Genomic DNA, 52,844 nt, shown 5'->3' with positions numbered 1-52,844 from the left:
CCGCAGACCACCCCCGAAATCGCCGCCCTGGTCCGCGAGGGGATGGCCACCTTCGACGCCTCCCGGTTCGCTTCCCTGATCGCCGCCGACGCGGTGTTCGAGGTGCCGTTCCGGGGACAGCGGATCGAAGGACGCGAGGCCGTGGTGTCGACGTTGACCGACGGCGGCACCCGGGCCCGGGCGGCCGGCCTGACGGGAGCGCAGGTCACGACCACCCTCTCGGAGTCGGGTTTCGTGGTGGAGGTGGTCGTCTCGGGCCCCGGTGTGGAGTTCCCGTCCTCGGTCGGGATCGTGACGGTCGCGGACGGCGAAATCACGTCCTACCGCGACTACCCGAACGTTTCGGCCGCTTCGAAGCTCACGCGGGCGGTGTTCGACCGGTTCCTCGCCGCCTCGGTGGAGAACCGCTGGGACGACCTCGCCGACCTGTACGCCGAAGACGTCGTCCTCGAGATGCCGTTCACCCTCCCGGGCGTGCCTCGCGTGACCGAGGGCCGCGAAGAGCTGCGCCGCCGTTTTCGCGCCGCCGCCGAGTCGCGGCGGGTCACCAAGGCCGAGAACGTCGTGGTCCACGAGACGAACGACCCCGGCACCCTGGTCGCCGAGTTCGACCTGCACCAGGAAGTCCGCGGCACGGCCTTCGCCGTCTCCTACGTCATGGTCCTCACCGTCCGGGACGGGCGGATCGCCCGCTCCCGCGACTACACCGACACCGCCGCCGCGGCGGAACGGTTCAAGGCGTGGTCGCCCGCTGGCTCGTCGGCGGGATGAACAGCCGCTCGAACGTGCTCACCGTGTGCTCCCACACGCCCGGCACCAGCAGCACCCCGAGCAGCGCGAACACCGGGAAGATGAGCCGCTTCTCGACCTTCTTGCCGGTCCGGAAGCGCAGCACCCGCGGCGGCCGGATCTCGTACCACGTCTCGCCCGCGATGGGGATCGGGAACAGGAACGGGCACCCGGCCTCGGTCAGCGCGTCGCCCAGGCAGTGGGTCAGGCACCCGGCCGCCACCGCGATCCCGAGCCAGCCCGAAATGGACTCCAGTTCACCCGCCCGATCGGGCGGGGCCGTGAAGAACCACCACGCCACCGCCGCGCCGCTCACCGGCAGGAGCCAGTCGCCCAGGGCGCCTTCGGCCAGCATCAGGCCGAAGACGACCACGCCGACGACCGCCCACGGGCCGCCTTCCGTCGTGCCCCACGACGTCAGCAGGCCGAGGCCGGCCGCGAACAGGACCGTGTGGGACAGGTGGCGGTGCTTGCCGGAGACCTTCTCGTCCCGCGGGCCCTTCGTCAGCGCGTAGAAGCCCGCCGAGACGCGGCGCAGCACCCAGGACAACGCGCCCGTCAGCCAGCCGAGGAGGCGGGACGCGCTCGCCCCGGGGTGGTCGAGGTCGGGCAGCAGGGCGAACCCCGCCGTGGTCGCCGCGAAGACGACCGCCTGGTGCACCGAACCCGCCCCCACCGCGGGCGCCAGGGCCAAGCCCGCGCACCAGCCGGTCAGGGCGTGCGTCCGCCCCATCATCGTGCCGCCCCCAGGTCCGCGAACGAAATCAGTCCGCGGAACCGTAGCGGGCGGTCAGGCTTGGGGGTCTTCCGACACGCTCAGGTGTTCGGCCACGCCGGTGAGCTCGATCACGCGGCTCACCGCGGGGCTCGGGACGACCGCGAGTTCGACATCCTGCTCGCCGGCCTGGCGTTGTGCGCGGAGCACCACGTTCAGCGCGGAGGAATCGAAGAAGGTCACCCCGGTCAGATCGGCCACGACCCGCTGCGCGCGCTTGTCCGCGATCAGCCCCGCCAGGGCCTCCTGCAGCTGCGGGCTGGTCAGCAGGTCGAGCTCGCCGGTGACCACCACCCGGGGTTCCGTCGCGTCGGTGTCCAGCGTGATGCCGAACCCGGGCGGGGTGGCGTTCTGGTCGGCTGCGGGCATGCAGTTTCTCCTCGTCAGGCGCTGCTCCTGCGCCGGGTACGCGCCTGTTGTCTCAAGCGGCAACCGTGTCACCGTGCCTTTCCAAAGCTCGCGCCTGGCACGGTCAAGGCAACTCCGGGGCCAACCCTAACCCAGGAAGCGACCGCACCCGCCACGGCCGCCGCCCTTTCGCGTGTACTGCTCACCGGCGATCAAATCCTGCCTGCTCAGCGCTCTGCTCAGTGCGCACCGACGGCCTTCCGCGCCGCCCTGCGCTGGCGCAGGAACAACTGCCGCCGCTCGATCTCGCCGAGGCCGCCCCAGATGCCGTACGGCTCCTGTACGGTCATCGCGTGCGTGCGGCACTGGGCCAGGACCGGGCAGGTCTGGCAGATGGCCTTGGCGCGCGACTCCCGCCGCTCCCGCGCCGAGCCCCGCTCGTTGTCCGTGTGGAAGAACAGGCTGCTGTCCGCACCCCGGCAGGAGCCGCGCAGCTGCCATTCCCACTCTTCAGCAACCACGTTGGGCAGCCGGCTCACGTCAGCCATGTCGTCCCCGCCTTTCCCAGGATCTCCCGTGTCGACCGCTACATGCCCGCCGGTGGAGCGGATCAAACCCGGGTTTGGTTTGCTCACCCCACGGGCATCTCGCTGACCGGGCGTGGCAGAGACCGCCGATCCCCGGCAGCGCGAGTGCGGAGAAAGGAACAAACGTGGAGGACAACGCCCCGCTCGTCCCGGAAGGCGCGCAGGTCATCGAGGTGCGGACGGCCGCGATCCCGCACGTCGTGCCCACGCTGCGGACCATCGTGGCCGACATCGCGATGCGCCAGGACTTCGACCTCGACGCCGTCGAGGACCTCCGGATGGCGGTGGACGAGGCGTGCTCGTTGCTGCTCCCCGCCAGTTCGGACGGCCGGCTGACCTGCGTCTTCTCCTGGAACGGGCCGCGCATCGAGGTCTCGGTGTCGGTGCTGGCCGACAGCGCCGACCACGAGGACGACGCCGGCCTGTCGTGGCAGCTGCTGACCGCGCTCGCGACGTCGGCCGAGCGCACGATCACGCCGGAGAACGGCGGCTACCTGTCGCGAGTGGACCTCGTCCGGGAGAGCCAGGCGGCGGACTCGTGAGCGATCCCGCCGGGAGCAGCGAGGGCGACCTCGACGTCGGCGCGCTGTTCCGCCAACTCGCCGCCGCGGCGGCGGGCTCGCCGGAGCGCGAGCGCATCCGCGACACCCTCGTGCGCGCGCACCTGGAGCTGGCGCGGAACCTGGCCCGGAAGTTCCGCAACCGGGACGAGGCGATGGAGGACCTGATCCAGATCGCCACGGTCGGGCTGATCCACGCCGTCGACCGGTTCGACCCCGAACAGGGGACGGACTTCCTCGCGTTCGCCGTCCCCACGATCTCCGGGGAGCTGCGGCACCACTTCCGGGACAACAGCTGGTCGGTGCGGGTGCCGCGGCGGCTCAAGGAGCTGAACGCGAACATCTCCGCGGCGCGCGAGGAGCTCACCGTGCAGCTCTCGCGCGCGCCGAAGCCGAGTGAGATCGCCGCGCGGCTCGGGGTGCCCATCGAGGACGTCTACGAGGGACTCCGCGCCGGTCAGGGCCGGTACGGCGCGTCGCTGGACCACCTGCTGGAGAACGCGGCGCACACGCGCTTCGGGGCCCCGGACGCCGAGCTCGGCCAGGCCGAGCTGCGTGAGGCGCTGCGCCCGATGCTGGAGAGCCTGCCGGAGCGGGAGCGCAAGATCGTCGCGCTGCGGTTCGGCTCGGGGATGAGCCAGTCGGACATCGCGCGCCGTGTCGGGGTGTCCCAGATGCAGGTGTCGCGGCTGCTGGCCGCGACGCTGAAGAAACTGCGGTCCGGCCTGGACGAATCCGAGCTGGCCGACGGCACCTGATTAGCCCATCCGCCACTTGGGTACTTGGCGGGCGGTACCGAACTCACTGGGAGGGGGACCGGATGACGACGTCGAGAATGCCGCAGCGTTCCGCCGCGGCGGCCGCCTCGCTGAGGGTGCTCCTCCCGGCCGACGTCACGGCTCCGGCACTGGCCCGGCACGAGGTCCGGACGGCGCTGCTGCGCCTCGGCGTGCGGGAGCAGCAGCTCGAAGACGTCCTGCTGGCGACGTCGGAGCTGGTCACCAACGCCTTCGAGCACGGTGACCGGCCCCAGCGGCTCGAGCTGGAGTACGCCGGCGGCCGGCTGACGCTGCGGGTGCACGACACCGGCCGGATGCTGCCCGAGCTGCGCGCGCCGTCCCCGGCCGAGGCGCGCAGCCGGGGGCTCGTCCTGGTCCAGGCGCTGTCGCTGGACTGGGGCTTCGAACGCTGCCCCGGCGGCAAGTACGTCTGGGCCGTGTTCGCGCTGCCGGACGCCTGATCAGCGCAGTTCGCGCGCGGCGTCGGTCTCCCCGATCCGCTCCCGGAACGGCTTGCGCTCCAGGGCCGCGGTGAGCGCGTCCAGCAGGGCCCGCAGCGAGTACGGCAACTCGGCTTCCAGCGCCTCCGTGGCCTCGGTGGTCGCCGTCCACTCCGCCTCGATCAGCGGCAACAGCTCGCGCGTCCGCGGCGTGAGCGACACGATCCGCTGGCGGGCGTCAGCGCCCGGCTCCAGGCTGACGAACCCGGCCCGGTTCATCTGCGCGACGGTCTGGCTGGCCGCCGAGTGCGTCACGCGCATCTCCCCGGCGAGGTCGCGGATGGCCAGCGGGCCGCGCGCGAGCAGCGCCCGCACCACCGGCGAGTACCGCGGCCGGTAATCGTCGAGGCCGATGTCGGCGAGGAACTTCGCGATGTCGCCGTCGAGGACCTCGAGGACGTGACGCATCCGGGTCCCCAGTCCTTCCGGACCCGCAGTCATGGCCATGACGGCCGATCATAGGCGCCGGTCGTGTGCTTGGATCGCGGCATGGAGAACCGGAAGATCGCCCGCCTGGGCCGTGAGGTGTCCGCCGTCGGGCTCGGCTGCTGGCAGCTCGGGGCGGACTGGGGCGAGGTCGACGAGAACGACGCGCTGGCCGTGCTGCACGCGGCCGCCGACAACGGTGTCACCTTCTTCGACACCGCCGACGTCTACGGCGACGGCCGCAGCGAGCGGCTGGTCGGCCGGTTCCTCGCCGAGCGCGGGGGCATCTTCGTGGCCACCAAGATGGGCCGCCGGGTCGAGCAGGTGCCGGAGAACTACGTCGCCGCCAACTTCCGCGAGTGGAACGACCGGTCGCGCCGCAACCTCGGCGTCGACACGCTCGACCTGGTCCAGCTGCACTGCCCGCCGACGCCGGTGTACTCCTCCGACGCGGTGTACGACGCCCTCGACGCGATGGTCGACGAGGGCCGCATCAAGGCGTACGGCGTCAGCGTCGAGACCTGCGAAGAGGCGCTGACCGCGCTGGCCCGGCCGAACGTGGCGTCCGTCCAGATCATCCTCAACTGCCTGCGGCTCAAGCCCCTGGAGCGGGTGCTGCCCGCGGCGGCGGAGGCGGGCGCCGGCATCATCGCGCGCGTGCCGCTGGCGTCCGGCCTGCTGTCCGGCCGCTACACCGCGCAGACGACGTTCGCCGAGAACGACCACCGCAACTACAACCGCCACGGCGACGCCTTCGACGTCGGCGAGACGTTCTCCGGCGTGCCCTACGAGGTGGGCCTGGAGGCCGTCGAACGGCTGCGCGGGCTCGTGCCGTCCGGCCAGACGCTCGCCCAGTTCGCGCTGCGCTGGATCATCGACCAGCCGGGCGTCAGCACGGTCATCCCGGGCGCCCGCAACGCCGGGCAGGCGGAGGCGAACACCGCGGCGGCATCGCTGCAGTCGTTGTCGTCGGAGGCGCAGGCGGGCGTGCGCGAAACCTACGACGAGCTCATCCGGCCGCTGGTGCACGATCGCTGGTGAGCCCGGCATGATGGGCCGATGATGACGCCCGAAGAGCTGCTGACCACGACCAGGACCGTCCGCAAGCGCCTCGACCTCGAGCGCCCGGTGCCGCTCGACCTGGTCAAGCACTGCGTGCAGGTCGCGCTCCAGGCGCCGAGCGGCTCGAACACCCAGCGGTGGCAGTGGCTGGTCGTCACCGACGCCGGCCAGCGGGCCGCGCTCGGCGAGATCTACCGCCGGGCGTGCCACGAGTACCTCGAGTCGCCGAACGCCGCGGGCAAGCTGTTCGCGGACGACCCGGCGCGGGCCGCGGTCCAGCAGCGGGTCGGCGACAGCGTCGCCTACCTGGCCGACCGGATGGGCGACGTCCCGGTGCTGGTCGTCCCCTGCCTGGAAACGCCGTCGTCGGAACTGCCGGCCGGCAACCAGGCGGGGCTGTGGGCGTCCCTGCTGCCGGCGGTGTGGAACTACATGCTGGCGGCCCGCTCGGTGACGCTCGGGACGGCGTGGACGACGCTGCACCTGAAGTACGAGCAGGAGGCGGCCGAGGTACTGGAGCTGCCGAAGAACGTCCACCAGGCGGCGTTGATCCCGACGGCGTTCTACACGGGCGAGACGTTCAAGCCGGCGGCGCGCCAACCCCTCGAGGAAGTCCTGCACCTCGACCGCTGGTGACCCGTGAAAGCCTCGTGTCATCCGGGGCTCCGCCCCGCGCCGGGGGCTCCGCCACCCGGACCCCCGTGAAAGCCTCCTTGCCGGGGCAGATGGGGGACGTCGGCAAGGAGGCCGTCACGGCCTTTCGGCGGTCAGGTGGTCTACCGCACGGTGAGGGTGAGCCGCTGAATGCCCCAGGCGTCGGCTTGCGATCCGGGCAGCCAGACGTCGACGATGTCGTCCTTGATCCAGCTCCCGATGTCGGCCGCGTAGCACTCGCCATAGCCGGGCACGGAGAACCGGGTGCCCCACGGGACGAGCCGGGCGTCGACGGCGCAGAAGCCCGGACCGGCCTGGTAGCCGAGGGCGGTCTGGGCGACGTCGTTGTACGCCGTGACGCGGTAGTTCAGCGTGGTGCCGGCCGGGATGCGGTACGCGGCGAGCCGGTTCGCGCCGTCGAGGCGGTAGGCCGTGGAGATCTGGCCGAGCGAGCCCGGGGAGTTGTCCTCCGCCGTCATCGCGTAGAGCTGGTAGTTCGCGTTCTGGCAGGGACTGGCGTCGGTGACGGTGAGCGTCGGCTGGCCCCAGTCGCTGATCCACTGCAGGGCTTGACCGTTGCGGAAAGCCCGGTAGGCCTTCGCGCCGGCGACCCGGGCGAACGTGAAGGTGACCTTGCCGTCGCTGCCCAGTCCCCCGCTGACCGAGCCGGGCGCGGGCAGCCGGTTGCCGACGTCCACCGCGCCGACGAGCGTGCCGGGGCCGTGCCCGCCGGTGACCGGGCGATCGGGGATGGGGCCGGAGTAGAAGTGCTGGCACGCGGGCAGGGCCGCGGCCTCGGCGGCGGGGGCGGGGGCGGGGGCGACGAGGAGGCTGCCGGCGGCGAGGGCCGTCAGGGCGAGGACGTGCGCGAGACGCATGGAACCTCCGTGGTGGGGACCGGGTGGAGGTGACGCGAGCGGGTTCGCCGCTGGTCCAGACCGTAAGTGGCCTGGACCACACAGTCAATAGGTCTAGACCTTTAAGCGCCGATCGGCGCAATCAGAGGTAACTCACCAGGCGGTCGGCCAGCGGACCGGGGTGGCTGAGCGGTACGCAGTGCGGGCCGTCGAGCTCGTCCGGCTCGATGCCGAGGCGCTCGCGGGCCACCCGCCGCTGGAAGTCCGGGACGAAGAACCGGTCGTCGCGGGCCAGCAGCACCCGGGTCGGCACGTCCGGGTGGGCCGGGAGCGGCCACGGCTCGTCCCACTCCTTGCTGACCTGCTCGCGCCCGTGCGCCTGGCACGCCTCGGCCAGCTCCGCCGGGACGCCGTTGAAGAACTGCTCGGTTTCGGTCAGGCCCTTCGGCGACTCGAAGCCGGTGTTGCCCCACCACTGGCCCGGCTGCTCCCCCGGCGCCGGGACCATCCCGGCCAGGTACACCAGCAGCCGCGCCCGGACCTTCGCGGCGACCAGCGGCGCGGTGAACCCGCCGTACGAATGGCCGACGACGGCGACGTCCGTGCGGTCGCCCAGCGCGGCCAGGACCGTCTCGGTGAACTCGGCCAGCCCGGCCGCGCGGTCGGTGATCGGCAGGTCGGGGGCAACGGCGTCGTGCCCACGGGCCTCGAGCTCCGGGATGAGCAGGTGGAAGTCCCAGCCGCTGCCGCCGCCTCCGTGGATCAGCGCGAAAGTCGTCACGCGGCCCAGCTCAGCAGCGGCGCAGCATGTCGGTCAAGGCGGTCTTCTCGGCCTGCGTGATGGTCAGCCCGTAGTAGTGCTTCACGACGATCCAATCCGTCGCGTAGGTGCACCAGAAAGCCACCAGCGGCGGCTTCCACTGGTCGGGCGCCTTGTCGCTCTTCTGCTGGTTGACGTTGTCGGTGACGGCGAACAGCTGCGGCCGGGTCAGGTCGTTGGCGAACTGCTCGCGCTTCTCGGTCGTCCACGACTTCGCGCCGCTCGCCCACGCCTGCCCGAGCGGGACCATGTGGTCGATGTCGAGGTCGGTCGCCTTGGTCCAGGTCTCGTCGTCGTAGACGCTGGTCCAGGTGCCGGACAGCGCCTTGCAGTCCTTGTCGGTCTTGACGTCCTTGCCGTCGCGCTTGAGGACGACTTCGCGGGTGTCACAGCCTGACCCCTGGCTGTCCCAGTGCGGGAACTTCTCCCGCGAATAGCCGTCCATGGACGTCCGCGCGGCGATGGTCAGCTCGCCGAGCTGCTTCTGCGCGTCGGCCGCGCTGACCGGCACCGGCGCATCCGAGGCCGGCGGGGCCGCGCCCGCGCCTCTCGTCGCCCAGTACCCGAAGAGCGCGACGGCCAGAATCGCGATTACCAGCAGAGTTCGCTGCGTCACGCTCAGCCGAAAACCCCGGGCCGCCACGATTTTCTCCTCTCACCTGCGCGGTCGCGCGGCGTAGTCTCACCTCTGCCGGCGCGGGACAACCGCGCCGACACGACGACCTGGCGCGAATGTGACGTCGCCCACCCACGGCGGAACTGTCACACGGAGCCGATCTTCTGCGACTACCGGAGCAGGACCCATCCGGAGGGAGCAGCCGATGCCCGGCCGGCTCAAGAAGTTCGACGAGTTCTTCCAGCGCAAAGCCGCCGAGGGCGGCAACGTCGTCGCCATGGCCCGGATGGGCCAGGCGATGCGCGAGCGCGGAGAGCCGGCCGAGGCCGAGTCGTGGTACCGCAAGGCCGCGATGGGCGGCGACCGCGTCTCGATGACGGCGCTGGCCCACCTCCTCGCCGAACGCGGCGCCCAGGAGGAGGCCGAGCGCTGGTACCACGAGGCCGCGCTGGCCGGCGAGCCGCACGGGATGCAGTACCTGGCCAAGTCCTGCGAGCGGCGCGGCAAGCGCGAAGACGCCCGGCACTGGTACGGCGAGGCGGCCCGGACCGGCGACCTGCCCTCGATGGCGGCGCTGGGCCGCATCCTGCGGGAAGAGGGCAAGGGCGAAGAGGCCGAGTCGTGGCTGCGGCAGGCCGCCGAGGCGGGCTTCACCGGCGCGATGATCGACTTGGGTCTCGTGCTGCGGGACCGCGGTCAGGCCGCCGAGGCCGGCCGCTGGTGGCGGTCCGCGGTCCAGGCCGGTGACCTCGCGGCCACCTGCCAGCTCGGCCGGCAGGCCGAGCGGCTGGGCCGGCCGGGCGACGCCGAATCGTGGTACCGCCAGGGCGCGAAGGGCGGCCACCTCGAGGCGATCACCCGCCTCGGGCTGCTGCTGCACCGCCGCGGCGACGTCGAAGAGGCGGAGAACTGGTACCTGGAGGCGGCCGAGCACGGCGACCCGGCGGCGATGACCAACCTCGGCGTCCTGGCCCGCAACCGCGGCGACGAGGGCGAAGCCGCCGCGTGGTACCGGAAGGCCGCCGAGCACGGCAGCGTCCCGGCCCTGACGAACCTCGGCCACCTCGCCGAGCACCGCGAGGACCTGGCGGCGGCCGAGCTGTGGTTCCGCCGCGCCGCCGAGACCGGCGACGTCCAGGGCATGCTCAGCCTGGCGCGCATGCTGCGGGCGCGCGGGGCGGCTCACGAGGCCGACCTGTGGCTGGCGCGGGCCGAAACCGTGCAGGACGAGCGGGAGCACCAGCACTAGCTATTGTGTGATCCACTTCACAGTTCTAGCCTGGGTGGGCACCCCAGGAGGTTGCGCAATGAGGCCACGAGTCCTGGTCGCGAGTATTGGCAACGTCTTCCTGCACGACGACGGCTTCGGTGTCGAAGTGCTCCGGGACCTGGACCGGGCGGGCCTGCCGCCGTGGGTGCAGATCGCCGACTACGACATCGCCACGGTCCACCTGGCCTACGACCTGACCGGCGGCTACGACACGACGATTCTGCTCGACGCCACCCCGCACGGCGAGGCACCGGGCACGCTGTCCCTGGCCTCGGCGGCGGACACGCACGACCTCCCCGGCGACGCGGTCGTCCGCCTCCTCCGGCTCCTGGGCGGCGACGCGGGCCGGGTCCTGGTCCTGAGCTGCGAACCGGCGTGCGTCGACGGCGGCCTCGGCCTGTCGGCGGCGGTCCGGGCCGCGGTCCCGGCCGCGGCGCGGGTGGTCACCGAACTGGCCTGGGGCGCGAGCCCGGCCCTGCCAGTCAAGGAGAAGACCGAAGTCTGACCCGCTCGGCCAGGTCGGGCAGCTGCCGCAGGGCTTCGAGGACCACGTTGACCGCCGCGCGGGGTGGGGATCCGCGGCGGGTGGCCGCCACGATCGTGCGGGTCACCGGAGTGGCCAGCTCGCGGGTGGCCACGCGGTACCGGCCGTCCACCGCCAGGCCCGGCAGCAGTGCGATCGACAAGCCGGCTTCGACGTGCTGCAACGTCATCAGGTAGTTGCTGAAGCGGCACACCACCCGCGGCTCGAAGCCCGACTCGCGGCACAGGCGCAGCGTCAGGTTCGCCATGTACGACTGCGGCATGTCCAGCGCCCAGGCCGCGTCCGCGTAGGCCGACAGGACCGCCGGGCCGCGAGGGGCGTCCGGCGGGGTCACCAGCACGATCGGGTCCGTGGCCAGCGGGACGATGTCGAGGTCGGGGCCCAACGGGACCTCGACGAAGTCGGTCGTGGTGATGATGACGTCGGCGTCGCCGCCGCGCAGGGCCGGGATGCTTTCGTGCGGTTCCAGCTCCAGGAGCTGGACCTCGAGGTCCGGGTGCGCCAGCCGGGTCACCGCCGGGACGGCCAGGGTGTGGATCGCGCTCTGGAACGCGCCGAGCCGGACCAGGCCGGCCGGCTCGTCGCCGAGGCTGCGCAGTTCCGCCTCGACCGTGTCCATGTGGTCGAGGATCACCCGCGCCCGGCGGGCCAGCATCAGGCCCGCCGGCGTGAGGCGGACCCGGCGGCCGGTGCGTTCCAGCAGCTGGGTGCGGGTTTCCGCTTCGAGGACGGCCAGTTGCTGCGACACGCTCGACGCGCTCAGGTTCGCGTCCTGCGCCACCGCGCGGACCGTGCCCAGCGTGTCGAGCCGGCTCAGCAGGCGCAGGCGCCACGGGTTCAGCATCCGCCGATTGTGCGGCAAAACCGAACAAGGAACCCGGAATTGTGAGATGGACGTGTCGCTCGCCGCGGACTTACCGTCGAAGCCATGGCTGACACCTTCTGGGGCGACGTCGACCGGCACCTCGTGCGTTACGGCGGCGCCTTCACCCGCGAGATCATCGACCACGCCGAAGGCAGTTTCGTCTTCACCGAGGACGGCCGGCGGATCCTCGACTTCACCTCCGGCCAGATGAGCGCGATCCTCGGGCACGCGCACCCGGAGATCGTCGAGACCGTCCAGCGGCAGGTGCGCAAGCTCGACCACCTGTTCAGCGGCATGCTGAGCCGCCCGGTCGTCGACCTCGCGCGACGGCTGGCCGACACACTGCCGGCGCCGCTCGAGAAGGCGTTGCTGCTGACCACGGGCGCCGAATCGAACGAGGCCGCCGTCCGGATGGCCAAGCTGGTCACCGGCAAGCACGAGATCGTCTCGTTCGCCCGCTCCTGGCACGGCATGACGCAGGCCGCGGCGAGCGCGACGTACAGCGCGGGCCGGCGCGGCTACGGACCGGCCGCGCCCGGCAACTTCGCCATCCCGGCGCCGAACGCCTACCGCCCGGACTTCACCGACGCGGCCGGTGAGTTGGACTGGCGTCGCCAGCTGGACTTCGGCTTCGAGCTGATCGACGCGCAGTCGGTCGGCAGCCTGGCCGCGTTCCTGGCCGAGCCGATCCTGAGCTCGGGCGGGATCATCGAGCCGCCGCCGGGTTACTTCGCCGCGCTGGCCGAGAAGTGCCGTGAACGCGGGATGCTGCTGATCCTCGACGAAGCCCAGACGGGCTTGTGCCGGACCGGAAACTGGTACGCGTTCGAGCGCGACGGCGTCGTCCCGGACATCCTGACGCTGTCGAAGACGCTCGGTGCCGGGCTCCCGCTCGCCGCCGTGCTGACCAGCGCAGCCATCGAGCAGGAGGCCCACGACCGCGGGTACCTGTTCTTCACGACGCACGTCTCGGACCCGCTCCCGGCGGCGGTCGGCAACACCGTGCTGGACGTGCTGACCCGCGACCGGCTCGACGAGCGGGCCCTGTCGCTGGGCGCGTTGCTGCGCCGGGGCCTGGAGGAGATCGCGACTCGCCACGAGGTCGTCGGCGACATCCGGGGCCGCGGCCTGCTGGCCGGGCTGGAGCTGGTGGTGGACCGCGAGACCAAGCGGAGCTCGGACGAGCTGGGCGCGCGGGTCACCCAGCGCTGCCTGGAGCTCGGGCTGCACATGAACATCGTGCAGCTGCCCGGGATGGGCGGGGTGTTCCGGATCGCGCCGCCGCTGACGGCGTCCGAAGAAGAGATCTCGCTGGGTGTGTCCATTTTGGACCAGGCGATCGGGGACGCCGTCAAAAGGATGTCGTGAGTGGTAAGGAGGGTTAGAACCCTCCTTACCACTCACGAGGGCGTCAGAAGCCCGCTGTCACCTTCGTGAAGTCCCAGTCGTTCTGGGCGATGCCGCTGCACGCCGACTGGACGCCGCCGCCGGGGCAGCCCCGGTCGCGGTTGACCGACCAGAACGCCAGGCGGGCGATCTTGTTCGACTTGGCCCAGTTGGTGATCTGGGTCCAGGTCGACAGGTCCGTCAGCTCCTGCTGGTCGGACAGGCCGTTCATGCCCGAGATGCCGAGGTGGGCGTACGCCGTGGCGTCGTTCCACCCGAACGTCGACTTCAGCTTGTCGCGCAAGCCGTTCGCCGCGCTCACCGTGCTGTTGTACATGTTCGCGCCGCCGCCGAAGTCGAACGGCATGATCGTGAACACGTCGACGTTCGCGCCCAGGGCCTTCGACTGGTCGATGAGCCGGTTGCCGTAGTAGTTCGGGCCGGTCGTCGACGTGCCGAAGGTCAGGATCGTCTGGATCCCCGGGTTGTTCTGCTTGACGATCTTCAGCGCGTTCAGGATGCGGTCCTGCACGGCCTCGTTCTCGAACTCGTCGGAGTTCTCGATGTCGATGTCGATCGCCTTCAGCCCGTAGGCGTTGATCACCTGCTGGTAGGCGCCGGCCAGCGCGGCCGGCGTCGAGCAGTTCGGCCCGAGCTTGTTGCCGCTCCAGCCACCGAACGACGGGACGATCTGGCCGCCCGCCGCCTTGATCTGCGCGATCGCGGTGGCGTCCGCGCTGCCCTGCAGGGGCCGGCTGCTGTCCCACGCCGGGTTGCAGCCACCGGAGGCGTTGACGAACGCCATGGTGAACCACTTGACCCCGGTCGCGTTCATCACCGTCTGCGGGTTCGGCGGGCTGCCCCAGCCCATGTACAGGTACGGCGCACCGCGGCCGCCCGGCGGGGGCGGGGTGGTCGTCGTCGGCGGGGTCGTCGTCGTAGGAGGCGTCGTGGTCGTGGGGGGTGTGCCCCCGGCGGCACACGACCCCCCGTTCAGCTTGCAGTTCGACGGCGCGACGTACGAACCGGAGTACGTCACGTTGAAGCCGAAGCTGGCGCTACCGCCGTTGCCGACGTTGCCGTTCCACGTGTTCTTCACCGTGACGTGCTGCCCGGACGCCGTGTAGCTGCCGTCCCACAGCGAGGAGATCTTCGCGCCGCTGGGCAGGTCGAACTCGACCGTCCAGCTCGGCAACGTCGAGCCCGAGCCGTTGGCGATCGTGTACTTGCCTTCGTACCCGGTGCCCCAGTCGGAGCCCTTCGCGAAGGTCGCGGACACGCCGCCCGCCGCGTTCGCCGGGGCGATCACGAACATCGCGCCGATCGTGGCGGCCGCGGCCGCCAGCCCGAGTGCGGGCAACCACCGGCGCGTCATGACAGGCCGTTCTTCATCGCGGTGATGAGCTCGCCGCCGGTGGTGTCCCCGGTCAGCTCCCAGAAGAAGGCACCGCCGAGACCCTGCTGCTTGGCGTAGGACATCTTGCCGCCGATGGTCGCCGGGGTGTCGTAGCTCCACCAGTTGCTGCCGCACTTGGCGTACGCGGTGCCGGCGAAGGTGCCGGTCGACGGGCAGGTGTTCTTGAGGACCTTGTAGTCCTCGATGCCCTGCTCGTAGGTGCCCGGCGCGGGGCCGGTCGCGGTGCCACCCGGGGCGTCCTGCGTGACGCCGGTCCAGCCGCGGCCGTAGAAGCCGATACCCAGCAACAGCTTGCTCGACGGGACGCCCTTGCTCTTCAGCTTCTGGATGGCCGCGTCGGAGTAGAAGCCCGGCGTCGGGATGCCGTTGAAGTTCGTCAGCGGCGAGTGCGGGGCCGTCGGACCCTGCGCCGCCCAGGCGCCGAAGTAGTCGTACGTCATCACGTTGTACCAGTCGATGTACTGCGCCGCGCCGCCGTAGTCGGCGACGTCGAGCTTGCCGCCGTTGCTGCCGTCGGCGGTGATCGCCGAGGTGATGAGGAACGACGAGCCGAACTTCGCCCGCAGCGCGGCCATCAGGTTCTTGTAGGCCGCGGCACCGCTGGTGTCACAGGAAAGGCCGCACGCGTTGGGGTACTCCCAGTCGATGTCGATGCCGTCCCAGATGTCCGCCCAGCGCGGGTCCTTGAGCAGGTTGTAGCAGGACTGCGCGAACGCGGCCGCGTTCTGCGAGGCCTGGCCGAAGCCGCCCGAGTAGGTCCAGCCGCCGAACGACCAGATCACCTTGAGGCCCGGGTGCAGCTTCTTCAGCTTGCGCAGCTGGTTGAAGTTGCCGGCGACCGGCTGGTCCCAGGTGTCGGCGACACCGTCGACGCTGCCCGCGGCGTCGTAGGTCTTCTGGTAGTCGGCGTACGGGTCGTCGTTCGCGGTGCACTGCCCGTTCTTGACGTTGCCGAACGCGTAGTTGATGTGGGTCAGCTTGCTCGCCGAGCCCGACGTCTCGATGTTCTTGACGTGGTAGTTGCGCCCGTAAACGCCCCACTGCACGAAGTAGCCGACGTTCTTCAGGCCACCCGGCGGGGGCGGCGTGGTCGTCGTCGGGGTGGTGGGCGTGGTCGGCGTCGTCGGGGTGGTGGTCGGCTGGGTCGGGGTGGTCGGCGTGGTGGTCGGCGTGCCGCCGCCGGCGTCGCAGGAGCCGCCGTTCAGCTTGCAGTTCGCCGGGGCCGAGTAGCTGCCGGAGTAGGCGACGTTGAAGCCGAAGCTGGCGCTACCGCCGTTGCCGACGTTGCCGTTCCAGGAGTTCTTGACGGTGACGTGCTGCCCGGACGCGGTATAGCTGCCGTCCCACAGCGACGCGATCTTCGCGCCGGACGGCAGGTCGAACTCGACCGTCCAGCTCGGCAGCGTCGAGCCGGAACCGTTGTTGATCGTGTACTTGCCTTCGTACCCGGTGCCCCAGTCGGACCCCTTGGTGAAGGCGGCGCCGACGCCACCGGCGGCGCTCGCCGGCACGGTGACGAGGCCGACCGCGATCGCGCCGACCGCGGTGAAAAGACCGAGGAGGTGCCATCTCTTTCTGGACATCGCTCTCCCTTGAGCCAGGTGCAGGGACGGCGGACACCGACACCGCCGGCGGGGACCAGGGCGGTGTTTTGCGCCGTTTGCGCAAACGTTACGTGGTCCAGACCAATTAGGGAAGCGTCACCACGGAGCGTGGCCAGTGGTCAAGACCAGCCCTCGGTCCAGTCGCCGCACTGGTCCAGTCCAGTAACGCAGCGCAGCCGAAACGGGCCACCTCCGGAACGGACCGCGACTGGCCCGACCGGGTGAAACCGGCACTTTGCCAGACACTTTGCTTGACGGGCGTACCGCAATCAGTCCACAGTCCCAACCGGGAATGAGAGCGCTCCCAAGTCGGACAGCCACTCGTCGACGAGGAGATCAGCATGCTCGCAACCGGTTCCCGTGCCCGGCGAACGACGGCCTTCGTGGCGGCCCTGGCGGTGACGACGGCGCCCGCGGTGGCCGGCCCGGCCGCGGACGCGGCGGAGGCCGCCGGCGGCTGCCGGGTCGACTACACGGTCAGCTCCCAGTGGCAAGGCGGGTTCGGCGCCGCCGTGACGGTCACGAACCTCGGCAGCCCGGTGACCGGCTGGCAGGTGGGGTGGACGTTCTCCGGCAACGAGCGGATCACCCAGCTCTGGAACGGCACGCCCACCCAGTCGGGCGCCCAGGTGTCGGTGACCAACGCGGCGTGGAACGGCGCGGTCGCCACGGGCGGCACGGTCTCGTTCGGGTTCAACGCCACGTCCGGCGGCAACCCGGCCACGCCGTCGGCGTTCACGCTCAACGGCGTCGCGTGCAACGGCACGACGCCGACCCCGCCGGAGGAGGGCAATCCCGCGGTGAACAACAACTTCCCGGTCACCCGGGAGGCCGCGTATGGCGACAACCGGTACACCGTGTTCCGGCCGTCGAACCCGCAGGCGGTGGGGGCACCGATGCCGGTGCTGGCGTTCGGCAACGGCGCCTGCGCGCACACGGACAACAGCGAGGTCACCCGCGCGCTGACGTTCATCGCATCGAAGGGCTTCGTCGTGGTGGACACGGGTTCGGCGAACGGCTCGGCCAACGGCGTGCCGAGCGGTTCTCCCATCCCGTCCCTGCTGACCGGCGCGATCACGTGGGCGGAGCGGGAGCAGAACCGCTCCGGGGCACCGCTGGCCCAGCGGCTCGACCTGACGAAGGTGGCCACCGCCGGCCACTCGTGCGGCGGCCTCGAAGCCCTGGTCGCCGCGCAGGACAGCCGGGTCTCCGCCGCGGTGTCCCTGGACAGCGGCTTCTTCGCCGACGGCTCGTTCGGCTACTCCCGGGCCGAGCTCGCCCGCCTCCACGCACCGACGCTGTTCATGGCCGGCGGCCCGTCCGACATCGCCTACGACAACACCCGGGCCAACTACGACCTGGCCACCGTGCCGTCGGTGCTGGCGGTGCACCCCCAGGCCGGGCACGTCGGCTTCATCACCGGCAACCAGCTGACCGACGGCATGACGACGGTCGTCCAGTTCCTCGACATGGTCCTCAACGGCAACGCGACGGCTCGCTCGTACATCCTGGACCCGTCCGGACTCGCGTCGAAGTACCCGTGGACGGTGGCCAAGAAGAACTTCTGACGGCGGCACCCCAGGCCTGAAACAGCAAGGAACCCCCTGTTTCCAGGGGGTTCCTTGTACTGCTGTCTCAACCAGACGTGCGCCCGAAGGGATTCGAACCCCTGACCTTCTGATCCGTAGTCAGATGCTCTATCCAGCTGAGCTACGGGCGCGTGTTCAGTTGTAACCTAGCACCCGGCGAACCGGGTACCAGCGGAGGCTCCGGGATTTGAACCCGGGAGGGGGGGTTACCCCCAACCGCATTAGCAGTGCGGCGCCATAGACCAGACTAGGCGAAGCCTCCTGGGCCCAACGACCACTGCTCAGATAGGTTACACACCCCTCGATCACCCCCGAACGGGACCCCCCTTACGCCCGCCGCAGGAGTCTGAGCAGGCGTGGAGAGCGGCCGCCCAGGCCTTCCGCCTCGAACGTGGCGATGCCGACGCGCGGGAGTTCGCGGACGCCCGGGTAAACCAGGTACCGGGGTACCCAGCGCGGCTGGAACTTCGCGTTGAAGCGGTACAGCGTCTCGATCTGGATCCAGCGTGAGAAGAAGTGCAGGACCTTCGCCGACATGCGGGCGACCGGTCCGGCGCCGATGCGCTGGCCCTGCTCCATCAGCGCGCGGAACGCCGCGAAGTTCAGGGAGACCTGGGAGACGCCGTGGCGAGCGGCCGCCAGGAGGAGTTCGGAGATCATCAGCTCGTTGACGCCGTTGTCGGCCGTGCGGTCGCGGCGCATGACGTCCAGCGAGAGGCCCGTCTCGCCCCACGGCACGAACTGGAGCACGCCGCGGACGTGGCCGCCCTGCTCGGCCGTCACCAGGACCGACCCCGGGTCGCCCATGCGGCCCAGCGCCATCGAGAAGCCGCGCTCGGTGTCCGTGCCGCGCCAGTTCGCGGCCAGGACCTCCAGCTCGGCCAGCTCGCCCGGGCGCAGGTCCTCGGCGCGGCGGACCAGCACCTTGTAGCCCGCGCGCTTCGTGCGGGCCGCCGCCTGGCGGACGCCGCGCATCGTGCGGCCGGCCAAGGTGAACCCGGCCGCGTCGACGACCGCCTCGTCGCCGATCTCCAGGACCTCCAGGCCGAAGCGGGCCCAGACGGTCGCGCCGAGCTCGGAGACGCCCATCGCCGCCGGGGTCCAGCCGTTCCGCCGGCAGACCTCCAGGTACTCCTCGATCGCGCCCGGCCAGGCCTCGTGGTCACCCAGCGGGTCGGCCGAGCACAGCGCGACGCCGGCGATCACGCGGTAGGTGACCGCGGCCTTGCCCGTCTTGGAGAACACCGCGAACTTGTCCCGCCGCAGCGCGAAGTAGCCGAGGGAGTCGCGTTCGCCGTGCTCGTCCAGCAGCCGGCGCAGCCGCGCGACCTCCTCGTCGGTCAGCCGCGGCGCCGGTTCGGCCGAGCGCAGCAGGAAGTACGCCGACACGAGGACCGCGGCGAGGCCGAACAGCAGCCCGACCCCGGTGACCAGGTCTTCCAGCCACATCTGGTGGAACACCGCGGGCCCGCTGGCGGCGACCAGCGCGAGCGCCGACTCGGCGAGCCGGTCGCCGAAGCCCATCGGTTCCAGGGCCGCGCGCGGCGCCACGGACAGCAGGATGACGTTGATCACGAACCCGGCCAGCGTCAGCTGGACGAACACGCGCACCGCCCGCCAGCGCCCGACGACCGGGTCCGGCTTCGCGACGAAGTAGCGCCGGTTGGCGATCAGGCCCACCAGGAGCAGCACCGACACCAGGCCGGCCGCGAAGACGTGCTTGAGCCCGAGGTGCGACATGGTCAGCAGCACCGTCGCGCCGACCGCCAGCTGCCAGGCCCGGCGCTTGCGGCGCCGGAGCCCCGCGGCCAGCAGCACCAGCAGCACGCCCATGACCAGCGCCACGGTCGCCGCCGCGACGGTGGCCTCCTGAGGCAGCTCCAGCCACTCGGCCAGGTGCCCGCGCAGGCTGCGCCGCCCGGCCGGGATCAGGATCGAGCCCAGGGTCATCAGGCCCGCCAGCCGGGTCACCCAGGTGATCACCCCCACGGTGGTGGCCCCCGCCACCTTCCAGGTGATCTGCGCGCGTGTCCCCGTCACCACCCGTACAACCCGCCGTGGATGATCATGCTTCCCCCATCTACCCCCCGGCGAGCTCCACGAACGGCGCCAGGGCCGCCGGGTTGGCCAGCGCGTCGCGGCTGACGGCCCGGTCGGGAGCCACACCGGCGAGGATTTTCTTCACCGGTACCTCACACTTCTTACCGTTCAAGGTACGAGGAATCTCGGAAACCACGACGAACCGATCGGGTACATGGCGCGGTGACAGCGCGCTACGCAGCTCCTTGCGCAGGCGCGGTTCGACGTCTTCGAGCGCGACGCCACCGGCGAGCACCACGAAACAGATCAGCTGCCCGTCCTCGTTCCCGGCCGCCGAGGTGTCCACGACCAGGGAATCCGCGATCTCGTCGTAGCCCTCGACGACCCGGTAGAACTCGGCCGTGCCCATCCGGACGCCGCCACGGTTGAGCGTCGAGTCGCTGCGGCCGTAGATCACCGCCGAGCCGCGGTTCGTGATGCGGATCCAGTCCCCGTGGCGCCACAGCCCGGGGTACATCTCGAAGTAGGCCTCCCGCAGCCGCGAGCCGTCGGGGTCGTTCCAGAAGAACACCGGCATCGAGGGCATCGGCTTGGTGATGACCAGCTCGCCGACCTCCTCGATGACGGCGTTGCCGGCTTCGTCGAAGGCGTTGACCGCGGCCCCGAGCGCCGGGCACGACAGCTCGCCGAGCCAGACCGGGACGTCGGGCGCCGACGCGACGAACGCCGCGCACAGGTCGGTGCCGCCGGACACGGAGCAGATCTGGACGTTGCGCCCGACCTCGTTCACGATCCACCGGAAGCCTTCGACGCTCAGCGGCGCGCCGGTGGAGCCCAGCGCGCGCAGCCCGGTCAGGTCGTAGCGCTCGGCGGGCTTGATGCCGGCCTTCAGGCAGCTCTGGATGAACGGCGCCGACGTCCCGAAGTAGGTGACGCGGTGCTGCTCGGCCAGGTGCCAGAGCGCGTTCAGGTCCGGGAAGCCGGGGCTGCCGTCGTAGAGCACGATCGTGGTGCCGACCAGCAGGCCGGAGATGAGGAAGTTCCACATCATCCAGCCGGTGGTGCTGAACCAGAAGAACCGGTCGCCGGGCCCGAGGTCGGTCTGCAGCGCGAGCGCCTTGAGGTGCTCGAGGGTGATGCCGCCGTGGCCGTGCACGATGCCCTTCGGCAGGCCGGTGGTGCCGGAGGAGTAGAGCACCCACAGCGGGTGCGCGAACTCGACCGGCTCGAACAGCAGCGGCGCGCCTTCGTGCTCCGCGAGCAGCTCGTCCCAGTCGAGAGCGCCGTCCATGCGGCCTTCGCCGACGTACTCGACCAGCACGGTCGCGGCCAGCGACGGCAGCTGCGCCTGGAGGTCGGCGATCGTCGTCCGGATGTCGAACTGGCGGCCGTTGTACGCGTAGGCGTTGACCGCGAAGAGCACCTTCGGCTCGATCTGCACGAACCGGTCCGCGACCGCGCGGACGCCGAAGTCCGGCGAGCACGACGACCAGATCGCCCCGATGCTCGCGGCGGCGAGGAAGGCGACCAGCGTCTGCGGGCAGTTCGGCGCCAGCGCGACGACCCGGTCGCCCTTGCCGACGCCGAGTTCGAGGAACGCGGCCCGGGCGGCGGCGACCTGCGCGCGAAGCCGGCCGTACGTCAGGTGGCTCGCGAAGCCGTCTTCGCGGTGGAAGATCACCGCCGTCTCGTCGTCGCCCTTCGCGGCGCCCGCGACGCCGGGGGTGAGCGCGTGCTCGGCGTAGTTCAGGGTGCCGCCCTCGAACCAGACGGCGTCCGGCATCCCGCCGGAGAGCACCTCACCGGGCTGATCGTGCCAGCGGACGCCGAGGAAGTCCGCGACCGCCGCCCAGAAGTCCGGGCCGCGCTCGACCGAGAACTCGTGCAGCGCGCGGTAGTCGTCCACCTCGACGCCGCGCTCGGCGCGCAGCCACCGGCGGAAGGCTTCGATCTTGGTGTCGGCAACGTGGCCCGGCTCGGGGCGCCAGAGCACTTCGGGGGCGTCGGCGGTGTGCGTCACGCTCCGAGCCTAATCCCTCGGATCCGGAAGTCACCGTGGTCGCAACCGACACGGAACCCCGGTCCGAGGTGTGTGCCGCCCACACTTACCGCAGGTGCGCGTCGAACCAGTTGAGCGTGCGCTGCCAGGCCTCCGCCGCCGCGCCCGGGTCGGCGTCGAAGCGGTGGTTCGCGCCCGGGTAGTGGACGACGTTCGTGGCGACCTTGGCCGACGCGGCGGCGTCGCGCAGGCGCTCGACGTCGGCACCGCCCGCCTCGTCGCCGGCGTCGCCGTACATGCCGAGCCACGGGCTGGTGAGCCGCCCGGCGATCTCGACCAGCGCGGGCAGTTCGGCGGCCTGCTGCCCGCCGACGCTGACCGCGGCCCCCAGCCGGCGGTGCGACGCGACGACGAGGGCCGCGGTGCCGCCGAGGTCGAAGCCCATCACGCCGAGCAGGTCGGCTTGGACTCCCCGCTCGACCAGCCAGGCGAGGGTGCGGTCGGTCGCTTCCAGGAGGTCCTGCTGGGTGAGTTCCTCGTTCTCCAGGTGCGGGGTGACGGTCAGCCAGCCTTCGGTGGCCAGGCTGGCGAGCAGCAGTTTCACGCCGTCGGTGACGCCGTCGGCCTCGTGCAGCACCACCAGGCCGCCGCGCAGCGCGCCCTCGGGTTCCGAAAAGGTCAGCCGCAGGGTGCGGCCGTCGGTGCGCTGGTAGTCCACGGTGGAGGTCGGCGTCATTGCCTCACTCAATCACCTGGAGGTGAACGGGAGGAAGCCCGGTGACGCAGGTCGCGGTGGGGAAACCGCTCGAAGGGAGTCGCGGGGCGGCGGGCGGGAAAGATACGGTGACGGGGTCGTCCCGTCGATTTCCAGGAGCGCCGAAGATGCCGTCCGTGTCCCCGCGTGCCGATCTCGAATCGTTGCCGAAATACGTCCCCGGCCGGACGATCGAAGGCGCGATCAAGCTGGCGAGCAACGAGGTGCCCGGCGGTGCGCTGCCGAGCGTCGCGCGGGCGATCGCCGAGGCCGCGACGGGGGTCAACCGCTACCCGGACACCGGCTCGCAGGCGTTGCGCGAGCGGCTGGCGCGCGAGCTGGACGTGCCGGTGGAGCGCGTCGCGATCGGCTGCGGCTCGGTGTCGCTGTGCCAGCAGACGATCCAGGCGGTGTGCGCGCCCGGCGACGAGGTCATCTTCGGCTGGCGGTCGTTCGAGGCGTACCCGATCGTCACGCAGGTCGCGAACGCCGTCTCGGTGAAGGTCCCGATCACCGAGGGCCAGGAGCTCGACCTCGACGCGATGCTCGCGGCGATCACCGACCGGACGCGCGTGGTCTTCGTCTGCAACCCGAACAACCCGACCGGGACGGCGGTGCGCCGCGCGGAGCTCGAGCGCTTCCTGGCCGCCGTGCCCGAGCACGTGCTGGTCGTGCTGGACGAGGCGTACAAGGAGTTCGTCACCGACCCCGAGGTGCCCGACGGCGTCGAGTACACGCGCAGCCGGTCGAACGTCATGGTGCTGCGCACGTTCTCGAAGGCGTACGGCCTGGCGGGCCTTCGCGTCGGCTACGCGGTGGCGCCCGAGCCGATCGCGGACGCGCTTCGCCAGGTGTACGTGGCCTTCTCGGTGAACATGCTGGCCCAGGTGGCCGCGCTGGCGTCGCTCGACGCGGCCGACGAGCTCCTGGCCCGCTGCCAGGACATCGTCGTCGAGCGGACGCGGGTGCGGGACGCGCTGCTGGAGGCGGGGTACCGGGTGCCGGAGACGCAGGCGAACTTCGTCTGGCTGCCGCTCGGTGACCAGGCCGTCCCGTTCGCCGAGCACGCGCTGGACCGCAAGCTGGTGGTGCGCCCGTTCGCCGGCGACGGCGTCCGCGTGACGATCGGGACCAGTGAGGAGAACGACCTGTTCCTGGCCGCGGCGCGGGAGTTCCTGATCCGGCCCGAAGCAGGCCGCCCCTGAAGCGGCACGTGACCTTTGCTCCGAAGCCGTCCGGCCGTGACTGAGGCCGGATCAGGAACCGTCGGCCCAGTCAGCTCGCGAACTGCTTGACGACCAGCTCGATCACGGCGGCGACGCCGATCACCACGATCACGCCGCGCAGCACCACCGGCGACAGCTTCCGGCCGATCTTCGCGCCGAGGAAGCCGCCGGCGGTGCTGCCGACGGCCAGCCACAGCACGACGGCCCAGCTGACCGGCGCGACGAACGCGTAGATGATCCCGGCGACGAGGTTGACGACGGCGGCGAGCACGTTCTTGATGCCGTTGAGCTTCTGCAGCGGCTCCGACAGCAGCATCCCCATGACGGCCATCAGCATCACGCCCTGCGCGGCGGTGAAGTACCCGCCGTAGATGCCGATGAGGAAGATGAAGAACATCAGCAGTGGCCCGGGTTTGTGCTCGGTCCCGTTCTGTTCGCGCCGCTCGGCGACCCACTTCGACACCCGCGGCTGGACGACCACCAGGATCACGGCCAGCCCGACGAGCACCGGGACGACGGCTTCGAAGGCGTCCTTGGGCAGCGAGAGCAGCAGGATGGTGCCGCCGATGGCCCCGAGGAAGGACGCCACGGCGAACTTGGCGGTCTGCCGCCAGGAGCCCGTGAGCTCGTGCCGGTACCCCCAGGCCCCGCTGAGCGTCCCGGGCGCGAGGCCGATGGCGTTCGAGGTCGTGGCGGTCACGGGCGGGTACCCGAGCGCGACGAGCACGGGGAAGGTGACGAGCGTCCCGGACCCGACGACGGCGTTGATGGTCCCGGCCCAGACCCCGGCGACCACGACGATCAGGGCGTGCCACCACGTCATGAAGCATTCACGCAGCGAGCCTAAGCATGGTGGGCCGCTCCCGCGACGCGCACGGGGTCAGATGTGTCAGGTCAGACACCCACGTCTTCACCGTGGGGTGAAGACGCAGAACTCGTTGCCCTCCGGGTCGGCCAGCACGTCCCACTCGATGTCGCCGCCGCGTTCGCGGAGCACGGTCGCCCCCAGGGCGACCAGTTCGGCCGTGTCGCCGAAGACGTCGAGGTGCAAGCGGTTCTTGACCGTCTTCGCCTCCGACACGGGGTTGAACCAGATCAAGGGGCCGTCGCCCTCCGGATCGACGATCGGCACCGGCCAGTCCGCCGGGCGCGAGTCGCCGGTCACCGAGTCGCGGCGGAGGTAGCCCAGGGCGCGGCACCACCAGTCGGCGAGAGCCTGGTGGTCGCCCGCGTCCAGGGCGAGGTCCTTGAATCGCGCGGTCATGCCGTGATCATGGCAGTCACCCCCGGCGGTTCCGGGAGCTGAGAGGATGAGCGGGTGGACACCGAGCAGGTCTGGAGCGCGACCGTCGACCGGCTGCGGGCGCGGATCGACTCCGGTGACCTGCCGCCCGGCAGCCGGCTGCCCGCCGAACGCGTTCTGTGCGAAGAGCTCGGGATCAGCCGGGGGTCGCTGCGGCAGGCGCTGCGGGTCCTCGACTCCATCGGGTACGTCCAGATCCGCGCCGGCTCCGGCACCTACGTCCGTGAGCAGCAGGAACAGCCCCTGCGGACCTGGTTCACCGAGCACGACCAGCTCGTCGAGAAGCTCTTCGACCTCCGGGCGACGGTCGAACCGACCCTTGCCGAGCGGCTGGCCCGGCACGCCTCCGCCAAGACCGTGAGCCGGCTCGAGGACAACGTCGCCGAAATGGCGCAGGCCGCCGAGGACGGGGACATGCTGCACGTCATCGCCGCCGATGCCGAGTTCCACCGGGTGATCGCGCAGAACGCCGGCAACGACGACGTCGCCGGGCTGCTGCGGTCCGTGCTCGCCTTGGTCGGCGAGGAGCGGCGGGCGGCGCTGCGGCTGCCCGGGCAGATCCGCAAGGCCGTCGCCGACCACCGGGCCATCCTCGACGCCATCCGCCGGTCCGAGCCCGCCGCCGCCCGCGAGCTGACGCTCAAGCACCTGGTGGACGCCAAGAACTACGCGCACGACTTCGCCGCGGAGGAGCGCTGAAATGGAAAAGGTCCGCTTCACCGAAGAGAAGGCCACCAACCTGGCCACCCTCTACGGCCGCGCGCTCGACTACCGCAGCGCCCACCCGATCCTCGGCGACCAGGCGGCCGACGACGCCGTCCGCCGGATCGACTACGACTTCACCAAGATCGGCATCTCCGCCGACCGCGCGGTGTCGGTGGTGCTGCGGGCCAAGCCGATCGACGACTGGGCCGCCGAGTACCTGCACACCCACCCGGACGCGATCGTGCTGCACCTGGGCTGCGGCCTGGACACCCGGTTCCAGCGCCTCGCGCCGCCGGAGACCGTCCACTGGTACGACGTCGACTACCCCGAGGTCGTCGAGCTGCGCGAAAAGCTGTACCCGAAGGCGCCGAACCAGTCGCACATCGCCTCGTCGGTGACCGACTTCGAGTGGCTCGATCAGGTGCCGTCCGACCGGCCGGCGCTGATCGTCGCCGAAGGCCTCACGATGTACCTGAAGCCCGAAACCGGCATCGAACTGTTCCGCCGGCTGGCCGCGAAGTTCCCGGCCGGCGAGCTGATCTGCGACCTCTTCAACCGGACCGCCATCAAGATCCAGAAGCTCAACGCGCCGGTGCGCAAGGCGGGCGCGACGCTGTACTGGGGTGTCGACGACCCGCGTGAACTCGAGCGCTGCGGCCTCACGCTGGAGTCCTCTTTGGACGCCGGGCACTGGGCGACCCCGGACGTGCTGGCCAAGATGGGCCCGATCACCCGGTTCCAGCTGCGGTTGCTGAAGATCTTCCCGCCGCTGGCCCGGACAGCGCACATCGTGCGGTACCGCTTCTAGCGCGGCCCCAGCACGCGCGCCACGAACCTCGGCCGGCCGCCACCGGGGGTGGCCACGCGTTTCCGGCCGTACGATCGACGCCGTGCGCAAGATCGCCGTGAAGAACGTCCGCGTGGTGTTGCGCACCAGCCTGGGCTTCGCCGGGCTGGGCATCGGCTCGAGCGTGGCCGGGTCCGGCGTGGTCGCCCTGCTGCTCGTGCTGCAGGGCCTGCCCAACGACGTCGGCGACCGCGGCTGGGTGCTCGGCCTGACCGCCGCCGGCATCGTCGCCGCCGCGCTGCTCGCCGGGACGCTGTGGACCGCCTGGCTGCAGCGGCGCACCGCGATCTGGTTCGTGCTCGGGCGCCCGCCGTCGGTGAGCGAGGCGCGGCGCGCGCTGCGGCTGCCGGTGGACATGGCCGTGGTCAGCGGCACGCTCTGGCTGATCGGCACCGTCGTCCTCACCGTGCTCGCCGGCGTGCTCGGCTCGGCCGGCGACGCCGGCGGCATGGCGACGGTGATCGGGCTCGGCGGGCTCACCACGGTCGGGCTCACCTACCTCGCCGCCGAGTGGGTGGCGCGGCCGGTGATGACGATCGCGCTGGACGTCCTGCCGCCGCGGGGCTCGCTGCCGGTGACCGTGCTGACCCGGCTGGTCGTCACCTGGGCGCTGGCCAGCGGTGTCCCGTTCGTGGGCGTGCTGCTCGTCGCCACACCCCCGGACCTGGGCTCGGGCGACCACACCGCGAGCCTGGTCATGCTGTCGGTGATCGGCCTCGCCGTCGGCGCGATCGGCACCGCGCTGCTGGCCAGGGCGGTCGCGGCACCGCTGCACCGGCTGCGGGTGGCGCTCGACGAGATCGCGCGCGGCCACACCGACGTCGCCGTGGACGTCGACGACGCCAGCGAGATCGGCCGGCTCCAGACGTCGGTGAACCAGCTCGCGGCCGGCCTGCGCGAGCAGGCGCGGATGCGGGACCTGTTCGGCAGGCACGTCGGGGCCGACGTCGCCCGGCACGCGCTGGAGTACGGCGCGTCCCTCTCGGGCGACGTCCGCGAGGTCACGGCGTTGTTCGTCGACGTCGTCGACTCGACCGCGCTGGCCTACCGCACGCCGCCGGAGGAACTGGTCGGGAAGCTGAACCGGCTGTTCGCCGCGGTCGTCTCCGCGGTCAACGCGCGCGGCGGGCTGGTCAACAAGTTCCAAGGCGACGCCGCGCTGTGCATCTTCGGCGCGCCGACGCGGCTCGCGGACGGCCCGACGGCCGCGCTGGCCGCGGCGCGGGCGATCCGGGACGCGGTCCGCGAGGCCGGCGAACTCGAAGTCGGCGTCGGCGTCTCGAGCGGCCCGGTGTTCGCCGGGCAGCTCGGCACCAGCAGCCGGCTCGAGTACACCGTGATCGGCGACGCGGTCAACGAGGCCGCGCGGCTCACCGAACTCGCCAAGGCCGTCCCGTCACGGGTGCTCGCCAGCGACGCCGTCGTCTCCGCGGCGCTGCCGGGCGAAGCCGCGCACTGGGAGAAGCACGGCGAGCTGGAGCTGCGCGGCCGCCAGGAAGCGACGCCGACCTGGACGACCGGCGGTCAGGACAGCTGACCCAGGTCCGGCCAGCGCAGCACGGTCGAACCCCAGGTCAGGCCCGCGCCGAACGCGCTGAGCAGGACGCGGTGGCCCGGGACGAGCGTCCCGTCCGCGCGGGCGTCGGCCAGGGCGAGCGGGATGGACGCGGCACTGGTGTTGCCGACCCGGTCGATGTTGGCGACGACGGCGTCGGCGGGCATGCCGAGCTGCTTGGCCGTGGCCTGGAGGATCCGGATGTTCGCCTGGTGCCCGACGAACCGGTCGACGTCGCCGACCATCCAGCCCGCGCGGTCCAGGACCGTGCGCGACGACTCGGCCATGCGCGCGCAGGCGTGGCGGAACACGGCCGTGCCCTGCATGGCGAGGAAGCGGTCGCTCGGCTGATCGGACAGCCGCCGCCGCGCGCCGCCGGCCTCGACCCACAGCAGCTCGGCGTGCTCACCCTCGCTGTGCAGGTCGAACGGGCCGAACGCGCCGGGCTCGTCGGCGTCACCCGCGCGGAGCAGCACCGCGCCGGCGCCGTCGCCGAAGATCGGCACCGTGGTGCGGTCTCCGGGGTCGATGAGCGTGGTGAAGGTGTCCGCGCCGATCACGAGCACGCGCTCGGCCAGCCCGCCCGCGATGAACCCGGCGGCCGTGGCCAGGGCGTAGACGAAGCCGCTGCAGACGGCGTTGACGTCGAAGGCCGCGGCCGTGCCGAGCCCGAGCCGGGCGGCGACCTGCGGTGCGCTGGCCGGGCAGGGCTGGTCGGGCGTGGAGGTGGCGAGGACGACGGCGTCGGCGGAGGTGCCCGCGAGCGCTTCGCGGCCCGCCCCGACCGCGAGGTCCACAGTGGACTCGTCCGGGCCTGCGACGCGGCGTTCGCGGATCCCGGTGCGGGTCCGGATCCACTCGTCCGAGGTGTCGAGCCGGGCCGCGATTTCGTGGTTGTCCAGGACTTTCGTCGGCAACCACGAACCGAGACCGGTCAGCACGGCGGCAGGTGCGGGCACGGGAGAGCCTCCCCACGCCGGCGGGTTGGCGGAGCGACCGGCTGGTCTTCCACTTCTATGGGCTACCCCCTGGTAGACCGGTCAGTTGTGTTCCAGCTCACGCAAAAAGTTGTTTCATCTTCGCCTCGGACGGAGTAGTGAGCGACGTCACGGAGGAGTGACACGCGGCGAATTGTCGGGGGTGCCGGTTAGCCTGCTGAGGTGCGGACACCCGACCTCGACCAGCTGGACATCGCCATCCTCGCCTGCCTCCAGGCCGACGCCCGCACGATCGCCGAAACGATCGGCGCGAAGGTCGGTCTCTCGGCCGCGGCCGTCCAGCGGCGGATCAAGCGGCTGCGCGAGGCGGGCGTCATCGAGCGCGAGGTCGCGGTGCTGTCGCCGGAGGCGCTCGGGCTGAGCATGACGTTCGTGGTCACGGTCGAGATGGAGCGGGAGAACCTCGCGGTCTTCGACGGGTTCCGCCGCCAGGTCCTCGCCGAGGGCGCCGTCCAGCAGTGCTACTACGTCACCGGCACGGCGGACTTCGTGCTGATCGTGACGTGCCCGGACATGGCCGGCTTCGAGGCGTTCACCCGGCGGATGTTCTTCGACAACCCGAACGTCCGGCACTTCACGACCAGCGTGGCGATGGACCGCGTGAAAGTGGGGCTCACGCTGCCGCTCGACCCGTAAGCTGGCCCGCTGGGGGAGGCATGCTTCGGATCTTTCTGGCCGCGACGCTGATCGACGCGCTGGGCAGCGGGCTGTGGGTCCCGTTCGCCCTGCTGTTCCTGGTGCACGGGCAGGGCATGGGCCTGGTCGACGCGGGCGCGTCGCTGACCACCGGCGCCCTGCTGGCCCTGGTCACCGGCCCGGCCGCCGGCGCGGCGATGGACCGCTTCGGGCCGCGGGCGCTGCTCATCGCGGGCAACCTGGTTCGGCTCGCCGCCTTCGCGGCGTACCCGCTGGCGCACACGAGCTGGCAGGTGGTCGTGGTGTCGGTGGTGGCGGGCTTCGGCGACCGGCTGTTCTGGACGTGCAACGCGCCGATGGTGGCCCGGCTCACCTCCGGCAGTGACACCGACCGCGTGCTGGCCACGCAGACCGTCGGCCGGTTCGCGGGGGCGGGTCTCGGCGCGGCGGCGATGGCGGTCCTGCCGACGATCACGAGCCCGTGGGCGTTCCACCTGCTCGCGTACGCGAACGCGGCGAGCTTCGGGGTGGCGGCGGCGCTGATCCGCCTGCTCCCGCGGGTCGTGAGTGGTAACGCGGGTTCTAACCCTCCTTACCGCTCACGACCAGCCGGGAGCTGGCGGGCCGTGCTGGGCGATCGGGCCTTCACGGGGTTCTGCGTCACCCACATGGCGTTCACCCTCGCCAGCGCCGGCAAGTTCTCCGTGCTGCCGATCGTCGTCCGCGACCTGCTGCACGGTCCACAGTGGATCGCCGGGACCGCGATCACCGTCGGGACCGTGGTCGTCGTCACCGGGCAGCGGCCGATCGTCGGGCTGCTCGCCGGGCGGAGCCGGACCGCCGGCCTCATCGAGTCCGCCGTTCTCTTCGCGCTCTGCTTCGCGCTCCTGATCCCGCTGACCGTCGTCCCGCTGCCGGTGGCCACCGTGCTGATCCTGCTCACCAGCCTCGGCTTCTCGATCGCCGAAGCCCTCTTCGGCCCGACCGCCACCGCCGCGGCCGCCGCGGCCGCTCCGCCGGGGGCCGAAGGGCGGGCCAGCTCGATCTTCCAGCTCTCCTGGGGCCTGCCCATCGCGCTCGCGCCGGGCCTGCTGGCCGCCCTGCTCAGCACGAGCAACGCGCTGACCTGGTCGATCCTGGCCCTGACCTGCGCGTCCGCCGTCCCCGCACTGCTCGTGCTGCGGAAGAAGCTGCCGGAGGCCCTGCGCGAACCGTCACCACCCGTGGCCGCCTGAGCGCAAGGGGTATGTGCCCGGTGTTACACCACAATGGACGGATGCAACCGATCAAGTGAACGTGAGACTTTCTCCGTCATGACCGTTCCCCCTGGTCATCTCCTTGCCGAACCGTTCGCGCCGCGCGAACCACCGCGAGACTCCAGGAGGGGCCGTGCACACCGACGCCGTACACCAGAGCCAGTTCGTGCTGCTGAACGAGAGCACCACGCCCGTCCTCTCGCGCCTGTCCTACCACTCCCACGAACCCTTCGCGGTGACCGTGGCCTTCCGGACCGAGCGCGGCCGGTGGATCGAGTGGACCTTCGCGCGTGACCTGCTCGTGGCCGGGCTCGACGAGCCGGCCGGCCTCGGCGACGTCCGGATCCGCCCGGACCTGTCCGAGGACGAAGACTTCCTGACCCTGGAAATCGAGTCACCGGACGGCTATGCGTCGTTCGAGCTCGAGGTCGAAGACGTCCGGAGCTTCCTGGACGCCTCCATCGAACTGGTGCCGCTCGGCGACGAGAGCGCGCACTTCGACGTCGACGGGCTGATCGAGGAGATCAGCAACGTCTGACCCGCAGACCTCCCATTCCCGCGGCGAGGAACGAAGGGCGGGTTTCGGGCGCGCTGGAGGCGCCCGAAACCCGCCCTTTCGCGGTTCTACCGGAGAGTCAGCTGGTCTTCAGCGTGGCGCCGGTGCCCGAGAGGGCGGCGCCGATCGGGTAGAAGTACGTCACGGACGTGTTGCCGCCGGACAGGATGCCCTGCGCGCTGTTGCCGGCGATGAAGCCGCCGCCGGAGTCACCCGCGGCCGAGCGGACGTTGGTCGCGGTCATGCCGTTGACCGTGCCCTCGGCGTACCGGACGCTCTGGTTCTTGGCGCCGATGGTGCCGCAGGTCCAGCCGGTGGTCGAGCCGGCCTTGCAGACCGACGTGCCGGTCGCGGCGTTCGACTGCCCGCGCACCGCGGTCCCGTTGTTCATCTGGGCGACCGGGGTCCAGCTGCTGTTCGTGTTCACCCGCGCGTAGTCCGCGCCCGGGAACCGGTAGGTGCCCCACGAGCCCAGCGCGGCACCGTTGGAGCCGGTCAGCCGGCCGGCGCCGGTGAGCGCGGCGCAGTGGCCGGCGGTGACGAAGCCGGTGGTCGTCGCGAACCCGACCGAGCAGCGCGACGAGCCGCCGATGTAGTAGGCGTCGCCACCGCGGATGTTGGCGTACGTCGTGGGCGCCGACGCCGTCTCGCGGATCGCCACGATGGCGGCGTCCACACCGGACTTGGCGAGGAACGCGACCGCGGCGGCGCGCTGGCCCTGCAGCACGTCCAGGGTGACGCGGTTGGTGGCGTCGTCGACACCCCAGCCGGTGATCGCGGCGGGCGCCGCCTTGTCCGCGGCGTTCAGCTTGTCCACAGTGGAATTGAGCTGGCGGGCGCCGAACCGGACGACTTCCGCTTCGGCCCCGGCTTCGCGGATCTTGCCGGCCAGCGCGGCGTTCGTCGTGGTGACGTGCGCCTTGCCGGTGACGGCGTTGTAGGTGGCGCCACCGAACGCGTCGCCGAGCGCCGCGGTCAGCGACTCGGTGACCCGGTTCGCGACGTCCTCGCTCTTCAGCCGGGCGATCGCCTGGTCGTGGGTCAGGCCGAGGTCCCGCTGCATGGCGGGCACCATGTCCGGGTTCAGCAGGTCCTGGCCCGACGCGGGGACGGCGGTCGCGGCCAGCGCGCCCGTCGCCATCACCGCGGTGGCAGCGGCACCGAGAAGTCTCGCGATCTTCATGCTTCTCCCTAGGTGGTTACGCGCGGCTCCGCACCGGCCACGCAGTGGTACTCCCCCGGGTGAGGGTCCCCGCAGTGGGCGTTACGGTGCAATCCGGGCGCCCGGCGAATGGGTATACGCATTCACCGAGGACGAATCCCCTGCTCCAGCCGGGCTCAGCCGCCCGTTGTCACCCAGTCGGACAGGTCCGTAAGTAGGGTTTCCGTGAACTACTTTCAGTAGTCACTTGGAGTACACGAACGCGTTAAGCGACGTTCGAACGTGCGATCGGCCGGGGTTTCGCACGCTGGGTGAGCCGATCGCCTCGGTTCCCGCAGCAAATCGGTGACGGTGGGTAGGCAGACGTGTGACGACAGCACCCACCACGTATTCGGTGAAAGGTTTACGGACGCATCACCGCTGCTTAGGCTCCCGCGAGCTGGTGCCGGTGTGTCGAGGAGGGTCGTATGTGGCTGACCACCCCCCGCCCCACCTCGGTTTCCGTCCGGTCCGGACCCGCCCGGCTGACCGGCCGCGACACCGAGCTCGACGCCATCGTCGCCGTGCTGCGGAGACGCCCGGCCGCGGTCCTCATCGAGGGCGAGCCCGGCATGGGCCGCACCCGGCTGCTCGCGGAGATCGGGCGGCGCAAGGAGTTCGACGGCGGCCGGGTGCTCACCGGCGCCTGCCAGCCGCTGCGGCAACCGTTTCCCTACGGGCCCGTCCTGGAAGCGCTTCGCGCGGTCGGCGACGCCCCGCTCGGGCCGCTCAGCCCGGTCGCCGGCGTGCTGCGGCCGTTGCTGCCGGAACTCGCGGAAGCGCTTCCCCCGCAGCCGGAACCCCTGACCGACCCGGTCGCCGAACGCCACCGCGTGTTCCGCGCGGTGCGGGAGCTCCTGCACGCCTGCGGCCCCACGCTCGTGCTGATCGACGACCTCCAGTGGGCCGACGAGGACACCCGTGACCTCATGCGGTTCCTGGCCGGCACGATGCCGCCCGAGCTGGCGGTGGTCGCCACCTACCGGTCGGCCACCGACGTCCGCCCCGGTCCGCTCGGGGCCCCGTTCCGGACCGACCCGGCGGTGCACTCCGCGCGCGTCGCGCTCGGGGCGCTCGACGTCGCGGCCGTGCGCGCGCTGGCCGTCGACATCCTCGAACTGCCCAGGGTGACCGACGACTTCGCGGCGAAACTGCACGAGTGCACGGCCGGGATCCCGTTCGTCGCCGAGGAAACCCTGCGCGCGCTGAAGGAAGCGGCCGAACGGCTCCCGGTCGGCGAGGTCCTCTCCGACCGCCTGCTCGAAAACCTCGAAGTGCCGGTGCTGCTGCGCGAATCCGTCACCGAACGGCTCGCCGCGCTGCCGGAGCCGGCGGTGCGGCTGGCCGGCGCGGCCGCCGTGCTCGGCGTCGGCGCGGAAGCGGCCGTGCTCGGCGAACTGGCCGGGCTCTCCGGTGACACCCTCCGCACCGCGCTGCTCGACACGCTCTCCGGCGGGGTGCTCGGCGAGGTCGGCGACGACCGGTACGGCTTCCGGCACCCGCTGGCGCGCAAGGCGGTCTACGACACGGTGAGCGGCCCGGAACGCGCTTTGCTGCACGCGCAGGCGATCCGCGTGCTCGCCGCGCAGCCGTCCCCGCCGCTCACGCTGCTGGCCCGGCACTCCCGCGCCGCCGGCCGCGTCGACCAGTGGCGCCACTACGCGGAAGCGGCCGCCGACGAGGCGATCACCCGCGGCGAGACGTCCCGCGCGATCGACCTCCTGCAGTCGGTGCTCGCCGAGCCCGGCCCGTCGCAGGCCGACACCGGGCGGGTGGCGGGCAAGCTGAGCCAGGTCGCGCTGCGGGGGTTCCGCCCCGAGGTGCTCGGCACGCTGCAGCGCGTCCTCGAAGAGGTGACGCTGCCGCCGTCGGTCCGCGGGTCGATCCGGCTGAGCGTCGGCATGCTGCTGGTCCGGACCATCGGCGGCCTCGGCCGCGGCCGGCTGGAGGTCGAGCGCGCGGTCGGCGAACTGACCGACCGGCCGGACCTCGCCGCCCGCGGGATCACCCTGCTCGCCCAGCCGATCGACGGGCTGACGCCGTTGTCGTGGCACGAATCCTGGCGCGCCCGCGCGGGCGAGGTGTACGAGCGGCTCGACGACCCCGAACTGCGGCTCGCGCTGACCGCCGACCGCATCGCCGCCGCCTCGCACGTCGGCGACGGCTCGGCGTGGGCGGAGTTCGAAGCGCTACCGGACACGGTCGGCACGGTCGCCGAGCGCGTCCAGCTGGCCCGGCTGTGGTGCAACCTCGCCGACGGGCAGTCCTGGGCCGGGCACCTCGACCGCGCGGACCGGCTGGTGACCGAGGGCGTCCGGCGCGCGACCGACGCGGGTGCGTTGTACGCGATCGGCCTGATCCAGGGCACCCGCGTCCGGCTCGACTGGGTGCGCGGGCGCTGGACCGGCCTCGCCGAGGCCGCCGAGCAGCTGCGGGACAGCTACCCGGAACTCGGCCCGATCGTGATGGAGTCCTCGCTCGTGCTCGGCGGGCTGGCGGCGGTGCGCGGCGAGTTCGCCGCCGCCCAGCGGCACCTGACCGCGGCGAGCGTGCACGCGCCGGACCGCGGCCCGATCCCGGTGGTCCTCTCGGCCGCCGGCGTGCTGATCTCCGTGCTCCTGGCGACCGACGACGTCGACGGCGCGTGCGCGGCGGCCGACACGGCGGTGGCCGCGGCCGGCCGCAAGGGGGTCTGGATGTGGGCCGCCGCGCTGGTCCCGGTGGCCGCGCAAGCGTATGCGCGGGCCGGGCGCTGGCCGGAGGCCGACAACGTCGTCGAAGCGTTCGCGCGCGGCATCGAAGGCCGGGACGCGCCGGTGGCCGCGGCCGCGCTGGTGGCGGGCCGCGCGGTGCTGCTCGAAGCACGCGGCAAGCACCTGGCCGCGGCGACGTTGTTCGACGAAGCCGCGTCCGGCTACGCGGCCCTGCCGATGCCCTACCCGGCGACGGCCATGCGCGAGCGCGCGTCGATGTGCCGGCTGGCCGCGGGCAACCGGTCGGCCGTCGACGAGCTGACGTCGGCGGCCGAGGCGTACGAGCAGCTCGGGGCGACCCGCGACGCCGGCCGCTGCCGTCACCAGCTGCGCGAGCACGGCGCTTGGGCACCCTCGCAGCGCGGACGGCGGGGGTATGGGAGCGAGCTGTCACCGCGGGAGCGCGAGGTGGCGCGGATGCTCGCGGAGGGCCGGACCAACCGGGAGATCGCGGACGGGCTGTTCCTTTCGCCGCGAACGGTGGAACAGCACGTGGCGAAGGTGCTGCGGAAGCTGGGCGCGCGGTCGCGGACGGACGTGGCCCGCAAGCTCCCCGGCGAGGTGACCACCGCGCCGGCTGGCTAGCCGAGCGGCGCCGTCCTACCTTGAGCGCGTGACAGAAGAGGCACTCCCCGCCTGGCGGCGGCGGACTTCCGGCGAGACCCGCTGGCCCGCGATGGGCGTCGTCGTCGCCACCCTCGTGCTGCAGGTCGCCCTGCCCGACGACATGGCCCTGCACCCGTGGTGGCTGCTGCCCGGCGTGTCCGTGCTGCTGGTCGTGGCCCTGCTGCTGGTCAACCCGGGGCGGATGTCGCAGTTCAGCGCCGTCGAGCGGACCATCTCACTGCTCATCGTCGGCCTCGTCACCGCGGTGAACGCCTGGTCCGCGGTGTCGCTCGTGTACGGCATCGCAACCGGCTCGGCCGGTGACCGCGCCGGCGCCGTGCTGGTCACCGGCGGGATCGTCTACTGGACGAACGTCGTCGCCTTTTCCCTCTGGTACTGGGAGTTCGACCGCGGCGGCCCGGGCCGGCGCGCCGCGGGCCAGGCCGAGCACCCCGACCTGCAGTTTCCGCAGATGGCCGACCCGGGCCTGGCGCACCAGGACTGGGAACCGTCCTATTTGGACTACCTGTACTTCTCGTTCACCAACGCGGCGGCCTTCAGCCCCACCGACGTCATGCCCCTGCGGATCTGGGCGAAGATGACGATGATGCTGCAGGCCGTCGTGTCGCTGGTGCTGGCGGTGATGGTGGTCGCCTGGGCGATCAACAACCTGAAGTGATTGTCCACTTCTTGACAATTGACTCCCGTCGGTGACGTCGGCGACCCTTGACCCGGACCGACCGAGGGATGCATGACCGACAAGAACGACGACGTGGTCAACCAGGTGGAGGGCGATCCCGCGACCGCCGTTCAGGTGCGGGACGTGCGTGGCCACCTATACGTGAATTCGCAGGTGTACAACGGCGAACCGCCGGCTCCACGCCCGAAGGGCGGGCGGTTGAACGTGCTCGCGGTCGACGACGAGGCCTACGCGCTGGAGGAGATCGTCCACCTGCTGCGCGCCGATCCGCGCGTCGGGAAGGTCGACGGCGTTTCCGACGCGCTCACGGCGACGCGGTACATCCACCAGGTCCTGCGCCAGAAGGAACAGCTGGACGCGGTGTTCCTGGACATCGAGATGCCCGGCCTGAACGGCCTCGACCTGGCTCGGATGATCGCCCGGTTCGCCGTACCGCCCGGGTTGGTGTTCGTCACCGCGTGGGAAGAGCACGCGCTCGAAGCCTTCGAACTCGAGGCCGTCGACTACCTGCTGAAGCCGGTCCGCACGGACCGGCTCGCCGACGCCGTGCGGAAGCTGCTCGACCGTGCCTCGTCATCCGACGGCGAAACGCCCGCAGATCCGCTGATCTCCGTGGAGCGCGACGGCGTCGAGGAATTCGTCCGCCTTTCCGAGGTGTGCCTGGCCGAGCTGGACGGGGACCGGGCCCGGTTGTCCACCCCGGCAGGCGAGTTCTCCGTCCGGGTACCGGTGTCGGTGCTGACCGCCGACTGGGCTGCCGCCGGGTTCGTCCGGATCGACGAGCAGCACTGGGTGGCGGTCAAGCACGTCGAAAACGTCCGGCTCGCAGACGAGGAGATGACCGTCCAGGCCGCGGGCCGCAGTTTGGTCGTCAGCCCGGAATACGTCCGTGAGGCGCGCAACCTGCTGGTCCGCTCGCGACGACGACCGGAGCGCCACTGAGGTGCCGGACGTCATGGGAGTCGCGGGGCTTTTCTGGCTCGTGACGGCCCTGTTCCTGCTGCGGGCCGCCCGAGCGCGACGCCGTCGTGAACTCCCTGCGCCCGTCCGGGAGCAGATCTTCGCCATTCTGCCGGTCGTTGCCGAATTTCGCCGTGGCCTCGGCGCCGAGGGCGCGGCACAGTTGCGAGCGCTGCTCAGCGTGTCCGCCGTCGTGATAGTCGACGAACAGGGCCCGATCGCCTGGGACGGCTCGGTCGACGAGGAACACGTCGACCGAGCCGGGCTGCTCGCGGCGAAGATGCTGGCCGGCGGCGTACCCGAACCGACAGCACAGGGCGCCTTCTGCGGTCGTCCGACCTGCCCCGTCCGGTACGCGACGACACTGCCGCTCAAGGCCGGCGACGTGATCCGGGCGGCGCTGGTCGTCTATTCGGCAGACCGGTCTGCCGTACGGGACGAGGTGCTGCGCGCGGTGGCCAGCTTGATTTCCGACCAGCTGAGCCTCGGTGAATGGGATCGGTTCGAGCCGTCCGTCGACGACCCGCCGCTGTTCGTCATCCCGGACGAGATCCCGGCCACGTTCGTTTCGCAGTCACTCACCGCGGTGGGCGCCCTGACGAGAACGGACCCGGAATCGGCGACCGAGCTGCTGCGCGAGTTCGCCGACTTCCTCCGCTACCGCTCCCGGCAGTACGGCGAGTTCACGGTGCTGGCCGACGAGGTGCGGTGCGTGGACCAGTACCTCATCCTGGCCCGGGAACTGCTCGGCGATCGGCTGACCGTGGTGGTGGACATCGCCCCCGAGGTGTTGCCGTTCAAAGTCCCGTTCCTGTGCCTGCAGCCGCTGGTCGAGCGGGCGGTGCAGTTCGCGCCCGGGCCGAGCCTGACGATTTCCGTGGCGGACGACGGCCCGGACGTCGTCCTCGGCGTCGAGCACGAGGATCCGCGGCTGGCGTACTCCGACGTCCCGATGGCCGGGCCGGTAGACAACTGGTGGGAGCGCCATGGGCGACGGTACCCGGGGGTGTCGGGCCTGTCTGCGTTGAGCAGGCGGCTCGCCCACCTGTACGGGGACGGCTTCTCACTCGAGGTGGACGTGCGGGCCGAAGCGACCACGAAAGTCACCCTGCGGTTGCCGAAGATCTGACGCCCCCGTGGATCCGGGGGCGTCAGATCGCTCAGTGGCGGGTCATCGTGAAGCTCTGGCCGTCGGAGCCGATCGCGCCCGGGGTCCACGTGTAGCTGCCCTTGTCGTCGGCGTTGAGGCCGGACGGGCTCGTCGAGGCCAGGTTCGTGCCGTTGAACTTGACGCCGGTGAACTTGATGCCGCCGGAGATCGAGGGGTAGGAGTCGGTCGGGGACTCGATGATCGCCTCCGCCGAGGCGTGCTTCGAGGTCAGGGACTTGGTGATCGTCTTGGACCAGCCCTTGGTCGTGTCGCTGATGTCGAGGCGGTACGTGTTTGTCGCCGTCCGGGTCACCGTGGCGGTGATATGGTCGCCGGCGCTGACGGAGTTCGAGTAGTACACCGGCGCGGCCGGGTACATCTCGTACCAGGCCTGGTAGACCGGGCGGCCGCTGGAGCAGTCGGTGGCCACGCCGGTCTGCTCCACAGTGGACGACCCGTCGCCGTCGATGCCGACCCACGGGGCGAAGAGATCGTTGGTGGAGGTGCAGGTCACGGACGGTTCCGTCCAGCTCGCGGTGGCCGTGGTGAAGCTGCCGAAGCTGACGTACCCGCCCCAGTTGCCGCCCGAGAACTGGTGACCGTGGAAGTGCGCGCCGAAGACGGCGGCGTGGGCGGTGCCCGAGAAAGCCAGCGAGGCCGCCGCGGCGGCGGCCACCGTGAGGACGCGGAGGGTTTTGGACATGCGGGGACTCCGTTCACCGAGGGGGACCGGGAAAACCGTGTCCTCAAGTGTTGGATCCCCACCGAAAATAAAGTAGCTACTTTCGCATGGTCTTAAATTGTCCGAAAAGACCCGTAAAGGCCTCCGCGGGGGAAAGAGGCCTTTACGGGTCCAGATCGCTCACCTACCGCCCGGTCAGGTGAGCGGGGCTACTGCTGCGCCTGTGCGTGCGCGGCGTCCACGAACTGCGTCGTGTACGTCTTCGACAGGTCGATCTTGTCCTTCTTCGGCTTCACGTTGCTCGACGACTCGCCGAGCACCTTCAGCACGTTCTGCGCCCCGGCCGGGTCCATCCGGCCGTCCTTGGTGAACATCGGCAGGCTGTCCCGCAGCGACTTGACGTACAGCGCCTTGTCCCCGCCGGCGAACGACGGCGGCATCATCGCGGCCACCTGTTCCGGTGTGTGCGAAGAAATCCACTTCAGGGTCTCGACGTACGCATTGGCCAGTTTCTGCACGATGTCCGGATAGCGTTTCACGATTTCGCAGCCCATGTACAGCGAGCTCGCCGGGTACAACCCGCCCAAAGCGGCTTTCGTGCCTTCGACCGTGCGCATGTCGTAGAGCACTTTCGCCTGGCCCGTGTTCGTCAGCTGCGCGATCGTCGGGTCGGTCGTCATGCCGGCGTCGATCGAGCCCTGGTTCATCGCCGAGATGAACGTCTGCCCGGCGCCGACCTTCACCGGCGTGTACTCCTTCGACGTGACGCCGCCGCGCAGGGCCAGCGCCTTGGTCAGGAAGTCCGTCGACGAGCCCAGCGACGTGACGCCGAGGTTGCGGCCCTTGAAGTCCGCGCCCGACCTGACCTCGCCGGCCTTGGCGGTCGCGACCATCTCGGCCTCGCCCGGCACGTTCGCGAACTGCACGACGCTCTCGATGCACTGCTCCTTGGCCTGCAGGTCGATCGTGTGGTCGTAGAACCCGACCACCGCCTGCACCTCGCCGGCCAGCAGCGACGTCTCGGCGTTCGCGCCGGACGGCTGGTCGAACAGCTCGACGTCGAGACCCTGCTTCTGGTACGCGCCGATCTGCTGGGCGAGCTGCCCGGGCAGGTAGATCACCTTCGACAGGCCGCCGACCATGATCTTGACGTGCGGCTGGCCGGTGGTGCCGAGCGCGATCTCCCGCGAGTCGCGGCAGGCGGTGAGCCCGGCGGCGGCGACCGCGACCGCGGCCACCACCCCGACTGTCCTCTTCAGACGCATGTCAGACCGCCTTGATCGCGGCTTCGGAGGCGGACGGTGGCCGCCACCGCAGCAGCCGGCCTTCCAGCGTGCTGATCCCCCACTCGGCCAGCAGCGCGACGACGGTGATGATCAGCATGCCGGCGTACACCCCGGCGGTGTCGAACGTGCCTTGCGCGTTGGCGATCAGGAAGCCCATGCCGGCCTTCGCGCCGGTGTACTCGCCGACCACCGCGCCGATCAGCGCGAAGCCGAACGCCACGTGCAGCGACGACAGGATCCACGACGTCGCGCTGGGCAGCACGATCGACTTCAGCACCTGGCCGCGGGTCGCACCGAGGATGCGGGCGTTGTCGATCAGGTTGCGGTCGACCTCGCGGGCGCCGGTGAAGGCGTTGAAGAACACCGCGAAGAACACGAGCACGACGACGGTCGCGACCTTCGACGACAGCCCGAGCCCGAACCAGATGACGAACAGCGCGGCGAGCACGATGCGCGGCAACGCGTTGGCGGCCTTGATGAACGGCGCCAGCACCTGGGCGAGGTACGCGCTGCGGCCGAGGATCACGCCGAACACGACACCGAAGATGGCGCCGATGACGAACCCGAGCGCGGCTTCCTCGACGGTCACCAGGATCTGGTACCAGATCGAGCCGAAGTCGGTGCCGGTGCTGAACCACTCGACCAGCCGTTCCCAGATCTTCGACGGCTTCGAGTAGAAGAACGGGTCGATCCAGTACGTGGCGGTCAGCTCCCAGCTGCCCAGCCACACGACCACGATCGCCAGGCGCAGCAGCCAGATGTTGCGCTTGCGGCGGGCGGTCGCCTGCTTGGCACGGGCCAGGATGTCCTGCTCGGTTTCGAGCACGGGGAGGGGCGCGGACGTGGCCGCGGGGGTCTCAAGCGACATTGCTCGCTCCCTTCTCACGGGCCTTGTCGACCTCGCTGCGCAGTGATTCCCAGATGTCGGCGTAGAGCTTGCGGAACTCCTCGGTCAGCCGCAGTTCCTCCACCTTCCGCGGCCGGTCCAGGGGGATCTCGAAGACGTCCTTCACGGTGGCCGGCCCGGTCGTCAGCACGACGACCTTGTCCGCCAGCGCGATGGCCTCGTCGAGGTCGTGCGTCACGAAGATGACCGCGGCCCCCGAACCGGACCACAGCCGCAGCAGCTCGTCCTGCATCAGCGCCCGCGTCTGGACGTCGAGCGCCGAGAACGGCTCGTCCATCAGCAGGATCTTCGGCTTGGTGACCAGCGTCTGGGCCAGCGCGACGCGCTTGCGCATCCCGCCGGAAAGCTGGTGCGGGTAGTACTTCTCGAACCCGGCGAGCCCGACGCGGGCGATCCAGTCGACGGCCTGCGCGCGGGCTTCGGCCTTCGGCACCCCGCGGAACCGCGGGCCGGACGCGACGTTCTCCAGCACCGAGCGCCACGGCATCACGGCGTCGGTCTGGAACATGTAGCCGACCCCGTCGGGGATGGACTTCACGTCCTCGCCGTTCACCCGCACCCGGCCGGCCGACGGCGGCTGCAGGCCGGAGACCAGCGAGAGCGTCGTCGACTTGCCGCAGCCGGTGGGGCCGACGACGGCGACGAACTCGCCGGGCTGGACGGTCATGGTCAGGTCGCGGACGGCCGTGTGCACGGAACCGGACCCGCTCGGGAACCGTTTGGTGGCTCCGGTGAGTTCGATCAGTGGGGGAACCATGGTGGAGGTGACTCCTTCGTCACGTGGTGGGGCTCACGTTGGGAAGGGACGTTAAGGACGCGTGGCGCCCAGGTGAAGCTTGTCGACGTTCTCCGCGCGAGCTGTGCGTTCTGAATGTTTTGCTCATTTAGCGCACCGGCTTGACCTGGGGGTATGGTCCCGGCCATGCCAAAGTGGGCGCTCTTCCCGCGGATGCGGTTCAGCAGGCAGGTGCTGCTGCTGCAGATCGGCGTGGTCGCCTTGGTCGTGGGACTCGGGGTCGCCCTGGTCAGCCTGCTCCTCTCCCGCACCCTCACCGACCAGTACGGCCGCCGGGCGCTGGCCATCGCGAAGTCGGTCGCCGCGGACCCGGTCGTCGTCGCCAACGCGGCCGCGAAGCTCCCCGGCGGCCCCCTCGAACAGCGGGTTCTGGCCGTCACGAAGGCCAACGAGGCGCTCTTCGTCGTGATCACCGACGACAAGGGCATCCGGCTCGCGCACCCGACGGAGAGCCTGATCGGCCAGAAGGTGAGCACCTCCCCCGATGTCGCCCTCGCCGGACAGGATGAAGTCAGCGCGGTGCAGAGCGGCACGCTCGGGCTGTCCGTGCGCAGCAAGACCCCGATCTGGCAGGGAAACCGCGTGGTCGGCGAGGTCAGCGTCGGGTTCGAGGTCGGCGATCCGACGGGTGACTTCAACCGCCTGCTGACCATCACGCTGCTGTTCGCGGGCGGCGCGCTGCTGCTCGGCGCAGGCGCGTCGGCCCTGCTGAACCGGCGGCTGCGGCGCGTCACCCACGGTCTCGAACCGCACGAACTCACCGAGCTGCTCTACGAACGCGAAGCCGTGCTGCACGGAATCGGCGAAGGCGTGCTCGCCGTCGACGAAGCGAACCGCGTCTCGGTCCGGAACGACGAAGCGGAACGCCTGCTGGGCACCGAACTCCCGATCGGCGCGGCGATGGCCGAACTGTCGCTTTCCCCTCGGGTCCACAAGGCCGTCGAGGAGGGGCGGCCGGTCGACAACCTCCTCGCGGTGGCCGGAAACCGGGTGCTGGTGATCAACTCGCGGGCCGTCCGCCTGGACGACCGGCCGATCGGCACCGTGCTCACCTTCCGCGACCGCACCGACCTCGACACGCTCACCCGCGAGCTCGACGGCATCCGTGCCCTCTCCGACGGCCTGCGCGCCCAGCGGCACGAGTTCGCCAACCGGCTGCACACGCTCTACGGGCTGCTCCAGCTCGGCCACCACGCCGAGGCCGTCGAGTACCTGCAGACGCTGACGGACTCGTCGTCGGCGCGGCCGAGCGAGCTGGGCGACGCCGTCGCCGACCCGTACCTGCAGGCGCTGCTGGTCGCGAAAACCGAGCAGGCGCAGGAAAAGGGCCTCACGCTCAAGCTCGCTGAAGACACCTGGGTATCCACCACGGTGACCGACCCGATCGCCGCCAACACGGTGATCGGCAACCTCGTCGACAACGCCCTGCACGCCGCCCGGATGGGCCCGCGGCGGCCGGCGACCGTGGAGGTCGGGCTGCTCGCCGAGGGCGGCACCCTGCACGTGTCCGTTGTGGACAGTGGGCCCGGCGTTCCCGCGGACCTGCGGCGGACGTTGTTCGACGAGGGCGTCTCGACGAAGATCGCGCCCGGGCACGGCCTCGGCCTCGCACTCGCCCGGCAGGCCGCCCGCGCCCGCGGCGGCGACGTCTGGCTGGCCGACCCCGGCGAAGGCGAGACGGGCGCCCTGTTCGTCGCGAAACTGCCCGGAACGCTGACGGAGGACGGATGATCCGCACGCTGATCGTCGACGACGACTTCCGCGTGGCCGGCGTGCACGCCGGGTTCGTCGAGGAGGTCGAGGGCTTCGCGGTGGTCGGCACCGCGCACACCGCCGCCGAGGCGCGCGCCCGCGTCCGGGAGCTCGCGCCGGACCTCGTCCTGCTCGACGTCTACCTGCCCGACGAGTCCGGCCTCGCGGTGCTCCCGGAGCTGCAGACCGACACGATCGTGCTGTCCGCGGCGACCGACAGCGCGTCGATCGCCGCCGCGATCCGGGCCGGTGCGCTGAACTACCTGATCAAGCCGTTCACCACCCGCCAGCTCGCGGAACGGCTGACGTCGTACGCGCGCTTCCGCGGCCTGCTCGCCGAAGACCGGGCGCTGGCCCAGGACGACGTCGACCGCGCGTACCGGGTGCTGCACGACCAGGACCGCACGACCGCACCGAAGGGCCAGTCGACGGCGACGTCCCGGCTCGTCTCGGAGCAGCTGCGGCGGGCGGGGCGGCCGCTGTCGGCCGCGGAGGTCGCGGGCGAGCTCGGCATGGCGCGGGCGACGGCCCAGCGGTACCTCACCGCGCTGGCCGAGTCGGGGACGGTCCAGATGCGGCTGCGCTACGGCGCGACCGGCCGCCCCGAGCACGAATACCGCTGGTCAGGGGCCTGACTCAGCGGCCGCCGTAACGCTGGGCCATGCTCTCGGCGACCTCGACCCAGGCCTGGATCGGGTTGGGGGCCGACGACGGGGCGGCCGACGGCGGCAGGTCGACCCGCGCCTCGGCCTCCTCGTCCGGCACCGGCTTCTTCGGCTGCGGTTTGGCCTGCGCCTGGACCTGCTTCGGCGCCGGCTTCGCGGGCACCGGCACGAACACGGTCTTCGGCGCGGGCGTGACGACGACCGGCGCCTGCGGAACCGGCTGCGGTTCCGGCGCGGGAGCCGCGGCCACCGCCGGGCGCGCGTCGAGCTGGGCGACGTCCCGTTCCGGCGGGGAGAACAGGCCGCCGGTGAAGAGGCCGCCACCCAGCCAGCCGGCCGCGACGAGCAGCACCGCGGCCCCGCCGCCGAGCCAGATCCGGGCGCGCCGCCGGATCACCACGGACTTGGGCCGCAGGTCCTGGTCGCACACCGGCGGCCGGGTGTAGATAGGCGCGTCCTCCAGCCGCGCCACCTCGTCGTCGGTGCGGCGGCGCCGGGGCAGGCTCGCGGCGACGATGCCGGTGCGGTCCAGCAGCTCCACCGCGGTGCGGTCGCTGGACGAACGGGTCGCACTGCGCGGTGCGGTGCGAAGCATCGGGGACCTCCGGGACGGGGCTGGCGGACCCCACGCATTCTGGACCATTTCGGACGGTGCTGTCCGAAACGCAACTCGATTGAGTGACAGAGCGGCGTGAAAATGATTCGGTTTCTTCGCTATGCCTTCAACCCGAGCCGCGCGAGGGCCGCCAACGGCCGCTGATAAGCCGAGCCGAGCACGCGGGGAATGGCGTCGATGACGTAGGCGTCCGGTCCGATCAGGATCCGCGCCGACTTCCGTTCGATCCCGCGCAGGATCGTCTGCGCCGCCTTCTCCGGTGTCGTGCGGGCGATCCGCTCGAAGCCCTGCGCGGCCTTCTCCTGGTCCTCGGCCGCGCTGCGGGAGTTGCGCACGATGTTGGTTTTGATCCCGCCCGGGTGCACGCAGCTCACCGCGACCGGGTGCCGCGCGATCAGCATTTCCTCGCGCAGCGCTTCGGTGAATCCGCGCACCGCGAACTTCGCCGCGTTGTAGGCGCTCTGCGTCGGCACGCCGACGAAGCCGAAGACGCTGGAAATGTTGACGACGTGCCCGTCCCCGGACGCGATCAGGTGCGGCAGGAACGCCTTCGTGCCGTTCACGACCCCGCCGAGGTTGATGCCCATCAGCCAGTCGTAGTCCTCGAACGTCATTTCCTCGACGGTCGCGCCGAGCGCCACGCCGGCGTTGTTCACGACGACGTTGACCCCGCCGAACTCGTCGGCGACGTCTTCGGCGTGCGCGAGCACGGCACTGCGGTCGGCGACGTCCAAGGTGTACGCGCGGGCGTTGTCGCCGGCGAGCTTCGCCGTCTCCTCGGCGTTCGCGGTGACGACGTCGGAAAGCGCGACGCGGGCCCCGCGGCGGGCGAACTCGCACGCGAGCGCGCGGCCGATGCCCGAGCCCGCTCCGGTGACCACCACGACCTTGTCCGCGAACTGCTTCATCGGCCCTCCCGACAACCCGGTGTTACTACCGAGTAGGGAATCGTAGCGGCTGTGAGCTTGCTGTGGGTGTGCTGATTGTGTCGGTGCGTCGCCCTATGGTGGTCTCGTCGGCAGCACCGGACGAGGGAGGCGAAGCTCATGCAGCGGCCAGCCGTCCTGCTCACCGTCGCCGCGATCGTGCTGCTCGGCATCACCTTCGTCGTGGTCGTCGCGGCCCGGCCGGCCCAGCTCGCGGACGCGACGACGCCGGAGGCCGCCACGGTCGAGGCGGCTCCGGTGGCCGCCCTGCCCGCGGTGTCGAGTCCCGCGGTCGGCGCGTTGTTCGCCGAGGGCGCGCACTACTGCACGGCCAGCGTCGTGCACAGCGAGCGCGGCGACGTGCTGCTGACCGCGGCCCACTGCATCCACAACGGCGAGGGCGGCGGCTACCTCACCGGCGTCACCTTCGCCCCCGGCTACCACGACGGGGTCGCGCCGTTCGGCTACTGGACGGTGTCGGACGAGCTCGTCGCCCCGGGCTGGACGGCGTCGTCGGACCCGGACCTCGACGTCGGCTTCGCCACCGCGCACCAGGCGGGCACCACGAAGCCCCTCGAGAGCCTGGTCGGGGCGAACCTGCTGGCCACCGGCACGGCGTTCGAGCAGCCGATCACGCTCACCGGCTACCCGGACGACTCCGACGTCCCCGCGGTCTGCCAGAACACCACCAGCAAGCAGGACACCTTCCAGCTGAAGGTGGACTGCGCCGGTTTCCCGACCGGCACCAGCGGCGGCCCGTGGGTGACCGGCCAGAACCCGGAAACCCGGCTCGGCACGGTCATCGGCGTCATCGGCGGCTTCGAGTTCGGCGGCGACGACGCCGACACGTCGTACTCGAGCTACTTCGACACGGACGTCCTGGCGCTCTACCGGCAGACGACCGCCCGCACCTAGGCGGCATGATGCGGGCATGAGCGAGCCCGTCGACGTACCCATCACCGGAGAGCCGATCCGGCTCGGCCAGTTCCTCAAGCTGGCCGGCCTGGCCGAGGACGGCTCCCACGCCAAGGACCTGATCGACGCGGAAGAGGTCACGGTCAACGGCGAGGTCGAGACCCGCCGCGGCCGCCAGCTCACCGACGGCGACATCGTGGCGGTGGGCCCCGACCGCGGCAAGGTCGTCCTGGTCCACTGAGCCCGGCTCCATGCGCCCCAATGTGGCGTTCGGTGCGTCCAACGCACCCAACGCCACATTGGGGCGTTTGGGCGGGCCGGGTCAGCCGACGCTGGTCAGCGGTGGCAGGCCGAGCGCCCCGGCGAGCGCGTCCAGCTCGCGGCGCACCGGCCCGGCCAGCGGCACCCCCAGGGCCCGGCACTGCTCGAGGTGCTGGGCCTCGCGCCAGCCCGGGTAGCGGATCGGCGCGCCGCCGTCCCAGCCGAGCATGCTGCCGAACAGGGCGCTCGCCGCGCGGTAGAAGCCGTCGGCGCTGCGCAGCGTCGTCGGCGCGATCGCCAGCACCAGCAGGCCGGTGTCGTGCTCGTGGTCGGCGACGCCGGACAGCACGCCGGCGAGGACCTCGACCAGCAGCGTCAGCCCGGCCGCTTCCGCGCCGGGGCGGTCCATGTCGAAGACGAACTCGGGGTACGCGCCGCCCGGCGCGGCCATGCCCAGCGGGTTCATCGGCTGGCCGGGCTCGCCGCCCGCGGCCAGCACCAGCCCGATCATGGCGTGCGGCAGCGCGCGGGCGGCGTGGTGGCCGGCCCGGCCGAACGGCCCGATGCCGCGCAGCGAGACGAGCCCGACGCCGAAGCGGCCGGCCCGCGTCACCGCCCGGTCCATGGCGTCGCCGACGGCCCAGAGCCCGGGCGCGCGGCGGTAGTCGAGCAGTGCGGCGGCCCCGCGGTCGGCGATCATCAGCGGCTCGGCGTGCGGCACGACGAGCCCGGTCTTCAGCAGCGGCAGGTGGACGCGGGTCAGGTCGGCGACCCCGGTCTCCGGCGAGCCGGTGAGGTCGCCGTGGCAGAGCGCTTCGGCGGCGATCCGGGCGCGGGTTTCGGGGAGACCGTGCGCGGCGAACACGTGGGCCACGAGGGTGACCAGTTCGTCGGCCCGCACGCGGGGCCAGGCCTGTTCCGGGATCGGGGTTTCCGGGAGTTCTTCTTCGAGGACGCCGGGTTCGGGGCGGGCGGAGCGGAACGGGCGCGGTCTGAGAGGCACTTCCCCGACCTTGCCCAGCGCCGCCGCGGGCGTCAACGACGACGGCCCCGGCCTACCCGACCGTGTGATCGAGTGGTCCGCAGCGACGTACCCTGGGCGGCATGTGCCGAAACATCACCACCCTGCGGGGGCTGCAACCGGCCGCGACGGGCGAGGAGATCGAGGCCGCGGCCCGCCAGTACGTCCGCAAGGTCACCGGCGTGCAGTCGCTGTCGCCCGCCACCCGCGAGCCGTTCGAGGCGGCGGTCGCGGAAATCACCCGGATCACCGCGCAGCTGCTGGAGGAGCTGCCCGAGCGCCGCCAGCCGCCGGCGACCGTGCCGCCGCTGCGCCGTCCGGAGGTGCAAGCGCGGATCGCCGCGAAGGCGTTGCGCCAGCCCTGAATCAGCGCACGGGCTGGGCGTAACCCCGCTCGCCGGTGTGGTCGGCTCTGTCGTCCTTCGACACGCTGTAGAGCCGGATCTCGGTGCCGTCGGGGTCGTTGAAGCGGACCATCCAGCCGGTGGTGGCTTCGATCAGCGGCGGGTGCTCGACGCCGAGCTCGTCCAGCCGCGCGAGCCACGCCTCGGCGGCCGCGCGGTCGGCGATCGAGAAGCAGACCGGGTCGAACCCGGCCAGCCCGGCGGCGGCCGTCCCCTGCACGCGCAACGCCACCGGCACGCCGTCGACGCTCCCGGCCACGCCGCGCACGACGCCGTCGGCGTCCGGGAACTCGTGGGTGACGTCGAGCCCCAGCACGCGCTCGTACCACGCGCGGCTGCGCGCCAGGTCGCTCACCGGGAACTTGACGTGGTGGAAGCCTTCGATCTTCGCGGTCATCGCCGCCCCTCTCGCCTCGCCGGCCTGGAGCGTAGCGCCGGCCGCCGGAAATCGTCGGTCCCCGTCGTTAGGCTGCCCGCATGGGCGGACAAGCACTGGTTTTGGGCGGCGGCGGGGTCGCCGGGATCGCATGGACGACGGGGTTGCTGGTGGGGCTGGCCGAGCACGGTCAGGACCTGACGGGCGCGGACCTGCTCGTCGGGACGTCGGCGGGGTCGGTCGTGGCCGCGCAGGTGGCGAGCGGCCGTCCGCTGGCCGAGCTGTACGCGCGCCAGGCCGATCCGGCCCTGCAGACGCCGGAGATCCCGGCCGAGATCGACTTCGAGAAGTTCGCCGCCGACTTCGGCGGCGCGGTCACCGGCGCGAGCGACCCGGCCGAGGTGCGCCGGGCGGTCGGGAAGCTGGCCTTGGCGGCCGAAACGGTGTCCGAGGCGGATCGCCGCGCGGTGATCTCGGCGCGGCTGCCGGTGCACGAGTGGCCGGCACAGCGCCTCGTGATCGTGGGCGTGGACGCGGAGACCGGCGAGCCGCGGCGGTTCGACCGCGAGTCCGGCGTCCCGCTGGTCGACGCGGTGGCGGCGAGCTGCGCGGTCCCCGGCGTCTGGCCGGCGGTGACCATCGGCGGCCGCCGGTACGTCGACGGCGGCGTCCGCTCGGCGGAGAACGCCGACTACGCGGCCGGCTTCCAGCGCGTGACCGTGGTTTCGCCGTTGGGGGCGGACGCCCCGCTGCCGATGGAGAAGCCACTGCTGGAGGTGCTGGAGGACCTGCGCACGGCGGGCGCGCAGGTCGCGCTGATCACGCCGGACGAGGCGTCGAAGGCAGCGGTCGGCGAGAACCCGCTGGACCCGGCCACGCGCACGCCGGCCGCCGAAGCGGGGCGCGCGCAAGGTGCCGCGCTCACGCTGACCTGGTCCTGAGCGGCCGGGCCGGCACCAGCAGGCCGGCGATGCCGAGCAGCAGCCCGCCGCCCGCGACGGCGAAGATCCAGGTGCCCGGCAGCCGGGCTTCGCCGGCGGTGTCGGTCGCCATCTCGGCCCTGCCAGGCCAGTGGCGCACCTCGAGGCGGCTGCCCCGGACGTAGCCGCGACCGGTGCGGACGCGGGTGTGGCGGTCGTAGCTCGTGGGGGTCTGCACGTCCATGAGCCGGCCGTCGACGCGCGCGACGACCCGGCCCACGTCGACCACGCGTTCCACGGTCGCCGGGGCCACCACCGAACCGGCCCGCTCCCGCAGCGTGGCCGCGAGGAAGACCAGGTCGCCGAAGGACACCAGCGCGAGCGCCAGGCAGGCCATCGAGAACGCCGTCACCGGCGCACCCCGGGTGCCCGGCTCCCAGCCGGGGCCGTCCGGGTCCCATCGCGTGCGCATGCCGTGAGCACGCCGGAGGCGCGGCCCGGGTTGCCTCGGGCCGTCGGCTACGCTCGTGGTGCGAGGTAGCGTGTCCGAGCGGCCGAAGGAACATGTCTTGAAAACATGCGAGGGGGCAACCTCTCCGTGGGTTCGAATCCCACCGCTACCGCACTGAGAACCCGGGCGCCCGCCGCGCCCGGGTTCAGTTTTCCGGCTCCAGCAGGTGCGCCTGCACGCGCTCGAACGCCGCGGCGATCGTCGCCTGCTCCTCGGGGCTCAGCAGGTCGATGAGGTGCTCGCGCACGCCCTCCACGTGCGTCGGCGCCGCCTTCTCCAGCAGCGCCAGGCCCTCGTCGGTCGCCTCCGTGATCACACCGCGCTTGTCCTCCGGGTCACGCGCCCGCCGGACCAGGCCCGCCTCCTCCAGCTTGGCCACCTGGTGCGACAGCTTGCTCTTCGTCGACCCCATGTACATCGCCAGCTCGGACATCCGCATCCGGCGGCCGGGCTGCGACTGCAGGCAGACGAGCACTTCATAGTCGGTCAGCGACACCTCGTGCCGTTCGGCCAGCTCGCGGTGCAGCCGCTGCCGCAGCAGGAGGGTGGACACGACGTAGGAGCGCCACGCCGCCATCTCGGCATCGTTCAACCACCGCACCGCACGCTCCTCGGCCATAAGGCAGCGTAGAACGCTGATCAACGAACCGCGCGCTCCGACGCCGATCCGTCGGCCGGTGAAAACCCCGGCGCAACATCGCCCGAAGGTGGGGTTACGAAAAGGTTGAGACTCGGCCGGGAAAGGCGCATTCTGCTTGTCGGTGGACGGTCGGTCAGGGTAGACGGCGCGGCTCTCCGCCAGGAGAGGTCAGGTGGTTGTGTGGCGGGTGATTCTCGCGGTTGACCGCCAGCTGCGTCCCCGCGACCGGAACGGACACCTACCGGTTCGGCCGCGATTGTGAACAGCCGAGAGCGGGCTTCCATGCGTATCACGCATACGGCGTCGGTCGGGCCTGGCTCCGGTCACGGCCTCGGAAGCCGTGATGACAGCGCCTGAACGCCGGCCCAGGAAGCGGCCAACCGCTCGACCAAAGACATACCTCGGTACAAGCCTGGGTGCGCCCGTCAGCGCGACGGCCGCACCCAGGCTCGTTAACATTTGCGGGTGAGATTCGACGACGACGCCGGTCTGGACGCCTCCGAAGTCCAGGACCTGCGCGGAAGCGGTGGAGGCGGCGGCGGGATCGGCGGCCGCGTGGCGCTCGGCGGCGGTGGGCTCGGGATCGTCGGCGTGATCATCTACTTCGTGCTGTCCCAGCTGGGCGGGGTCAGCACCGGCGGCAGCGGCCTGAGCGGCGGGCTCGGCAGCGTCGGGTCCGGCCAGCAGGTCGACAACTCGAAGCTCGCCGGCGAGTGCAAGACCGGGGCCGACGCCAACAAGAACCACGACTGCGCGATCGTCGCGGTCGTGAACTCCGTCCAGGACTACTGGGCGCAGCAGTTCGCCCGCTCCGGCTCGACGTACCAGAAGGCCCCGACGAAGTTCTTCAACGGCGGCGTGCGCACCGGCTGCGGCAGCGCCACCTCCGACACCGGCCCGTTCTACTGCCCGGCCGACTCGGACGTCTACATCGACCTGTCCTTCTTCGACGAGCTGAAGACCCGCTTCGGCGCGCAGGGCGGGCTCTTCACCGAGGCGTACGTGCTCGCCCACGAGTACGGCCACCACGTGCAGAACCTGCTCGGCACCTCCCGCAAGGGCACCGGCACCGGCCCGACGTCCGGTTCGGTGCGGCTGGAGCTGCAGGCCGACTGCTACGCCGGCGTCTGGGCCAACCACGCCTCGACGACGCCGACCGAGAGCGGCAAGCCGCTGATCACCGACGTCACCCAGGACGACGTCAACTCCGCGCTGGACACCGCGTCCCGCATCGGCGACGACTACATCCAGGAGAACCTCGGCGGCGGCCAGGTGGACCGCTCGAAGTTCACCCACGGCACGTCCGCGCAGCGCAAGAAGTGGTTCACCACCGGCTTCCAGACCGGCGAACCCGCGCGCTGCGACACCTTCGGCACCAACAACCTGGGCTAGCAAGCGCCCCAATGTGGCATTGGTTGCGTCCAGCGCACCCAATGTGGCGTTCGGTGCGTCCAACGCACCGAACGCCCCCAA

The 52,844-nt window shown here is 71.4% G+C and carries 55 protein-coding genes and 3 tRNA genes (1 of these 58 running past the window's edge); 29 read left to right on the top strand and 29 right to left on the bottom strand.

The window, feature by feature from the left end:
* Positions 1–771 carry the 3' portion of a nuclear transport factor 2 family protein gene (locus ACWEF6_RS27415; protein WP_449685552.1) on the top strand. 3 nt of this gene lie to the left of the window's left edge, so only the last 771 of its 774 coding nucleotides appear in the window; its start codon lies off the left edge, out of view; the stop codon is at positions 769–771.
* Here the strand turns inward: ACWEF6_RS27415 and ACWEF6_RS27410 are convergent.
* The 3 genes from ACWEF6_RS27410 to ACWEF6_RS27400 form a co-directional block, all read right to left on the bottom strand.
* On the bottom strand, positions 734–1,522 hold the full coding sequence (locus ACWEF6_RS27410) for a metal-dependent hydrolase (RefSeq protein WP_310968499.1): 789 nt from the start codon (positions 1,520–1,522) through the stop codon (positions 734–736). The two genes, ACWEF6_RS27415 and ACWEF6_RS27410, sit on opposite strands and share 38 nt — an antisense overlap.
* A 57-nt stretch (positions 1,523–1,579) precedes the next feature.
* Positions 1,580–1,933, bottom strand: a complete 354-nt coding sequence (locus ACWEF6_RS27405; RefSeq protein WP_003078104.1) for an STAS domain-containing protein — start codon at positions 1,931–1,933, stop codon at positions 1,580–1,582.
* A 218-nt stretch (positions 1,934–2,151) separates the two neighbouring features.
* Positions 2,152–2,460 (bottom strand): WhiB family transcriptional regulator, encoded by a 309-nt coding sequence (locus ACWEF6_RS27400; protein ID WP_400865238.1) that lies wholly within the window; start codon positions 2,458–2,460, stop codon positions 2,152–2,154.
* Positions 2,461–2,624: 164 nt separating this feature from the next.
* Here ACWEF6_RS27400 and ACWEF6_RS27395 point away from each other — a divergent pair, with 164 nt between their 5' ends.
* The 3 genes from ACWEF6_RS27395 to ACWEF6_RS27385 all read left to right on the top strand — a co-directional run bounded on the left by ACWEF6_RS27395 (position 2,625) and on the right by ACWEF6_RS27385 (position 4,299).
* Complete coding sequence (locus tag ACWEF6_RS27395; RefSeq protein ID WP_449685551.1) at positions 2,625–3,041, top strand: anti-sigma factor; 417 nt, start codon at positions 2,625–2,627, stop codon at positions 3,039–3,041.
* Complete coding sequence (locus ACWEF6_RS27390) at positions 3,038–3,817, top strand: SigB/SigF/SigG family RNA polymerase sigma factor (protein WP_449685550.1); 780 nt, start codon at positions 3,038–3,040, stop codon at positions 3,815–3,817. Before ACWEF6_RS27395 ends, ACWEF6_RS27390 begins: the two co-directional genes overlap by 4 nt.
* A 62-nt stretch (positions 3,818–3,879) precedes the next feature.
* The gene (locus tag ACWEF6_RS27385) at positions 3,880–4,299 is read left to right on the top strand and encodes an ATP-binding protein (protein ID WP_449685549.1); all 420 of its coding nucleotides are present in this window, start codon (positions 3,880–3,882) and stop codon (positions 4,297–4,299) included.
* On the opposite strand, the gene ACWEF6_RS27380 is transcribed toward ACWEF6_RS27385, so the two are convergent.
* On the bottom strand, positions 4,300–4,779 hold the full coding sequence (locus tag ACWEF6_RS27380) for a MarR family winged helix-turn-helix transcriptional regulator (RefSeq protein WP_449685564.1): 480 nt from the start codon (positions 4,777–4,779) through the stop codon (positions 4,300–4,302).
* Positions 4,780–4,827: 48 nt separating this feature from the next.
* Here ACWEF6_RS27380 and ACWEF6_RS27375 point away from each other — a divergent pair, with 48 nt between their 5' ends.
* On the top strand, positions 4,828–5,805 hold the full coding sequence (locus tag ACWEF6_RS27375; protein WP_449685548.1) for an aldo/keto reductase: 978 nt from the start codon (positions 4,828–4,830) through the stop codon (positions 5,803–5,805).
* A gap of 18 nt (positions 5,806–5,823) precedes the next feature.
* A complete protein-coding gene (locus ACWEF6_RS27370) occupies positions 5,824–6,462 on the top strand; it encodes a nitroreductase family protein (protein WP_449677415.1) in 639 nt (212 codons plus the stop codon).
* A 140-nt stretch (positions 6,463–6,602) separates the two neighbouring features.
* Here ACWEF6_RS27370 and ACWEF6_RS27365 read toward each other — a convergent pair whose 3' ends face one another.
* From ACWEF6_RS27365 to ACWEF6_RS27355, 3 genes are all read right to left on the bottom strand, one after another.
* The gene (locus tag ACWEF6_RS27365; protein WP_449685547.1) at positions 6,603–7,358 is read right to left on the bottom strand and encodes a 3D domain-containing protein; all 756 of its coding nucleotides are present in this window, start codon (positions 7,356–7,358) and stop codon (positions 6,603–6,605) included.
* 121 nt (positions 7,359–7,479) lie between these two features.
* Positions 7,480–8,118, bottom strand: a complete 639-nt coding sequence (locus tag ACWEF6_RS27360) for an alpha/beta fold hydrolase (RefSeq protein WP_449685546.1) — start codon at positions 8,116–8,118, stop codon at positions 7,480–7,482.
* A 10-nt stretch (positions 8,119–8,128) separates the two neighbouring features.
* Positions 8,129–8,800, bottom strand: a complete 672-nt coding sequence (locus ACWEF6_RS27355) for an HNH endonuclease family protein (RefSeq protein WP_449685545.1) — start codon at positions 8,798–8,800, stop codon at positions 8,129–8,131.
* 178 nt (positions 8,801–8,978) lie between these two features.
* Here ACWEF6_RS27355 and ACWEF6_RS27350 point away from each other — a divergent pair, with 178 nt between their 5' ends.
* Together ACWEF6_RS27350 and ACWEF6_RS27345 are read left to right on the top strand one after the other, a co-directional pair.
* Complete coding sequence (locus ACWEF6_RS27350) at positions 8,979–10,022, top strand: tetratricopeptide repeat protein (RefSeq protein WP_449685544.1); 1,044 nt, start codon at positions 8,979–8,981, stop codon at positions 10,020–10,022.
* 58 nt (positions 10,023–10,080) lie between these two features.
* On the top strand, positions 10,081–10,548 hold the full coding sequence (locus ACWEF6_RS27345) for a hydrogenase maturation protease (RefSeq protein ID WP_449685543.1): 468 nt from the start codon (positions 10,081–10,083) through the stop codon (positions 10,546–10,548).
* Here the strand turns inward: ACWEF6_RS27345 and ACWEF6_RS27340 are convergent.
* On the bottom strand, positions 10,526–11,431 hold the full coding sequence (locus ACWEF6_RS27340; protein ID WP_449685542.1) for a LysR family transcriptional regulator: 906 nt from the start codon (positions 11,429–11,431) through the stop codon (positions 10,526–10,528). The two genes, ACWEF6_RS27345 and ACWEF6_RS27340, sit on opposite strands and share 23 nt — an antisense overlap.
* Positions 11,432–11,515: 84 nt before the next feature.
* Between ACWEF6_RS27340 and ACWEF6_RS27335 the strand changes: the two genes are divergently transcribed.
* Positions 11,516–12,820 (top strand): aspartate aminotransferase family protein, encoded by a 1,305-nt coding sequence (locus tag ACWEF6_RS27335; protein WP_449685541.1) that lies wholly within the window; start codon positions 11,516–11,518, stop codon positions 12,818–12,820.
* A 43-nt stretch (positions 12,821–12,863) separates the two neighbouring features.
* On the opposite strand, the gene ACWEF6_RS27330 is transcribed toward ACWEF6_RS27335, so the two are convergent.
* Positions 12,864–14,213 (bottom strand): cellulose binding domain-containing protein, encoded by a 1,350-nt coding sequence (locus tag ACWEF6_RS27330; RefSeq protein WP_449685540.1) that lies wholly within the window; start codon positions 14,211–14,213, stop codon positions 12,864–12,866.
* On the bottom strand, positions 14,210–15,838 hold the full coding sequence (locus tag ACWEF6_RS27325) for a glycosyl hydrolase family 18 protein (protein WP_449685539.1): 1,629 nt from the start codon (positions 15,836–15,838) through the stop codon (positions 14,210–14,212). The genes ACWEF6_RS27330 and ACWEF6_RS27325 overlap by 4 nt, the downstream gene beginning before the upstream one ends.
* 362 nt (positions 15,839–16,200) lie before the next feature.
* Between ACWEF6_RS27325 and ACWEF6_RS27320 the strand changes: the two genes are divergently transcribed.
* Entirely contained in the window at positions 16,201–17,427 is a 1,227-nt protein-coding gene (locus tag ACWEF6_RS27320) for a cellulose binding domain-containing protein (RefSeq protein ID WP_449685538.1), read from the top strand.
* Positions 17,428–17,505: 78 nt separating this feature from the next.
* Here ACWEF6_RS27320 and ACWEF6_RS27315 read toward each other — a convergent pair.
* From ACWEF6_RS27315 to ACWEF6_RS27295, 5 genes are all read right to left on the bottom strand, one after another.
* Positions 17,506–17,579 (bottom strand) — tRNA-Arg (locus ACWEF6_RS27315).
* A 41-nt stretch (positions 17,580–17,620) separates the two neighbouring features.
* Positions 17,621–17,710: transfer RNA gene (locus tag ACWEF6_RS27310), tRNA-Ser, on the bottom strand.
* Positions 17,711–17,775: 65 nt separating this feature from the next.
* Entirely contained in the window at positions 17,776–19,491 is a 1,716-nt protein-coding gene (locus tag ACWEF6_RS27305) for a phosphatidylglycerol lysyltransferase domain-containing protein (protein WP_449685537.1), read from the bottom strand.
* A 37-nt stretch (positions 19,492–19,528) separates the two neighbouring features.
* Positions 19,529–21,508: an acetoacetate--CoA ligase gene (locus tag ACWEF6_RS27300; protein WP_449685536.1), complete on the bottom strand. Its 1,980-nt coding sequence runs from the start codon at positions 21,506–21,508 to the stop codon at positions 19,529–19,531.
* Positions 21,509–21,593: 85 nt separating this feature from the next.
* Positions 21,594–22,223 carry a dienelactone hydrolase family protein gene (locus ACWEF6_RS27295; protein WP_449685535.1) on the bottom strand — a complete coding sequence of 210 codons (630 nt, stop codon included), beginning with the start codon at positions 22,221–22,223 and terminating at the stop codon, positions 21,594–21,596.
* 146 nt (positions 22,224–22,369) lie between these two features.
* Here ACWEF6_RS27295 and hisC point away from each other — a divergent pair, with 146 nt between their 5' ends.
* Positions 22,370–23,446 (top strand): histidinol-phosphate transaminase, encoded by a 1,077-nt coding sequence (gene hisC, locus ACWEF6_RS27290; protein ID WP_449685534.1) that lies wholly within the window; start codon positions 22,370–22,372, stop codon positions 23,444–23,446.
* A gap of 70 nt (positions 23,447–23,516) precedes the next feature.
* Here the strand turns inward: hisC and ACWEF6_RS27285 are convergent, their stop codons facing one another.
* Together ACWEF6_RS27285 and ACWEF6_RS27280 are read right to left on the bottom strand one after the other, a co-directional pair.
* Positions 23,517–24,290, bottom strand: a complete 774-nt coding sequence (locus tag ACWEF6_RS27285; protein WP_449685533.1) for a sulfite exporter TauE/SafE family protein — start codon at positions 24,288–24,290, stop codon at positions 23,517–23,519.
* An 87-nt stretch (positions 24,291–24,377) separates the two neighbouring features.
* On the bottom strand, positions 24,378–24,731 hold the full coding sequence (locus ACWEF6_RS27280) for a VOC family protein (protein WP_449685532.1): 354 nt from the start codon (positions 24,729–24,731) through the stop codon (positions 24,378–24,380).
* A 54-nt stretch (positions 24,732–24,785) separates the two neighbouring features.
* Here ACWEF6_RS27280 and ACWEF6_RS27275 point away from each other — a divergent pair, with 54 nt between their 5' ends.
* The 3 genes from ACWEF6_RS27275 to ACWEF6_RS27265 all read left to right on the top strand — a co-directional run bounded on the left by ACWEF6_RS27275 (position 24,786) and on the right by ACWEF6_RS27265 (position 27,859).
* A complete protein-coding gene (locus ACWEF6_RS27275) occupies positions 24,786–25,469 on the top strand; it encodes a FadR/GntR family transcriptional regulator (RefSeq protein WP_449685531.1) in 684 nt (227 codons plus the stop codon).
* A 1-nt stretch (position 25,470) separates the two neighbouring features.
* On the top strand, positions 25,471–26,283 hold the full coding sequence (locus ACWEF6_RS27270) for a class I SAM-dependent methyltransferase (RefSeq protein WP_449685530.1): 813 nt from the start codon (positions 25,471–25,473) through the stop codon (positions 26,281–26,283).
* 82 nt (positions 26,284–26,365) lie between these two features.
* Positions 26,366–27,859, top strand: coding sequence for an adenylate/guanylate cyclase domain-containing protein (locus ACWEF6_RS27265; protein WP_449685529.1), 1,494 nt, complete (start codon positions 26,366–26,368; stop codon positions 27,857–27,859).
* On the opposite strand, the gene ACWEF6_RS27260 is transcribed toward ACWEF6_RS27265, so the two are convergent.
* The gene (locus ACWEF6_RS27260) at positions 27,847–28,836 is read right to left on the bottom strand and encodes a beta-ketoacyl-ACP synthase III (protein ID WP_449685528.1); all 990 of its coding nucleotides are present in this window, start codon (positions 28,834–28,836) and stop codon (positions 27,847–27,849) included. The two genes, ACWEF6_RS27265 and ACWEF6_RS27260, sit on opposite strands and share 13 nt — an antisense overlap.
* A 201-nt stretch (positions 28,837–29,037) precedes the next feature.
* Here ACWEF6_RS27260 and ACWEF6_RS27255 point away from each other — a divergent pair, with 201 nt between their 5' ends.
* From ACWEF6_RS27255 to ACWEF6_RS27245, 3 genes are all read left to right on the top strand, one after another.
* Entirely contained in the window at positions 29,038–29,511 is a 474-nt protein-coding gene (locus tag ACWEF6_RS27255; RefSeq protein WP_449685527.1) for an Lrp/AsnC family transcriptional regulator, read from the top strand.
* A gap of 20 nt (positions 29,512–29,531) precedes the next feature.
* Positions 29,532–30,746 (top strand): MFS transporter, encoded by a 1,215-nt coding sequence (locus tag ACWEF6_RS27250; RefSeq protein ID WP_449685526.1) that lies wholly within the window; start codon positions 29,532–29,534, stop codon positions 30,744–30,746.
* 154 nt (positions 30,747–30,900) lie between these two features.
* Positions 30,901–31,305 carry an SsgA family sporulation/cell division regulator gene (locus ACWEF6_RS27245; protein WP_449685525.1) on the top strand — a complete coding sequence of 135 codons (405 nt, stop codon included), beginning with the start codon at positions 30,901–30,903 and terminating at the stop codon, positions 31,303–31,305.
* 97 nt (positions 31,306–31,402) lie between these two features.
* Here ACWEF6_RS27245 and ACWEF6_RS27240 read toward each other — a convergent pair whose 3' ends face one another.
* Positions 31,403–32,506 (bottom strand): S1 family peptidase, encoded by a 1,104-nt coding sequence (locus ACWEF6_RS27240; RefSeq protein WP_449685524.1) that lies wholly within the window; start codon positions 32,504–32,506, stop codon positions 31,403–31,405.
* Positions 32,507–32,952: 446 nt separating this feature from the next.
* On the opposite strand from ACWEF6_RS27240, the gene ACWEF6_RS27235 reads away from it, so the two are divergent.
* The 4 genes from ACWEF6_RS27235 (at position 32,953) to ACWEF6_RS27220 (ending at position 38,672) form a co-directional block, all read left to right on the top strand.
* The gene (locus tag ACWEF6_RS27235) at positions 32,953–35,862 is read left to right on the top strand and encodes an ATP-binding protein (RefSeq protein ID WP_449685523.1); all 2,910 of its coding nucleotides are present in this window, start codon (positions 32,953–32,955) and stop codon (positions 35,860–35,862) included.
* Positions 35,863–35,953: 91 nt separating this feature from the next.
* Positions 35,954–36,562 (top strand): DUF1345 domain-containing protein, encoded by a 609-nt coding sequence (locus ACWEF6_RS27230; RefSeq protein ID WP_449685563.1) that lies wholly within the window; start codon positions 35,954–35,956, stop codon positions 36,560–36,562.
* A gap of 72 nt (positions 36,563–36,634) precedes the next feature.
* Complete coding sequence (locus ACWEF6_RS27225) at positions 36,635–37,525, top strand: LytR/AlgR family response regulator transcription factor (protein WP_449685522.1); 891 nt, start codon at positions 36,635–36,637, stop codon at positions 37,523–37,525.
* A gap of 13 nt (positions 37,526–37,538) precedes the next feature.
* The gene (locus ACWEF6_RS27220; protein WP_449685521.1) at positions 37,539–38,672 is read left to right on the top strand and encodes a sensor histidine kinase; all 1,134 of its coding nucleotides are present in this window, start codon (positions 37,539–37,541) and stop codon (positions 38,670–38,672) included.
* A 31-nt stretch (positions 38,673–38,703) separates the two neighbouring features.
* On the opposite strand, the gene ACWEF6_RS27215 is transcribed toward ACWEF6_RS27220, so the two are convergent.
* From ACWEF6_RS27215 to ACWEF6_RS27200, 4 genes are all read right to left on the bottom strand, one after another.
* Positions 38,704–39,396 carry a G1 family glutamic endopeptidase gene (locus tag ACWEF6_RS27215; protein WP_449685520.1) on the bottom strand — a complete coding sequence of 231 codons (693 nt, stop codon included), beginning with the start codon at positions 39,394–39,396 and terminating at the stop codon, positions 38,704–38,706.
* A 188-nt stretch (positions 39,397–39,584) separates the two neighbouring features.
* Complete coding sequence (locus tag ACWEF6_RS27210) at positions 39,585–40,640, bottom strand: ABC transporter substrate-binding protein (protein ID WP_449685519.1); 1,056 nt, start codon at positions 40,638–40,640, stop codon at positions 39,585–39,587.
* A gap of 1 nt (position 40,641) precedes the next feature.
* Positions 40,642–41,529, bottom strand: coding sequence for an ABC transporter permease (locus tag ACWEF6_RS27205; protein WP_449677395.1), 888 nt, complete (start codon positions 41,527–41,529; stop codon positions 40,642–40,644).
* Positions 41,519–42,325 (bottom strand): ABC transporter ATP-binding protein, encoded by an 807-nt coding sequence (locus ACWEF6_RS27200; protein ID WP_449685518.1) that lies wholly within the window; start codon positions 42,323–42,325, stop codon positions 41,519–41,521. Before ACWEF6_RS27200 ends, ACWEF6_RS27205 begins: the two co-directional genes overlap by 11 nt.
* Before the next feature lie 192 nt (positions 42,326–42,517).
* Between ACWEF6_RS27200 and ACWEF6_RS27195 the strand changes: the two genes are divergently transcribed.
* A complete protein-coding gene (locus ACWEF6_RS27195; protein WP_449685562.1) occupies positions 42,518–44,095 on the top strand; it encodes an ATP-binding protein in 1,578 nt (525 codons plus the stop codon).
* A complete protein-coding gene (locus ACWEF6_RS27190; RefSeq protein ID WP_449685517.1) occupies positions 44,092–44,751 on the top strand; it encodes a response regulator in 660 nt (219 codons plus the stop codon). The genes ACWEF6_RS27195 and ACWEF6_RS27190 overlap by 4 nt, the downstream gene beginning before the upstream one ends.
* Position 44,752: 1 nt before the next feature.
* Here the strand turns inward: ACWEF6_RS27190 and ACWEF6_RS27185 are convergent, their stop codons facing one another.
* Positions 44,753–45,376: a hypothetical protein gene (locus ACWEF6_RS27185; RefSeq protein WP_449685516.1), complete on the bottom strand. Its 624-nt coding sequence runs from the start codon at positions 45,374–45,376 to the stop codon at positions 44,753–44,755.
* Between the two features lie 119 nt (positions 45,377–45,495).
* Positions 45,496–46,305, bottom strand: coding sequence for an SDR family NAD(P)-dependent oxidoreductase (locus ACWEF6_RS27180; protein ID WP_449685515.1), 810 nt, complete (start codon positions 46,303–46,305; stop codon positions 45,496–45,498).
* Between the two features lie 138 nt (positions 46,306–46,443).
* On the opposite strand from ACWEF6_RS27180, the gene ACWEF6_RS27175 reads away from it, so the two are divergent.
* Positions 46,444–47,238 carry a trypsin-like serine peptidase gene (locus ACWEF6_RS27175; protein WP_449685514.1) on the top strand — a complete coding sequence of 265 codons (795 nt, stop codon included), beginning with the start codon at positions 46,444–46,446 and terminating at the stop codon, positions 47,236–47,238.
* A 16-nt stretch (positions 47,239–47,254) separates the two neighbouring features.
* Positions 47,255–47,479 (top strand): RNA-binding S4 domain-containing protein, encoded by a 225-nt coding sequence (locus ACWEF6_RS27170; RefSeq protein ID WP_449685513.1) that lies wholly within the window; start codon positions 47,255–47,257, stop codon positions 47,477–47,479.
* 81 nt (positions 47,480–47,560) lie between these two features.
* On the opposite strand, the gene ACWEF6_RS27165 is transcribed toward ACWEF6_RS27170, so the two are convergent.
* A complete protein-coding gene (locus ACWEF6_RS27165; RefSeq protein ID WP_449685512.1) occupies positions 47,561–48,502 on the bottom strand; it encodes an Ldh family oxidoreductase in 942 nt (313 codons plus the stop codon).
* 101 nt (positions 48,503–48,603) lie between these two features.
* Between ACWEF6_RS27165 and ACWEF6_RS27160 the strand changes: the two genes are divergently transcribed.
* Complete coding sequence (locus ACWEF6_RS27160; protein ID WP_310968125.1) at positions 48,604–48,885, top strand: DUF2277 domain-containing protein; 282 nt, start codon at positions 48,604–48,606, stop codon at positions 48,883–48,885.
* A gap of 1 nt (position 48,886) precedes the next feature.
* Here the strand turns inward: ACWEF6_RS27160 and ACWEF6_RS27155 are convergent, their stop codons facing one another.
* Positions 48,887–49,321, bottom strand: coding sequence for a VOC family protein (locus ACWEF6_RS27155; protein WP_449685511.1), 435 nt, complete (start codon positions 49,319–49,321; stop codon positions 48,887–48,889).
* 80 nt (positions 49,322–49,401) lie between these two features.
* Here ACWEF6_RS27155 and ACWEF6_RS27150 point away from each other — a divergent pair, with 80 nt between their 5' ends.
* Positions 49,402–50,241 (top strand): patatin-like phospholipase family protein, encoded by an 840-nt coding sequence (locus tag ACWEF6_RS27150; RefSeq protein ID WP_449685510.1) that lies wholly within the window; start codon positions 49,402–49,404, stop codon positions 50,239–50,241.
* On the opposite strand, the gene ACWEF6_RS27145 is transcribed toward ACWEF6_RS27150, so the two are convergent.
* The gene (locus ACWEF6_RS27145; protein ID WP_449685509.1) at positions 50,222–50,692 is read right to left on the bottom strand and encodes a hypothetical protein; all 471 of its coding nucleotides are present in this window, start codon (positions 50,690–50,692) and stop codon (positions 50,222–50,224) included. The two genes, ACWEF6_RS27150 and ACWEF6_RS27145, sit on opposite strands and share 20 nt — an antisense overlap.
* Before the next feature lie 64 nt (positions 50,693–50,756).
* Between ACWEF6_RS27145 and ACWEF6_RS27140 the strand changes: the two genes are divergently transcribed.
* A tRNA-Ser gene (locus ACWEF6_RS27140) sits at positions 50,757–50,843 on the top strand.
* Between the two features lie 33 nt (positions 50,844–50,876).
* Here ACWEF6_RS27140 and ACWEF6_RS27135 read toward each other — a convergent pair.
* Entirely contained in the window at positions 50,877–51,332 is a 456-nt protein-coding gene (locus ACWEF6_RS27135; protein WP_396136860.1) for a MarR family winged helix-turn-helix transcriptional regulator, read from the bottom strand.
* A gap of 504 nt (positions 51,333–51,836) precedes the next feature.
* On the opposite strand from ACWEF6_RS27135, the gene ypfJ reads away from it, so the two are divergent.
* Complete coding sequence (ypfJ, locus tag ACWEF6_RS27130) at positions 51,837–52,763, top strand: KPN_02809 family neutral zinc metallopeptidase (RefSeq protein WP_449685508.1); 927 nt, start codon at positions 51,837–51,839, stop codon at positions 52,761–52,763.
* The last annotated feature ends 81 nt before the right edge of the window (positions 52,764–52,844 follow it).

The sequence above is a fragment of the Amycolatopsis sp. NPDC004772 genome, from assembly GCF_053601215.1.
The sequence above is the reverse complement of the archived record's forward strand: the minus strand, read 5'-3'. Positions and strand labels throughout refer to the sequence as shown.

What these genes read in the sequence shown, in the direction of transcription:
- ACWEF6_RS27320 (WP_449685538.1), top strand. Translation starts at nt 16,201, where the DNA reads ATGCTCGCAACCGGTTCCCGTGCCCGGCGAACGACGGCCTTCGTGGCG.
- ACWEF6_RS27145 (WP_449685509.1), bottom strand. Translation starts at nt 50,692, where the DNA reads ATGCGCACGCGATGGGACCCGGACGGCCCCGGCTGGGAGCCGGGCACC.
- ACWEF6_RS27340 (WP_449685542.1), bottom strand. Translation starts at nt 11,431, where the DNA reads ATGCTGAACCCGTGGCGCCTGCGCCTGCTGAGCCGGCTCGACACGCTG.
- ACWEF6_RS27175 (WP_449685514.1), top strand. Translation starts at nt 46,444, where the DNA reads ATGCAGCGGCCAGCCGTCCTGCTCACCGTCGCCGCGATCGTGCTGCTC.
- ACWEF6_RS27270 (WP_449685530.1), top strand. Translation starts at nt 25,471, where the DNA reads ATGGAAAAGGTCCGCTTCACCGAAGAGAAGGCCACCAACCTGGCCACC.
- ACWEF6_RS27205 (WP_449677395.1), bottom strand. Translation starts at nt 41,529, where the DNA reads ATGTCGCTTGAGACCCCCGCGGCCACGTCCGCGCCCCTCCCCGTGCTC.
- ACWEF6_RS27350 (WP_449685544.1), top strand. Translation starts at nt 8,979, where the DNA reads ATGCCCGGCCGGCTCAAGAAGTTCGACGAGTTCTTCCAGCGCAAAGCC.
- ACWEF6_RS27210 (WP_449685519.1), bottom strand. Translation starts at nt 40,640, where the DNA reads ATGCGTCTGAAGAGGACAGTCGGGGTGGTGGCCGCGGTCGCGGTCGCC.
- ACWEF6_RS27335 (WP_449685541.1), top strand. Translation starts at nt 11,516, where the DNA reads ATGGCTGACACCTTCTGGGGCGACGTCGACCGGCACCTCGTGCGTTAC.
- ACWEF6_RS27220 (WP_449685521.1), top strand. Translation starts at nt 37,539, where the DNA reads ATGGGAGTCGCGGGGCTTTTCTGGCTCGTGACGGCCCTGTTCCTGCTG.
- ACWEF6_RS27380 (WP_449685564.1), bottom strand. Translation starts at nt 4,779, where the DNA reads ATGACTGCGGGTCCGGAAGGACTGGGGACCCGGATGCGTCACGTCCTC.
- ACWEF6_RS27150 (WP_449685510.1), top strand. Translation starts at nt 49,402, where the DNA reads ATGGGCGGACAAGCACTGGTTTTGGGCGGCGGCGGGGTCGCCGGGATC.
- ACWEF6_RS27200 (WP_449685518.1), bottom strand. Translation starts at nt 42,325, where the DNA reads ATGGTTCCCCCACTGATCGAACTCACCGGAGCCACCAAACGGTTCCCG.
- ACWEF6_RS27250 (WP_449685526.1), top strand. Translation starts at nt 29,532, where the DNA reads ATGCTTCGGATCTTTCTGGCCGCGACGCTGATCGACGCGCTGGGCAGC.
- ACWEF6_RS27375 (WP_449685548.1), top strand. Translation starts at nt 4,828, where the DNA reads ATGGAGAACCGGAAGATCGCCCGCCTGGGCCGTGAGGTGTCCGCCGTC.
- ACWEF6_RS27230 (WP_449685563.1), top strand. Translation starts at nt 35,954, where the DNA reads ATGGGCGTCGTCGTCGCCACCCTCGTGCTGCAGGTCGCCCTGCCCGAC.
- hisC (WP_449685534.1), top strand. Translation starts at nt 22,370, where the DNA reads ATGCCGTCCGTGTCCCCGCGTGCCGATCTCGAATCGTTGCCGAAATAC.
- ACWEF6_RS27170 (WP_449685513.1), top strand. Translation starts at nt 47,255, where the DNA reads ATGAGCGAGCCCGTCGACGTACCCATCACCGGAGAGCCGATCCGGCTC.
- ACWEF6_RS27295 (WP_449685535.1), bottom strand. Translation starts at nt 22,223, where the DNA reads ATGACGCCGACCTCCACCGTGGACTACCAGCGCACCGACGGCCGCACC.
- ACWEF6_RS27400 (WP_400865238.1), bottom strand. Translation starts at nt 2,460, where the DNA reads ATGGCTGACGTGAGCCGGCTGCCCAACGTGGTTGCTGAAGAGTGGGAA.
- ACWEF6_RS27330 (WP_449685540.1), bottom strand. Translation starts at nt 14,213, where the DNA reads ATGACGCGCCGGTGGTTGCCCGCACTCGGGCTGGCGGCCGCGGCCGCC.
- ACWEF6_RS27215 (WP_449685520.1), bottom strand. Translation starts at nt 39,396, where the DNA reads ATGTCCAAAACCCTCCGCGTCCTCACGGTGGCCGCCGCCGCGGCGGCC.
- ACWEF6_RS27370 (WP_449677415.1), top strand. Translation starts at nt 5,824, where the DNA reads ATGATGACGCCCGAAGAGCTGCTGACCACGACCAGGACCGTCCGCAAG.
- ACWEF6_RS27225 (WP_449685522.1), top strand. Translation starts at nt 36,635, where the DNA reads ATGACCGACAAGAACGACGACGTGGTCAACCAGGTGGAGGGCGATCCC.
- ACWEF6_RS27240 (WP_449685524.1), bottom strand. Translation starts at nt 32,506, where the DNA reads ATGAAGATCGCGAGACTTCTCGGTGCCGCTGCCACCGCGGTGATGGCG.
- ACWEF6_RS27280 (WP_449685532.1), bottom strand. Translation starts at nt 24,731, where the DNA reads ATGACCGCGCGATTCAAGGACCTCGCCCTGGACGCGGGCGACCACCAG.
- ACWEF6_RS27410 (WP_310968499.1), bottom strand. Translation starts at nt 1,522, where the DNA reads ATGGGGCGGACGCACGCCCTGACCGGCTGGTGCGCGGGCTTGGCCCTG.
- ACWEF6_RS27285 (WP_449685533.1), bottom strand. Translation starts at nt 24,290, where the DNA reads ATGACGTGGTGGCACGCCCTGATCGTCGTGGTCGCCGGGGTCTGGGCC.
- ACWEF6_RS27155 (WP_449685511.1), bottom strand. Translation starts at nt 49,321, where the DNA reads ATGACCGCGAAGATCGAAGGCTTCCACCACGTCAAGTTCCCGGTGAGC.
- ACWEF6_RS27185 (WP_449685516.1), bottom strand. Translation starts at nt 45,376, where the DNA reads ATGCTTCGCACCGCACCGCGCAGTGCGACCCGTTCGTCCAGCGACCGC.
- ACWEF6_RS27345 (WP_449685543.1), top strand. Translation starts at nt 10,081, where the DNA reads ATGAGGCCACGAGTCCTGGTCGCGAGTATTGGCAACGTCTTCCTGCAC.
- ACWEF6_RS27405 (WP_003078104.1), bottom strand. Translation starts at nt 1,933, where the DNA reads ATGCCCGCAGCCGACCAGAACGCCACCCCGCCCGGGTTCGGCATCACG.
- ACWEF6_RS27190 (WP_449685517.1), top strand. Translation starts at nt 44,092, where the DNA reads ATGATCCGCACGCTGATCGTCGACGACGACTTCCGCGTGGCCGGCGTG.
- ACWEF6_RS27325 (WP_449685539.1), bottom strand. Translation starts at nt 15,838, where the DNA reads ATGTCCAGAAAGAGATGGCACCTCCTCGGTCTTTTCACCGCGGTCGGC.
- ACWEF6_RS27195 (WP_449685562.1), top strand. Translation starts at nt 42,518, where the DNA reads ATGCGGTTCAGCAGGCAGGTGCTGCTGCTGCAGATCGGCGTGGTCGCC.
- ACWEF6_RS27365 (WP_449685547.1), bottom strand. Translation starts at nt 7,358, where the DNA reads ATGCGTCTCGCGCACGTCCTCGCCCTGACGGCCCTCGCCGCCGGCAGC.
- ACWEF6_RS27385 (WP_449685549.1), top strand. Translation starts at nt 3,880, where the DNA reads ATGACGACGTCGAGAATGCCGCAGCGTTCCGCCGCGGCGGCCGCCTCG.
- ACWEF6_RS27160 (WP_310968125.1), top strand. Translation starts at nt 48,604, where the DNA reads ATGTGCCGAAACATCACCACCCTGCGGGGGCTGCAACCGGCCGCGACG.
- ACWEF6_RS27235 (WP_449685523.1), top strand. Translation starts at nt 32,953, where the DNA reads ATGTGGCTGACCACCCCCCGCCCCACCTCGGTTTCCGTCCGGTCCGGA.
- ACWEF6_RS27180 (WP_449685515.1), bottom strand. Translation starts at nt 46,305, where the DNA reads ATGAAGCAGTTCGCGGACAAGGTCGTGGTGGTCACCGGAGCGGGCTCG.